Origin of the sequence: Promicromonospora sp. Populi, assembly GCF_041081105.1 — a bacterium.
In the GTDB taxonomy this organism is placed as follows: domain Bacteria; phylum Actinomycetota; class Actinomycetes; order Actinomycetales; family Cellulomonadaceae; genus Promicromonospora.
The window spans coordinates 2,913,323-2,968,786 of sequence record NZ_CP163528.1; the positions used below are offsets into that span (position 1 = coordinate 2,913,323).

Below are 55,464 nucleotides of genomic sequence, written 5' to 3' on the forward strand. Positions count from 1 at the left end.
CCCCGCGCGCTGCCACTCCTCGACGATCCTGCGGTTCATCTCGCGGCCCAGGACGGAGAGGGCCACCCGGTCGTTGACCCCCTCGACCAGCATCGGGTCGTCGGCGAGCAGCGCCCGCACGTGCAGGCCCTCGGCGCGGGCGAACCCGACGACGTCGGTCAGGTAGACCTCGCCCTGCGCGTTCCGGCTGTCCAGGCCGCCGAGGCCGCGGCGCAGGGTCGCGGCGTCGAACACGTAGACCGAGGAGTTGATCTCGTGGATCTCGAGCTGATCCGGGCTCGCGTCCTTGTGCTCCACGATCTGAAGGACGTCGCCCGTGTCCTTCTCGCGGACGATCCGGCCGTAGCCCGTCGCGTCGGCGACCTCGGTCGTGAGGATCGTGACGGCGTTGCCGTCGGCGTGGTGGGCCGCGAGGAGCTGGCCGAGCGTCGCGCCGTCGAGCAGCGGGACGTCACCGGCCACCACGACGACCGAACCCTCGACGCCGTCGCCCACGACCTCGCCGTCGGCGACACCCGCGGCTGCCACCGCGGCCTGGGCCTTGGCGTCCAGCGCCACCAGGGCGCACTGCACCGCGCGGCCCGTGCCGGGGATGTCGTCCTGGTCCACGAGGATCGCGCCGGCGTCGAGCTGCCCGACGGCCTCCGCGACCAGCTCACGCTCGTGCCGGACCACTACGGCAACCTGCGCCGGCTCGAGCTCACGAGCGGCAGCCAGCGCGTGCCCGACCATCGGCTTGCCGCCGAGCGGATGCAGGATCTTCGGTAGCGCGGACTTCATGCGGGTGCCCTGGCCGGCGGCAAGAACGATGACTGCTGCCGGCTGAGGTGTCTCGGTCACGAGTGCTCCGATCGGTGGGTTCGTCAGATCCGGATGGCTCCGCCCCCAGGATTCGAACCTGGACTAAAGGCACCAAAAACCTCTGTGCTGCCGATTACACCAAGGCGGATTGGGCGCGCGGAGGGCTCCGTCGTGACCCGAAGCGGGCGTGTGCCACCGTCGCACGTCCGTGAACAGTCTGCCAGGTTCCGGGGGATGCCCCATGCCGTACCGGCCGAGTCGTCAGCCACACTGTTCGCTCCGTCGCCCGTGGCAGCACGTCCCGAACCGCCGCTCGGGCACAATGAGCACCATGGCCGCCGAAAACCGACGTACTCACCGACCTCGCATGACGGCCAGTCAGCGACGTGAGCAGCTGCTCTCGGTCAGCCGCGGACTGTTCGCCGGGAAAGGCTTCGAGGGCACGAGCGTGGAGGAGATCGCGGCACGCGCCGAGGTCTCCAAGCCCGTCGTGTACGAGCACTTCGGCGGCAAGGAGGGCATCTACGCCGTCGTCGTGGACCGCGAGGTGCAGGCACTCACCACCGCCCTGAGCGGCGCCCTCGACGCCGGCGGGCACCCGAAGGTGCTGCTGGAGCGCACAGCATTGGCCCTCCTGGACTACATCGAGTCGTCCGAGGACGGTTTCCGCATCCTCGTCCGTGACTCCCCCGTCGCGCAGGCGACCGGGACGTTCTCCAGCCTGATCGGCGACGTCGCCACCCAGGTCGAGTCGATCCTGGAGGCCCAGTTCAGGGCGGCCGGGCTCGAGACGAAGACCGCGCCGCTGTACGCGCAGATGCTGGTCGGCATGATCGCGCTCACCGGCCAGTACTGGCTGGACGCGCGCAGCCCCAAGAAGACAGAGGTGGCGGCCCACCTGGTGAACCTGGCGTGGAACGGGCTGCACAACATGGAGAAGAAGCCGGCGCTGACCAAGCTGTCGCGCTGAGGCTGTCGCACTGACGCGCACCGGCCCCAAGACAGTTCTGCCGAAGGCGGCTCATTGACGGCACGTCAATAGCGGCCGTCGAAATGCCCCGGCAAGGTCGGAAACTCCCGATTTCACCCCCATTTACCTGCGCCGGCGCAGCGCAAATTGCGTCAAGGCACAGATGTATGCGTAGCCAATTAAATAACGAGCACCCCTCGCGGAATCCCGCGAGGGGTGCTCGTTCAGCTGGGGATGCTACAACTACCGCTACGGTACGCGCCGGGCGGCTACTTCCCTGGTCAGAGACCCAGGAGGCAGAGGATGTCCTTGACGGTCCAGCCCAGGTTGTGAATCAATTCCGAGACGATGTCCACGAGAGTCATTGGAGCCATTCCTTCCATAAAACGGGAATCACAGGATGATCACCTGCGAGCGGAACAGTGTTCGCGTTCCATACATTAAGCACACGACCCGGACTCTGCAACGGGAATCGGATATACATCCTTAATGCGCGCCCAGTTTCACCCTGTGATATTAGGTCCGAAATCGAGCAGCACACCACGCTAAACCGGACATATTCCAGAGCTGTAGGCGGCTATTTCGAGCCGCAACCAACGGGCCCTGTGCGCCGAGACGTCACCACGCCGCGAGCAGCAGCTTCTCCACCGCGTCGACCGTGACCGGCCGGGGGTTGGGGTAGGGGTCGGACGCCACGCGCTCCGCGACCTCGCGCAGTGCGGTGCGGGGCACACCGAGCGCGCCGAGCGTCGTCGGGCCGTCGTGTCGTGCCGCGAGCGCGGACACCGCGAGCACCGGGTCGCCGTAGGCGACGCGTGCCAGCCGTGCTGCCGCGTCGGGCGCCGCGACCAGGTTGAAGCGCATCACGTGTGCCAGGAGCAGGGCGTGCAGCTCCGCGTGCGGCAGTCCGTAAGTTCCGCCGAGCACGTGCGCGAGCTGGTGGTGCAGGCCCATCCGCGCCTGCGCCAGGCATGCGCCTGCCAGCCAGGCCGCCTCCTGGAGCCGGCCGCGCGCTACGACGTCGGCCGGGTGGTCCAGCACGACGGGGAGCGCCGACAGGACGCCGTCCGCGGACTCCACCGCGTACGCGCGGGTCGCCGCGCTCGCCTCGGTGTCCCACAGCGCCTCGACGGCGTGCGCCAGCGCGTTGAGGGCAGAAGTGAGCGTGAGCCCGCGGGGCATCGAGAGCGTGAGCTCCGGGTCGTACACGACGGTGCCCGGCGCGAGGGCAGGATCGCGCCGTGTTGTCTTGACGCCGTCCGCGGTCTCCCCGAGCACGGGCGTCGCCTCAGAGCCGGCATAGGTGGTGGGGACCGCGACCTGCGGCATGCCGGTGCGGATCGCCAGCGCCTTCGAGAGCCCGATGGCCGATCCGCCCCCGATCGCGACCAGCGCGTCCGCCCGCACCTGACCGGCGAGGTCGAGCGCCTCGGCGGTCACCTCGACCGGGGTGTGCTGGGCCGGGTGCCCGAAGGTCGCGGCATGCCGCTCCCCCAAAGCCACGGCCAGCTCCTGCGCAGTCCGGGCCGACGACGGCGACGCCACCACCAGGACCCGCTGCGACCCGAGCCGTTCGATCTCGTCCGGCACGAGCGTCCGCGCGCCGGGGCCGTGCAGCACTCGCCCGGCGTAGACCTGGTGCACCCTGATGTCTGTTCCCACGGGGGCTGAGCCTACGGTCGCCGGGGCGCCCCGACCATGGGCACACCCCTGCAGGGGCCTTATCGAGATTCTTGATGTCGAGATATCCGGTAGCCTCGCGCCATGGAGCACACAGGTCCCGCCGACGAGGTCGACCGTATCGTCGCCGCGTGGCACCACGTGCGCCCGGACCTGGAGCTCGAACCCCTGACGGTGTTCAGCCGCGTGTCCCGCCTGGCCCGGCACCTCGACCTGGCGCGCCGTACCGCGTTCGCCAGGCACAGCCTGGAGACCTGGGAGTTCGACGTGCTCTCGGCGCTGCGCCGGGCCGGAGAGCCGTACCGGCTGTCCCCCGGCACGCTGGTGACGCAGACCCTGGTGACCAGCGGCACCATGACCAACCGGATCGACCGGCTGGAGTCGCGCGGGTTCGTACAGCGGCACCGTTCCCCGGACGACCGCCGTGGTGTCCTGGTGCAGCTCTCCGCGGACGGCCTGGCGCAGGTCGACGGCGCCATGAGCGACCTGCTCGACATCGAGGCCAAGGTGCTGACCGCGCTGTCCCCCGCGGAGCGCCCGCAGCTCGCGGCCCTGTTGCGCACGGTCACCGCCCAGTTCGACGACTAGGGCCGGTCAGCTGCTGCGGGTGACCATTACCTTCTCGCGGCCGAGCGGGTCGGGCAGGAAGAAGAGGTCGTCCGCGTCGGCGACGTAGAGCGGCAGCTCGCCCAGGTCCGAGGGCATGCCGTCGGCGTCGGTCACGGTCAGCTCGACGTGGTCGGCCGAGCGCGACACGTACTTCCAGGTGCCCTCGAGCTCGGCGGGGGCGCGAGCCGCCTTGACCGCGCCGGCGACCGCGTGGTCGACGGTGCCGTCGTCCGCGCCCGTGAGCGCGCCGGCGAGCACCTCGTCCGGGATCCCGACGGCGGTGAACGTCCGGTCCTCGCTGAGCGCGACGTAGGTCGCGGCGTCGTCACCCACGTAGGAGCCCACGAACTGGGGCTCCGCGTAGTTGATCGTGCACCCGGACAGCATGAGCACGCCGGCGAGTACTCCCACCCCTAGGAAGGCCTGTCGCTGGTTCATTCGATACCTCGGTTGTCCCGGACCTGCTGGTCGGTCGCCCAATCTAACGGGAAAGCCGCGATCCCTCCTGGGGAACCGGGATGGTGATCACCACACCCTGTGCTGATCCGATGAACACCCTGAGCGACCAACTGCCGTCGTCCCGCACAATGACGGCATCATGAGCAACACGCGCACGGCGGCAGGCGGCTCCGCGCTCCTCGTAGCGGTCCTCGTCTTTGCCCTGAACCTGCGCACCCCCATCACATCGCTCCCGCCAGTCATGTCCGACGTCGCGGCCGGGCTCGGCCTCGACCAGACCCTGGCCGGGCTGCTCGTGGGCATCCCCGCGCTCTGCTTCGGCGTGGTGGCACCGGCGGCGTCAGCCCTTATCGCCCGGGCCGGGCCCTACGCCGCCGTCACCGTCGCCCTCGTGGGGGTGATCGCCGGGACCCTGATCCGGTCGGCAGGCTCCGGAACGCCCGGCGTCGTGGCGGCGTTCACGGGGACCGTGGTGCTGGGTGCGGCAATCACCGTGGGCAACGTGGTGGTCCCGGTGATCATCGCGCGGGACTTCCCGGCGCGGGCGGCGCTGGCGACCGGCCTGTACTCGTCGACGATGAATCTCGGGTCGGTCTTCGCGACGTCCCTCACGGCGCCGCTGGCGGCCCTGCTGGGCTGGCAGGGCGCCGTCGCCTCGTGGGCGCTCGTGGCAGTCGTGGCCCTGGTGGTCTGGCTGGTCACCACCCGCCGTCGGCCCGTGCCCAAGACTCAGGCCACCCGGGCGGCCCACCTGCCCGACCCGTCGGAGCAAGCCGCCGAGCGGCCCGGCGAGACGTGGCACGGCGTGCTGCGCCGCCCGCTCACCTGGGCACTGACGGTGGCGTTCGCGGGGCAGTCGTTCTCGTACTTCGCGGTGACGGGCTGGCTGCCGGAGCTCCTGCGTGACCTGCTGGGCGTGTCCGTGACCACGGCGGGCAACGCATCGGCCCCGTTCCAGGGGCTGGCCATCGCGGGCAGCGTGCTGGTCCCGCTCGCGCTGGCCGCTCGGGTACCGATGCGCGCCGCCGCGGTGACCACCTGCCTGCTCTGGGTGGCTCTGCCCGGGGGCCTGCTGCTGGCGCCGCAGTGGTGGCTGCTGTGGGTGAGCCTCGCGGGGATCGCCCAGGGCGGGAACTTCGTGGTGATCTTCACGATCGTCGCCCAGCAGTGCCGCACGGTGGCCCAGACCCGGCGGACGGTCGCCGTCGTGCAGGCGTTCGGCTACATGATCGCCGCCACCGCGCCCGCTGTGATCGGCGCGGTGCACGCGGCGTCGGGCGGCTGGGACGCGGCGATCCTGGTGCTGCTCGGGTCCACCCTGACGCTCGGGACGGCGGAGCTGATCGCGACGCGACGCACTGGCCGCGCGCGACCCTGAGGCCGCGCCTACAGGAACTTTTCCATACTCATTGAAAGATGGCAGGATCATTGCCTATCTTTCCAGCATGACGACACATCTTGAGCCCACCGCAGTGCTCCCCACCCTTCGCGAGCACCTCCTGGTCGACGGGTTCGACCTCGTCCTCGACCTCACCCGGTCGCACGGCTCCACGCTCATCGACGCGCGCGACGGCCGCGAGTGGCTCGACCTGTTCACATTCTTCGCATCTTCCCCGCTCGGTATGAACCACCCCGCGCTGGCCGGGGACCCCGCGTTCCGCGCAGAGCTGGCCGCCGCCGCGATCAATAAGCCGTCCAACTCCGACATCTACACGGTCGAGATGGCGCGCTTCGCGGACACGTTCGCGCGCGTGCTCGGCGACCCCGCGCTGCCGCACCTGTTCTTCATCGACGGTGGAGCACTCGCCGTCGAGAACGCCCTCAAGGTCGCGTTCGACTGGAAGTCACGCCTGAACGAGGCGAACGGCCGCTCCCCGGAGCTCGGCACCCAGGTGATGCACCTGGAGCACGCTTTCCACGGCCGCTCCGGGTACACGATGTCGCTCACGAACACCGAGCCGGGCAAGGTGGCCCGGTTCCCCAAGTTCGACTGGCCGCGCATCCCCTCCCCGTACATCGCGGAGGGCAAGGACATGGACGCCGCCGAGGGTGCCGCGCTCCGGGCCGCCCGCGCGGCGTTCGAGGCCAACCCGCACGACATCGCGGCCTTCATCATGGAGCCCATCCAGGGCGAGGGCGGCGACCACCACTTCCGCCCCTCGTTCCTCCAGGGCATGCAGCTGCTGTGCCAGGAGTTCGACGCGCTGTTCATCATGGACGAGGTCCAGACCGGCGCCGGGATCACCGGCACCACGTGGGCCTACCAGCAGCTCGGCGTCACGCCCGACGTCGTCGCGTTCGGCAAGAAGACGCAGGTCTGCGGGATCATGGCCGGCGGCCGGGTCGACGAGGTGCCGGACAACGCGTTCGCCGTCTCGTCGCGCATCAACTCCACCTGGGGCGGCAACCTCACCGACATGGTGCGCTCGCGCCGGATCCTGGAGACCTATGAGGCCGAGGGCCTGGTCGACCGAGCCCGGTCCATGGGCAAGCGCCTCCAGGACGCGCTCACCGAGCTGGCCACCCGGCACGACGGCGTGACCGACGTCCGCGGCCGGGGCCTGATGTGCGCGGTGACGCTGCCGTCCCGCGCGGTCCGCGACAGGGTGCTGTCCGCCCTCACCGAGCGGAGCGTCCTGCTGCTGGGCTGCGGCGAGCGCTCGGTCCGGTTCCGCCCCGCCATGACGGTCACCGCGGAGGCGCTGGAGGCCGGCGTCCGCGCCCTGGACGAGGTCCTGACGGAAACCCTCTGACCCCAATTGGTTGTGGGCGCGATCGTTGCGGCTTCCCGCCCGTTCTAGGCGCAACGATCGCGCCCACGACCAACGCTGGGCTATTCAGTGGCGACGCTGTCGGCGATCCTGATCAGTTCGGCGATCGTCGGGCCTGCGCTTCCTGTGGGTGTCCGGCCCAGGATGCCGAGCAGCAGGTAGGAGCCGGCGTCGTCGGTCCATTCGAGGCGCACCGGACCGAACCCGTTGTTGTCCACGCGGGTGACACGCGCCTCCAGGCCTGACTCCTGGAGGTCTCGCCACTCGACCGTCACGTTGTCGCCGGACAGCTCCTCGGCAAGCTCCTGCGATCCTGGGTAGGCCACGTAGGTGATGGTCGCCGCCGGGTGGTACGCGCCCGACCGGACCTCCTCCTCGGGCCACGACAGGCCCGGCCCACCGCGGAAGGTCTCTGCGTTCTCAGGCCCGTCCAGCGAGTAGACGATCCAGGTGCCGAGGTGGTCCTCAGCCGTCGTGCGACCGATCCCGGCCGAGATCTCGGCGGGGCACTCCGCGACGGCGTGCAGGACATCTTCGGGCACCCAGTGCGGCTGGCGCAGGTCCGCGGCGCAGGTGCCTGCCGTGAGCTCGGTGGCGTCCGCCGGCGTGATGACGGGCTCCTCCTCCCCCGCCCCGATCACGAGCGTGACCACGAGGATGACTATGGCGCCGAGCAGCGTCACGGCCCCGCCGATCAGCCATTCCGGGCGGATCCTGGGTTCCTCGATGGTGGTGACCACGTCAGCCCCCGCACTCGATCTCGGTGACCGCGTCCCGCGAGAGCGCGATCACCGTGCTCGACGAGACCGGGCTCTGCGCCACCCCCGGCAGCACCCAGGAGCCCCAGTCGCAGTCGTTCTCGGCGAAGTAGGCCTCACGCAAGCCGCCTTCCGCGCCGAAGCGCACGCGGTGGTCCGGCCCCTGGCAGTCGAACTCCGGATCGCACACGGAGATGGCGAGCGCGCGCATGGTCACCCAGGTGCTGGTGTCGACGCAGCCGTCGACAGGCAGGCCGTTGTAGGCCTGGAACGCCCTGGTCGCGACGTCCGAATCGGAGTCCCAGGCTCCGTCCACGGGCTCGAGCCCGGTGCTCGCCGACAGCATGTTCTGGGCCGCGACCACGGCGCCGCCGGACGTCGCACCGCACTCGCCGACCGGGTCGTTGGACAGCCACATCGCACTGGAGTTCACCGCCTGGACCACGGCAGCGACGATCAGGGCGGCGACCACCGTGCCACCGCCCGCCTGCAGCCAGGTTCGGGTGGTGGGCATGCCCTGGTCGCTCCTTACGTCTGCCCGACGCCGAAGCGGGGCGATGTACTTGCTGCCCGAGCGTAACAATCTGCCCTAACAAGACGGAAGCGACGCACCGGACTAAACCCCGCGTGGATGTTCATGAATTCACATTGGTAGGCCCGTCGTGTCCGCGGGCGCCGCGCGGGCCGGCGGGTAATCTCGGCGGCATGCTGCGGCATCTGATCAGCCCGCCGCGACTGCGTCCGGGCGACACCGTCGCCGTCGTCGCCCCGTCCGGTCCCGTACCGGCTGAGCGCCTCGACGCCGGCGTCGACCGCCTGCTGGCCTGGGGGCTCGACGTGCAGGTCATGCCGCACGTCCGGGACACGCACCCGGTCCACGGCTACCTGGCCGGTTCCGACGCGGCACGCGCGGCCGACTTCCAGGAGGCGTGGCTCGATCCTGATGTCCGCGCGGTGGTCGCGGCAGGCGGCGGGTACGGGGCCGCCCGGATGGCCGACCTCGTCGACTGGGACGCGCTCGCCGCCACGGACCCCAAGGTGCTCGTCGGGTACAGCGACACCACGGTGCTGCACCAGGCGGTCGCCGCCCGGCTCGGGCTGGTGTCGCTGTACGGCCCGATGCCCGGCTCGCCGTCGTTCCTCACGTCCGAGCCGGCCCGGGAGCACCTGCGGCGCACCCTGTTCGAGCCGGAGGCGACACACCAGATCACCGGCCCCCGGGCCCACGCCCTGGTGGGCGGCACGGCCCGCGGCATCACCATCGGCGGGTGCCTCTCGCTCCTGGCGGCGTCCGTCGGGGCCGTCTCGGCGCAGTCGTCCGCCGCGGGCGGGATCGTCCTGCTGGAGGACATCGGCAAGCGCACCTCCCGGCTCGACTCGTGCCTCACGCAGCTGCTGCGCGCTAGCTGGTTCGACGGCGCCGTCGGCGTGGTGCTGGGGTCGTGGCAGGACTGCGAACCGGTCGAGCCGGTCGTCCGCGACCTGCTGGGGCCGCTCGGCATCCCGATCCTGAGTGACCTCGGGTTCGGCCACGGGCCCGACCCGCTCACCGTGCCGCTGGGGGTGTCCATCGAGCTGGACGCCGACGCGGGCACGCTCACGCTGGACGAGCCAGCACTGGGGCGCTGACACCCGCGCTCAGCTCGGGTCCGTCATCTGCCCCTCGAAGTAGGTCTGCAGCACCACGGTGGTGCGCGTGGAGACCTTCGCCGTACGCCGGATCCGCCCGAGCAGCTCCTCCAGCGCCCGCGGCGACGCCACCCGTGCGGACAGCAGGTAGTTCGCGTTGCCCGCCACGGAGTAGCACGACTCGATGCCGGACATGCCGCGCAGCCGTTCGGGGGCGTCGTCCTCCTGCGCCTGGTCCAGGGGGGTGATCTCGATGAACGCGGAGAGCGGCAGACCCACCGCCTCAGGGTTCACCACCGCCCGGTAGCCGGTGATTACGCCGCGGGCCTCCAGCTTGCGCACCCGCACCTGCACGGCGGACAGGGACAGGCCCGAGATCTCGGACAGCACCGCAAGCGTGGTGCGCCCGTCCTTCCGCAGTGCGTCGACGAGCGCTCGGTCGACCCCGTCGAGCGGTCCCACATCGTTGTCCGTCATCCCGCCACCTCCGCCGCTTCGAGCCAGGCCGCCTCGAGCTCGTCACGCTCGCTCACCAGGTCGCGGAGCTCCGCGTCCAGCTTGGCGACAGCCTGGTAGTCCGTTGCCTGCTGCGCAATATTCTCGTGCAGCTCGGCCTCCTTCTGGGCAATCTTCGCAAGACGCCGCTCAATTCGGGAGACCTCCTTCTTCGCGGCGCGGATGTCCCGCTGCGAGAGCTCGTCGCCCGGGGCGGTCCCGCCCGACGCCGGCGCCGTCGCGCCACCGGCGGTTCCGGTCCCGGAACCCGGGGTGCCCGACGCCGAGGCGCCGGCCGCCTTGGCCGCCGCCCGCAGCCGCAGATACTCCTCCACGCCGCCGGGCAGGTCCCGGATGGTGCCGTCGCCGAGCAGCGCCACCTGCCGGTCCGCCACCCGTTCCAGCAGGTAGCGGTCGTGCGAGACGACGATCAGCGTGCCGAGCCACCCGTCCAGCAGGTCCTCGACGGCGGCCAGCGTGTCCGTGTCGAGGTCGTTGGTGGGCTCGTCGAGCAGCAGCACGTTGGGCTCGGCCACCAGCAGCCGCAGCAGCTGCAGCCGACGCCGCTCGCCGCCGGACAGGTTCCGCACCGACGTGTAGGCGCGCTCGTGCGTGAAGCCGAGCTTCTCGGTGAGCTGCGCCGCGGTGAGCTCCTTGCCGTCGACGACAACCCGGCCCTTCTCCTGCTCGATCACCCCGACGGCAGTCAGGGCTCCGAACTCGTCCAGCTCGGCGACGTCCTGGGAGAGCTCCTGCACGTGGATCGTCTTGCCCCGCTTGACGCGCCCCGAGTCCGGCTCGCGCCGTCCGGCGAGCAGCGCGAGCAGCGTCGTCTTGCCCGCGCCGTTGACGCCGACGACGCCGTACCGGTCGCCCGGGCCGAGCCGCCAGGTCACGTCGTCGAACAGGACCTTGACCGGGCCCTCGGCCTCCCCGCCCACCCGCACGCTTACCGACTCCAGGTCCAGCACGTCCTTGCCCAGGCGGCGCGTCGCCATCCGGGTCAGCTCCATCGAGTCGCGCGGCGGCGGCTCGTCGTCGATCAGCGCGGAGGCGGCGTCGAGCCGGAACTTCGGCTTGGACGTACGCGCGGGCGCGCCGCGGCGCAGCCAGGCGAGCTCCTTGCGCAGCAGGTTGTCCCGCTTCTCGGAGGCCGTCGCGGCCTGCCGGGCGCGCTCGGCGCGGGCCAGGATGTAGGCCGCGTAACCGCCGTCGTACCCGTCGACGGCGCCCGTGCCGTCGCCGCGCACCTCCCACATGCGCGAGCAGACCTCGTCGAGGAACCAGCGGTCGTGCGTGACGACGGCGAGCGCGCCGGTTGCGCCAGGGCGCCCGTACCGCTCCCGCAGGTGGGCCGCGAGCCAGGCCACACCCTCGACGTCGAGGTGGTTGGTGGGCTCGTCGAGCAGCAGCACGTCCGGGTCCTGCACGAGCAGGGCCGCGAGCGCTACCCGGCGACGCTGGCCGCCCGAGAGCTTCGCGGCCGGGGCGTCCCAGGCGAGGTCGGCGAGCAGGCCGTCCTGCACGTTGCGGACCCGGGCGTCGGACGCCCAGACGTGCGTCTCGGCGTCGCCGTGCACGATGTCGAGGACGGTGGCGGCGTCGGGCAGCTCGTCGCGCTGGTCGAGCATGCCCAGGGTGGAGCCGCCCACCTTGGTGACGCGTCCGCCGTCGGGCAGGGTGGTGCCCGAGAGGATGCGCAGCAGGGTGGACTTGCCCGCGCCGTTGGGGCCGACGACGCCGACGCGGTCGCCGTCGTCGAGCCCGAGGGAGACGTCGGACAGGAGGGTGCGAGTGCCGATGGTCAGCGCGATGCCGTCTGCGCCGAGAAGATGTGCCACCTGCCAAGGGTAGTCGGGCGCTAGGCTCGCTCGGTCGACGGCGACCGAGGCGAGGACTGCGCCGTCGACCCAACAGCTGACCTAAGCCGAGGAGCACAGAAGTGGCCCAGTTCGACATGCCGCTCTCCGATCTTGAGACGTACTCCCCCGAGATCGACGAGCCCGCCGACTTCGACGAGTTCTGGTCGACGACCCTGGCCGAGGCCCGCACGTTCGACGAGGCGCCGCGGGTGGAGCGCATCGACGTAGGGCTCACCGAGATCCTGGTCGACGACGTCACGTTCCCCGGGTTCGGCGGCCACCCGGTCAAGGCGTGGCTGACGCGCCCCGCGCACGCGGACGGTGACCTGCCAGTGGTGGTCGAGTACCAGGGCTACGGCGGCGGGCGGGGGCTGCCGCACGAGCGCATCCAGTGGGCCGCCGCGGGCTACGCGCACCTCATGATGGACACGCGCGGCCAGGGGTCGGGCTGGGGTTCGGGCGGGGACACGCCGGACCCGGTGGGGTCCGGCCCGGCGAGCCCCGGGTTCATGACCCGTGGTGTGCTCGACCCGCACGACCACTACTACCGGCGGGTCTTCACCGACGGCGTCCGCGCCGTCGACGCGGTGCGCGCCATACCTGGCCTGGACCCGCGGCGCGTGGCGGTGCACGGCGGCAGCCAGGGCGGCGGCATCACCATCGCGGTCGCGGGCCTGGTGCCCGACGTCGTGGCGGCGATGCCCGACGTGCCGTTCCTGAGCCACTTCCGCCGGGCGGTGTCGATCACGGACAGCTTCCCGTACGGCGAGATCACGAAGTACCTGTCGGTGTACCGCGACCCGGCGGTCGAGGCGCAGGTCTGGCGCACCTTCTCCTACCTGGACGGGGTGTCGTTCGCCCGGCGGGCTAGCTGCGCGGTGCTGTTCTCGGTGGCGCTGATGGATGAGGTCTGCCCGCCGTCGACCGTGTACGCCGCGTTCAACGGCTGGGGGCCGGGGCCTACCAAGGAGATCGACGTCTACCCGTACAACAACCATGAGGGAGGCGGCGACTACCGGTTCCCGCGCAAGCTCGGCTGGCTGGGCAAGCTCGGCTGACGGGCGGGTTCGCCGAGGAACGGGCGGGCGAGATTTACCCGTTATATGCGGGAGGTAGGCTCCCAGCGCACGCATTGCTCACGGGATACTCACGGGAGGTCAGCCCTGTGCCTGATTACGATCTGCCGCTCGTCTCGGTCGCACCGGCAGCGCCGCCCGCCACCGACGAGCCCGCGGACTTCGACAGCTTCTGGTCACGGACGATCGCAGCGCACCTCGACATCGACGTCGCTCCGGTGCTGACCGCCGCGTCCACCTGGTCCCCAGAGCTGCGGGCCGAGGTCGCTACGTTCGCCGGGTTCGAGGGCCGGCCGGTGCGGGGCCGGCTCATCACCCCGGTGGAGGCCGACGCGACCCTGCCCGGCGTGGTCGAGCTGCGACCGGCCGGCCGCGGTGCGGACCTGGACGTCGAGTGGCTCGCGTCGAGCGGGTTCGCGCACCTGGTGGTCGAGATCCCCGGGGACGACCTCGACGACCCGTACAACAGCGGCGTCTTCACCGACGCCGTCCGGTCGGTGCAGGCCCTACGCACCCTGCCGAGCGTGGACCCGTCCCGCGTGGCGGTGCTCGGCGTCGGCCCGGTGGCGGCAGCCGTCGTCGCCGCGGCGGGCCTGCTGCCCGACCTCGCCTGCGCCATGGTCGAGGGCGACATCCCCGCGGCGCACAAGGACTCCCTGGTCGCGTTCGCGCGGCGCGCGACCACACCGCTCCAGGTCACGCCGGGCGCGGGCGCCCAGGTGCTGCAGGAGGAGTGGGGCTTCAACGCGGCCCTGGCGCTCGGCGCGATGACGGGCTCGGTCGAGCGGGTGGTCGAGTGCGTCCTCACCGAGGAGACCGACCAGGCCACCCGCCGCACCGACTGGCTCACCCGCCACACCCACCTGAAGAACATCTTCGTCCCCCAGATCGCCTACTAACCCCTCTTGGGGTCAGCGGGCGACGGCGGTCACGAGCTGGGTGCCCGGGGCGGGGCCCGTCGCGCAGAAGATGGCGTCGACGACGTCGGCCGCCGTCCACGCGGCGCCCAGCGCCAGGGCGTGCTGCCGGGACCGCCCGAGCGCGGCGACCGTGGGGCCGGACCCGGAGACGATCACACCCAGCGCGCCGGACTCGGTGGCGACCTCCAGCACCGGGGCCAGCTCCGGCCGCAGGTCCAGGGCCGGTAGCTCCAGGTCGTTGTGCAGCGCCTTGCCGAGCGCCACCGGGTCCCCCGCGCGGAGCGCGTGCATGATCGCGGTGTCGTCGGTGGGCGCCACCCGCGGGGTGGACGGACCGGCCAGCTCATCGAACCGGTGGAACACGCTCGGCGTCGACAGGCCCTCGCGCTGCGTGCCGAAGCACCAGTGGAACTCGCCGCGCGTCATGGCCGGCGTGAGCAGGTCACCGCGCCCCGTGCCGACGGCGGTGTGCCCCAGCAGGGAGAACGGCACGTCCGCCCCGAGCTCGGCGGCCATCTCCACGAGCTCCGGGCGCGGTATCCCCGCCTCCCAGAGCGCATCGCACGCCACGAGCGCGGCGGCAGCGTCGGCCGACCCGCCGGCCATGCCCCCGGCGACGGGCACACCCTTGGTGATGTGCAGCGCGACGTCGGCCGCCAGACCCGTGCGTTCCGCCAGCAGCCCCGCGGCCCGCCACGCGAGGTTGGTCTCGTCGGTAGGTACGACGTCGGCCCCCGGGCCCGAGACCGTCAGCGAGATGCCCGAGCCGGGCGCCACCTGGGTCGCCGTGACCTCCTCGAACAGGGACACGGCCTGGAATATCGTCGCCAGCGGGTGGTAGCCGTCGGCGCCGACGGGCCCTACGCGCAGCGCGAGGTTGACCTTGCCGGGCGCGCGGACGCGGACCGACGGCTGCGGGGCCGCGGTCAGTCGCGGGATCATTCGGCCCCCTCCGCGCCCTCGCCCTGCGACCCGTCGCCCTGCGGGACCTGTTCCGCTATGCGCGCGAACTGCTCGACCCCCAGGGTCTCGCCACGCGCGCTCGGGTCGACGCCGGCGGCCCGCAGCGCCGTCTCGGCGGCGACACCCGAGCCGAACAGCCCGGACAGCGCGGCCCGCAGCGTCTTGCGGCGCTGCGCGAAGGCGGCGTCGACGACGGCGAAGACCTGCTCGCGCGACGCGGTGGTCGACGGCGGATCCCGGCGTTCCAGGTGGACGAGCGCCGAGTCGACGTTCGGGGCAGGCCAGAAGACGTTGCGCCCGACGGTCCCTGCGCGGCGGGCCGACGCGTACCAGGCGGCCTTGACCGACGGGATGCCGTAGATCTTGGAGCCCGGCACGGCCGCGATCCGGTCGGCGACCTCCGCCTGGACCATGACGAGCACCCGTTCCAGCGAGTCGAACCGCTGCAGCATGGTCAGCAGCACCGGGACCGCCACGTTGTACGGGAGGTTCGCCACGAGCGCCGTCGGCGGTGCGCCGGGCAGGGTGGTGACGTCCATCGCGTCGGAGAGCACCACCTCGAAGTCGGACTCCGGGAACCGGGCGTGCACGGTCTCGGAGATCTGCCCGGCCAGGACCGGGTCGATCTCGATGGCCACCACGGAGGCGCCGTCCTCCACGAGGCCGAGAGTCAGGGAGCCGAGCCCGGGTCCGACCTCCACCACCCGTTCGCCGGGCCGCAGCGCCGCGATACGGACGATCTTGCGGACCGTTCCGCCGTCGTGCAGGAAGTTCTGCCCCAGCGTCTTGGTGGGGCGGACACCCAAACGCCCTGCCAGGTCGCGGATCTCCGCGGGACCGAGCAGGGCGCTTGAGGTGTCGTTCATGCAGGTGAGCCTAACCGGAGCGTTCGTGCGGAGCGCACTCGGAGGTGGGACGCAGCGAAGCCAGTCCCGCTGGAGAGTGCGCGGAGCACGAGAGCGACCATGACTCAGTGCGCTGGTGCAAAGTGCACTCAGTACCAGCCCACCGACTCCGAGTGGCTCCACGCACCGCACGGCGAGCCGTAGCGGTCCGCGATGTAGCCCAGGCCCCACTCGATCTGAGTGGCCGGGTTGGTGGCCCAGTCCGCGCCTGCCGAAGCCATCTTGGAGCCCGGCAGGGCCTGCGGCACGCCGTAGGCGCCCGAGGACGGGTTGGCCGCCTGGTAGTTCCAGCCCGACTCGCGCTGCCACAGGAGGTCGAGGCAGGTCCACTCCTGGCCGGTCCAGCCACGGGCGGCGGCCATCTGCTGGCCGATCTCCTTGACCGAGCCCGCCGGCACCGGGGCACTGGCCTCGGTCGGGACGGCCGCCTCGGGCTCCTCCACGACCGGGCGCTCCCTGGTGCCCTCGACGACTACCTGGTCGACGGGTTCCGTCGTGACCTCGTCGGAAAGCTCCTCGCGGGACACGACCTCACCGTCGACGGTGCGCACGAGGACGACGCGGGTGCGCACACCCTGCTCGCCCTCGGTCCGGACCAGGTCGCCCTCGTCCGCGTAGCGCTCGTCGTCCTGCACGGTAGTGGTCTCGAAGTCCACGTCGGTGGTCGTGGTGACCTTCTTGCTCTCGACGCGCTGCACCTGGACGGCCACGTCTGCGCCCGCCGTCTCGGCGGACTCCGCGGACTTGCTGTCGATGACCTCGTCCTCGGCGAGGGTGGCGACCGGGACGATGCTCACGCGGTCGTCCTCGTCGAGCTCGACCTCGAGGCCGTCGAGCACGCTGTCGACGCTCGCCGCGTGGTCCTCGACGACGCGGGTCGCGCCGTCGGCCACCACGGCGACGGGACCGTCGTCGTTCAGCCGGAGCGGGAGCGAGGCACGGTCTCCGGAGCGGGACGCCACCAGGGCGACGTCGCTGCCACGCTCGGCGAGCGTGCTCAGGGCCTCGCTCGCGTCGGTGACGGTGACCCAGACGTCGCGCTCGGCGTCGCCGTCGGTCATGGTGACCTGGCGTGCGTAGCGGACCACTACCTGGTCGCCGTCGGAGAGCTCTGCGTCGTTTCCGGGGGCCACGAGGTCGCGCTCGCCCAGACGGACGCCTTGCGACTCGAGCAGGCCCTCGACGGAGCCGGAGTAGGTGGTGACGGTCCTTGATGTGCCGTCGATGTCGAGCGTGACGGTCTTGTGCGCCTCTGCGAAGGCGACGGATCCGGAAGCGACGGTCGCGACGGCTGCGAGGCCTGCGACGAGCGGCCAGCGACGGCGAAGCGTCGAGGTAACGGCCTGGGGTGCTACGGCCTCGGAGTTTGAGTTGGTGCTGGGGATGGAGCCAGAACTCTGCTGCTCAAAACGGGGGTTCACTCGTGTCCAGTCGTCGGACGTTCCGGGCACGGGCGGTGAGGCGGGCTTCCCGTTTGGGGCGGGAGTCCCTACCGCGAATTGGCCTGGGGGGCCTAGCGACTCTGACGAGCCGTCGCGGTCTCGACCGGCCGATCCGGCGGTCTCACACTGACCGCGAGGTTCCGCGTTCAGTGCCGTTCTTGCTGCCGTCGGAGTGCTGTGGCCTACACCACGTCACACCCCCACGCCAGCGAGGACAACCGAACGTAACTGATTTGTTATCGCCCGGCCAAATATCTTGTGGGGTAAGAACTGTGTTCTCGGTCACTCGTCCAGGACGAGCGTCCAAGTCTTGGGGGGATCAGTCCGGCTCGGACTTCGGTGCCGGCTTCTCCGGTTTTGGCCCGGGCTTGGGCTTCGCGGGCTTGGGCTTCGGCTCGGAGCTCGGCTCGGGCTTCGGTGTCGGCTTTGGATCAGGGCGGGCCTTGGTGCCGTACAAGATCACCTCGTCTACGGGCGCCCGGGCGACCCAGGTAGACAGCTTCTCCTTGTCCACGACCTTGCCGTCGACAGTGGTGACATCCCAGGACGTGATCCGTTCGCCTGCCGCCCCCTTGGTCGCCCGGTACGGCGCCAGGTCCTCGAACCGGTCCGGGTCCGGGGCAGTGAGGGTGCGGAACGGGAGCGAGGTGACGGTCTGGTCGATCGAGGTCTGGACCTGCTCGATCACGATGCTCAGCGTCGGAGCGCCCGGGCGGGCAGAGGCCTCGCGCTCGACCCTGATCCGGTCGTCGCCGTCGACCGTGACCGCGCGCTCGGCGAGCAGCTCGTCGAGCGTCGCGGCGCCGTCGGGCACCTGCCGCTTCTGACCGCCGACCACAAGGTTGACCGGCCCGTCGGCGTCGAGCCGCATCGGGAGCGACACACGACCGTCGGCACGAGTCGGGAGCAGCACCACGTCGCGGCTCCCCTCGGACAGCGTGGCGAGCGCCTGGTCCGCGTCGACGGCGGCGACCCAGGCGGTCCGCCGCTCGCCGTCGGCCCGCACAGTGACGTGATGGCTGTACCGGACGACCACCCGGCCGCCGTCGTGCAGCGCACCTTCGGTACCAGGCGTCACGACGTCCCTGCCGGTGACCTCGATGCCCTCGTCGACCAGGAGGTCGGCGACGTCGCCCTGGAAGGTCTCGACTCTGCTGACCTTGCCGTCCACGTCCAGCGTCACGGTCTTGTGCGCCGAGGCGTAAGCGGCGACGCCGCCGGTGCCCGCCAGTGCGACGGCCGCGGTGCTCGCGAGGAAGACGACGCTGCGTCGGCGGCGCGGCGGCTCGGGCGCCGGATAGAGGTCTCGCCCCGCTGTCGGTAGGGGCGGCGGTGGCGGTGGCGGTACGGGACGCATCGCCGGCGGGAAGGCCTCGTCCGCGGAGGGCGGCGGGCCGAAGGGTGAGAGGTTCTGGAAGAGCTCGGAGACGCCGACGGTGCCGTCGGCCTCAGGATTGGTGGATTGATCGCCGGGGTCGTCCTGGGGCACCTGGGGAGATGTCACCACGCGACCGTAACCCGACCGTTATCGAATGCAAGCCTATCCGGAAATACGGCCTGCAAAACGTCGGGAAAGACCCTGGATATCCCATATATCCCAGGGTGAAAGGCCGGTCAGTACCAGCCGATCTCCACGGAGTGCGCCCACGCACCGCACGGCGTGCCGTAGCGCCCGGAGATGTAGCCCAGGCCCCACTCGATCTGCGTGGCCGGGTTGGTCAGCCAGTCGCTGCCGACGGACGCCATCTTGGAGCCCGGCAGGGCCTGCGGGATGCCGTACGCGCTGCTGGAGGGGTTGTCAGCGTTCCAGCGCCAGCCGCTCTCCTTCTGCCAGAGCTGGTCCAGGCAGGAGAACTCGTCGGCGCCCCAGCCCCGCTCGGCGGCCATCGCCTGGCCCAGGCCCCGGGCGGAGCCCGGGTCCACGGGCGCGGTGGCGACGTCCATCGTCCCCACCACTACCACCTCGTTCACGGGCTCCCGGGTCACGGTCCGGTCCACGACGGTCCGTTCGACGACGGCGCCGCCGACCGTCTTCACGGAGTACTGCACCTCGGCCTCACCAGGCACGCCGGCGGTGCGGATGGACTCGTAGCCCTCGGGAAGGCTCGGGTCGTCGACCGTCTCGGTCTCGAACGGGATCACCTCGGTCACCGTGCGCGACGACGATGCGTCTCGGCTGACCATGACGACCATCCCGTCCACGGCCGCGGCGTCGAGCGGCACAGACGTGACGTCGCCGTCGGCCAGCGAGATGCCCGCCTCGTCGAACACGCCGCGCACCGTCGACTGCGTGGTGTTGAACTCGAGCGCCGAGCCGTCCACGGCGATGTTCACCTTCTTGACCGTGGAGAACCGGACCGGGTCGCGGTCGAGCCGCGCGGTTCGGGAGGCCGTGGCGAGCGCGCCGTCGCCGCGGGGCCCAAGGGCCGCCATCAGCTCGCCGACCGTGCCGGCGGTGGTGCGGAGCGTGATGATCTGGCCGTCGAGCTCGACCGTGATCTGGCGGCTGGTGCGGACCACCACGGTGCCACCGGGTCCGACGCCGGAGCTTCCGACGGGCTGCACGACGTCGTCGCGGCCCAGCTCGATGTGCTGCGAGGCGAGCGCCTCGGTGACCGTGTCGCCGTAGACGCTGAGCGTGCGGACGTCGCCGTTGTAGTCGATCGTCACGGTGTTGGCGTTGGCCACGTACACCCCGCTCACAGCGACGAGCGTGCCGACGACGGCACCACGGACCAACCACCGGGCCGCTCTGCTCGCGAGCCACGGCCGTGCGTACCTCACCACGAGCACCAGACCGTAACGGAACTAACAGCCCAGGAAAAGCCAGCACGACATGAAATGAAATGCCGAATTCCTCGCGTCAATGCGCCATTCTCACCAGGTGCCGTAGACCCGCTCCGCGTTCGCGGATATGTCCGCGCACAGCACCGCGAGGTCTTCCTCCAGGTGGGTCGCCATGAACCGGGCCGTATGGGCGGCCGCGAACGGGGCGTTCGGCTGCCCCCGGTACGGGTGCGGTGTGAGGTACGGGGCGTCGGTCTCCAGCAGGATCAGCTCGCGCGGAGCCACGGCAAGGGCCGCACGCAGGTCATTGTTGGCCTTGAACGTGACCGGTCCGGCGAACGACAGGTACCAGCCGTTCTCGGCGCACACGCGGGCCATCTCGGCGTCGCCGCTGAAGCAGTGGAAGACGGTGCGCTCGGGGGCGCCGTCGGCCAGCAGGACCTCGATGACCTGCGCGTGCGCATCCCGGTCGTGGATCTGCAGGGCCAGGCCCAGCTCGTTGGCCAGCGCGATGTGCGCGCGGAAGCCGTCCCGCTGCGCCTGCTCACCACGTGGGCCCGTGCGGAACAGGTCCATGCCGGTCTCGCCGATCGCGCGGATGCGGTCGTTGCCCTTCGCCAGGTCGGCGATCTCGGCGATCGCATCGTCGATTCCGACGGCGTGCCGCTCCTCGAACTCGGGCGCGAGCCCGTCGGGCCCCACCTCATCAACGCCGGCATGCAGGGTGACCTCGTTGGGATGAACGGCAACGGCCCCGACCACCCCTCGTTGAGTGCTGGAGAGGAGGCTGGCGGTCCAGCGGGCCGACGGAAGATCGCAGCCGACCTGGACCACCCGGTCCACGCCCGCCGCCGCGGCCCGGGCCAGGTGGTCGGCCACCGACGGCGGCCAGGCGTAGGCGTCCGGCTCGCCGTCGGGCGCCGTATCGGCGAGCACCGCAGCGATGTGGTCGAGGTGGGTGTGGTTGTCCACGACTGGGACCGGTAGCGGCTCCGGGTCGGCCGGGAAGCCGCGCTCGCGTGTGCGCTTGGCCATCGGGTCGCTCAGGCCGCCTGCTCGTCGAGGCGCGGGAACAGGGCGGCGCCCTTTGTGATCGTGGTGCCCGCGGGAAGCGCCCCGAACGTCGCCGCACCGTCGAGCGGCTGCGCGTCCAGCGACCCGAGCGGAGCCTCCGCGCCGAGCAGCTCCCACAGCCCGGCGGCCGCCTTGGGCACTATCGGGTTGAGCAGCACCGCGAGCGACCGCAACGCCTCCGTGGCCGTGACGAGCGACGTGGCGAGGCGGCCGCCGTCGACGCCCGTGCCGGTCTCGTTGAGCTCGCCGGGCTCCTTGGCGAGCTTCCAAGGCTGCGTGTCGGCGAGGTAGCCGTTCGTGGCGTCCACCAGCGTCCACACCGCGGAGACGGCGTCGTGGATGGCCAGCCGGTCGATCGCCGCCTCGGCGTCGGCCACTGCCTTGGCCGCGACCTGGGCGAGGCCGGTCTCGGCGTCGGTGAGCTCGCCCGGCGACGGCAGGGAGCCGCCGAAGTACTTGCCGATCATCGCCGCCGTCCGGGACGCGAGGTTGCCGAACCCGTTGGCGAGCTCGCCGTTGTACCGGGCGGTCATGTCCTCCCAGGAGAACGAGCCGTCACCGCCGAAGGCGATGGTCCGCATGAAGTAGTACCGGAACGCGTCCGACCCGAAGGTGTCGATGATGTCCGACGGCGCGATGCCCGTGAGCTTGGACTTGCTCATCTTCTCGCCGCCCACCAGGAGCCAGCCGTGCGCGAAGACCGTCTTCGGCAGCGGCAGGCCCGCGGCCATGAGCATCGCCGGCCAGATCACCGCGTGGAACCGCAGGATGTCCTTGCCGACCAGGTGCACGTCGGCCGGCCAGGTCCGCGCGAACTGCTCCTTGCGCTCCGGGTCGCCGCTGTCCAGGCCAACAGCCGTGGCGTAGTTGAGCAGCGCGTCGAACCAGACGTAGAGCACGTGCGACGAGTCCCACGGGATCGGGACGCCCCAGTCGAACGTGGAGCGCGAGATCGACAGGTCCTGCAGGCCCTGCTTCACGAAGCTGACCACCTCGTTGCGGGCCGACGCCGGCTGCACGAACTCCGGGTGCTCCTCGTACAGCGCGATCAGCCGGTCCGCGTACGCGCTCATGCGGAAGAAGTAGTTCTGCTCGGAGAGCATCTCGACGGGCGTGCCGTGGATGGGGCACAGCTTGAGCCCCTCGTACTCCCCCGTCCCGTCGATCAGCTCGCCCGGGAGCTTGTACTCCTCGCAGCCCACGCAGTACGGCCCCTCGTAGGCGCCCTCGTAGATCTCGCCCTTGTCGTACAGGTCCGTCAGGAACGCCTGCACCGCGGTCTCGTGCCGCTCCTGCGTGGTGCGGATGAAGTCGTCGTTGCGCACGTCGAGGGTCCCCAGGACCGGCTTCCAGGCCGTCTCGACGAGGCGGTCCGCCCAGTCCTGCGGCGACACCCCGTTCGCCTCGGCGGTGCGCATCACCTTCTCGCCGTGCTCGTCGGTCCCGGTGAGGAACCAGACGCTCTCCTGGCGCTGACGGTGCCAGCGCGTCACGACATCAGCGGCGACCGTCGTGTACGCGTGCCCGATGTGCGGGGCGTCGTTCACGTAGTAGATCGGCGTCGTGAGGTAGAAGGTCTTCTTCGCTTCCGGCATGCCGTCAATGGTAGTTGCGCGCCCACGGCGAAAGCCGCGTTGTCCACAGCCCCTGCCCGACGGCGGTGGGCTCCGTCAGCGGACGACGGCGGGGTCGATCTCGTCGGCCCAGGCCGTTACTCGGTCGGCGTCAGCGTCACCCGCAGCAGCCGGTCGTCCTCGGCCGCCGGTGTACCCCGGCCGTCCGTGTTGTTCGTCAGCACGTACAGCTCGCCGTCCGACGCCGCGTGGACCGCGCGGAGCCGCCCGTACTCCCCCGAGAGCAGCGCCTGCGGCTCCCCGAAGCCCGGGCTGTCCCCATCCGCCACGTCCGACGCCGTGCCGAGCAGCGGCACACGCCACAGGCGCTCCCCGCGGAGCGCGGCCAGGTATACGGCCTCGTCAGTGACGGTTATGCCCGACGGCGAGGCCTCCGACGTCGGCCACCACGCCACCGGATCCGTGAAACCGGGCTGGTCGCCCGGGCCCTCGACCTCGGGCCAGCCGTAGTTGCCGCCGGGTTCGATCACGTTCAGCTCGTCCAGCGCGTCCTGCCCGAACTCGGCGGCGAACATCCGCCCGCTCGCGTCCCAGGCCAGGCCCTGCACGTTGCGGTGCCCCATGGACCACACCGGTGAGCCGGCCTCCGGGTTGCCGGGCGCCGGCTCGCCGTCGGGCGTGACGCGCAGGATCTTGCCGCCCAGCGACTCCGGGTCCTGGGCATTCGCCGTGTCCCCCGCGTCGCCGGTGGCGACGTACAGGTACCCGTCCGGACCCAGCGCGATCCGCCCGCCGTTGTGGTTCGAGGCCTTGGGTATCCCGTCGAGGACGGTCGTGAGGTCGCTCAGGACTCCGCTGTCGAGGTCCAGCTCGGCCCGTAGCACGGCGTTGTCCGTCTCCCCCGTGCGGTACAGGAAGACCGTGATCAGCGGACCTGCGTCCTCCGGGTCCACGGTCACGCCCAGGAGCCCGCCCTCGCCGTCGGCCACGGTCTGGTCGGCGAGCTCCTGCGCTCCGCTCGACCAGGCGAGGTACTCGACACCACCGTCCGGGTAGACCACGGCAAGCATGGCGTCGTCCCGCATCGTGACGAGGAACCTGTCGTCCGGCAGCGGAGCCAAGCCCCAAGGAACCGGAAGCTCCTCCGCGACCACCTCGACGTCGGCGGTCACCTGCCCGTCCCAAGGGTCGTCGCCCGACGCCGAGCCCGACGCCGGGGAGGACTCTGAGACCGTCGGGCTCGGCGACACGACGCCCGGTTGGGGCGAGCCGGTGCAGCCGAGGAGCAGCAGGGCCACACCTGTCGGCCCAGCAATGACAGAACCCGAGCGCCGCAGCCTGGAGGTCATGGAATCCACTGCCCCATCGAAGCACCCTGCGGCTGCGGTCGGGCGGAATTTTGCGACCCCTGCACACGGCATCCCACTGTCGGCGTGTCGCGTGCAGTGTGTTGGGGTGGACGGGCGCGGCCGGCCCCTGCCGCGGTGGCAGAGTAGAGGCATGAGTCTCACTGAGTCCGGGAGCGTGCGGCGGGCCCTGATCGTCGTCGACGTGCAGCCCACGTTCTGCGAGGGTGGCGAGCTCGCCACCGAGGGCGCGAACGCGATAGCGGACCGCGTCGCCGCCTACGCCGCGACCCACCGCGACCGGTACGTGACGGTGCTGACCACGCAGGACTGGCACATCGACCCGGGTGAGCACTTCAGCGAGACCCCGGACTTCGTCGACTCGTGGCCGCCGCACGGCATCGCCGGCTCCCCGAACGCCGAGCTGCACCCCGCACTGGCCGACCTCAACCCCGACGCCCGGCTGAAGAAGGGCCAGTACTCGCACGGGTACTCCGGGTTCGACGGCGCGGACGAGCACGGGCGCACCCTCGAGACCGTCCTGTCCGACGCCGAGGTCACCGCCGTCGACGTCGTGGGCCTCGTGGAGTCGCACTGCGTCAAGCACACCGCGCTCGACGCCCGCCGCGCGGGCCTCGCTGCCCGCGTGCTGACCGACCTCACCATCCCCGTGTCGCCCGAGCAGGGCCGGCTGGCCGAGCAGGAGCTGACGGCGGCCGGCGTGGACCTCCGCGACTCGTCCACCCTCTGATCCGTAGTCAGACGGTTCAGATCCAGCTAGGCAGAATCATCAGCCGCTGCCAGTACTCGTAAGGCACCGGCATCGCCGTCCAGATCGGGTAGTAGAGCACGCTCACCCCGACGATCAGCAGCACCACCACCGCGGCCAGCCAGCTCACGATCCGCCGGTCGGCGCTCCCACGCCGGGTCCGTTCTATCCCGACCGCCAGGAGATACACGAGCGTCAGGATCACGTACGGCGTGAACACGATCGAGTAGAACGTGAAGATGGTGCGGTCGTCGAGCGGCCACGAGTACAGGAACCAGGGCAGCCAGCCCGCGGCGATCCCCACGAGGGCGGCCGTGCCGCGCCAGTCGCGGTACCGGACCACGAGCACCAGCACCACGGGGATCGCGAGCGCGCTCAGCCACCACAGCAGCGGGTTGCCGAGCGACGTCACGGCCTGGGCGCAGTCGCCCACGGAGTCCGCGGGGCAGGGCCCCTGGCCGGGCGTGTACTTCTCCCAGAAGAACGACGTCGGACGCCACTGCACGATCCAGCCCAGCGGGTGCGACGCGTAGTTGTGCTCCGAGTTCAGCCCGTTGTGGAAGTCCCACATCATGTGGTGGTACTCCCACAGGGACCGCCCGGCATCCCAGCCGCTCTGCGCCCAGCCCCAGTCCGGCCACCACCCCGGCGGGGACGCGTCGTTCACCACCGCCCAGTTCCGCAGGTACGACTGCGGGTGCGCGAACCATGCGGACCACGTCGCGATGTACACCGCGACCACGGTGGGCAGCATGATCAGGGCGGCCGGGACGGCGTCGACCACCAGGGCGTCCTCCCACCACCGCTCGATACCGGCGGTGCGGCGGGCCGTGATGTCCCAGATGACGGTGAGCAGGCCGAAGGCCGCCACGAAGTACAGGCCTGACCACTTGACGCCGCACGCCAGCCCCAGCGACACCGCCGCCGCGAGCCGCCACCAGCGGAAGCCCAGCCGCGGGCCGTACTTCCCGATCGCCCCGCCCGCCTCGACGATCTGCGCCACCCGGTCCGCGAGCCGACGCCGGGCCCACTCGCGGTCCAGCACCAGGCAGCCGAACGCGACGAGCACCCAGAACATGAGGAACTGGTCCAGCAGGCCGGTGCGCGAGTGCACTATCGCCTCGCCGTCGACCGCGAGCAGCAGGCCCGCGACCAGGCCCAGCAGCGTGGACGAGAACAGCCGCCGCGCGATGCGCGCGATCAGGAACACGGCCAGGATGCCGATCACGGCGCTCGCGATGCGCCAGGCCATGGGGTCCTGGGCACCGCCCATGAGGCGCATCCCGATCGCGATCATCCACTTGCCGACGGGCGGGTGCACCACGTACTCGGCCTCGTCGGTGTTGTACGAGCTGACGTCACCGGCCTCGAACGCCGGGTTCGGCTCCTCGGGCCACGCGGCCTCGAAGCCGAGGCTGGCCAGCGACCAGCCCTCCTTGACGTAGTACGTCTCGTCGAACACCAGCTGGCCCGGGCGGCCCAGCGCCCACAGCCGCGCGCCCGCGGCGATCGCGGTCACCACCAGCGCGCCGAGGATGCCCCAGAACCGGTCCGACACCCGCAGGCCGAGCCGGAGGCGTCGCTCGCCCAGCAGATCGCGCAGCAAGCGGTCGCGCACGGGCGGCTCGGGCCGCGACGGCTGCGCGACGGCGGGGAACGACCCGGTTCGCGTCATCTGCTCGCCCACGGCCTCCCGGCGCATGTGCGCGCCGTAGGTTCCGGGCAGAGCCTGCTGCGTTGCGGCGAAATGCGCTCCAGTGGCGTCAGGCTGCTCGGACACCGGGCCAGCATAGAGCGTGGGACCCTGTGCTTCATGACCGACCCGTCCCCGATGCCTGGGCCCGCGCCCGAGGCCGGCTCTCTTGTCCTGGCCGCCACCCCGATCGGCAACACCGAGGACGCCTCGCCCCGGCTGATCCGCCTGCTGGCCGACGCCGACGTCGTGGCCGCCGAGGACACCCGCCGCCTGCACGGGCTCGCCGGGCGGCTCGGTGTCGAGGTACGGGGCAGGGTCACCAGCTATCACGAGCACAACGAGACGGCCCGGGCGGACGAGCTGCTCGACGTCGTCGCCGGGGGCGGCACCGTGGTGGTGGTGACCGACGCCGGCATGCCGTCCGTCTCCGACCCCGGGTACCGCATAGTGGAGCGCGCGATCCAGCGCGACCTGCGCGTGACCGCCGCCCCCGGGCCGAGCGCCGTGCTGACGGCGCTGGCGCTCTCCGGCCTGCCGACCGACCGGTTCACGTTCGAGGGGTTCCTGCCACGCAAGGCCGGGGACCGCACCAGGACGCTGACCGCGCTGGTCGCCGAACCGCGCACCATGGTCTTCTTCGAGGCGCCGCACCGGATCGCGGAGACGCTGGCCGCCATGGCGTCGGTATTCGGGGACACCCGCCCGGCCGCCGTCGCGCGGGAGCTCACCAAGACCTACGAGGAGGTGCTGCGCGGCCCCCTCGCGGACCTCGCACAGCGCGCGGCGGCCGAGCAGCTCCGCGGCGAGATCTGCGTGGTCGTGAGCGGGGCGACGGCGGTGCGGGCCGGCGTGGACGACGTCGTCGGCGAGGTCCTCGAACGGGTAGCGGCAGGCGAGCGCCTCAAGGCGGCGGTAGCGGAGGTCGCGGACGCCGCGGGCGTCCCGAAGCGGGACCTGTACGCGGCAGCCCTGGCCGCCCGCCCGCCAAAGTAGCTCTCTACCAGTCGATCTGCGGGGTCGGGTGGTACGGGGCGCCGTCGCGGCGCCAGGCGGCCGCCTCCACCGCTACGCGGGTCCGGAACGACTCCCAGTCCTTGAGGCCGGGCTGCGCCCAGGCGGTCTCCGCCACCGCGGCGAGCCGGGGCAGCAGCATGGAGAACAGGTCGTCGCGGCTGATCATCGTCTCGGTCCAGACCGCCGCCGACACGCCCTCGATCGCGGACTCGGGCAGGCCGTCGATGAGCTCGGCGGGTTCCCAGTCGTAGGAGTCCTGCAGCTCGACGAAGCCGGCCCACTGCTGGCCCAGCACGTGGTCGGGCGTGTACTTCATGTCGAGGTACGCCCGGTCGGCCGGCGACATCACGAACTTGGCGCCCGCCCGCGCGGCACGCCGGAACGGGGCCGGGTCGGGGCGGGTGTCCCAGTACTGCAGCAGGGTCCCCGGCCGGACGACGTCGGACGCCTCGCCGTCGTGCACCTCGCCGGAAGCTGCGCCCTCCCCGGAAGCCGCAGCCGACTGCGCCAGCGCGGCCACCGCCGACTGGTCACCGTGCGCGGACCCGGCGCCCTCCTGCCACGCGACGGGAATCTTGCCCGCCCCCGAGATGATCTCCTGGCACAGCACCACGAACCGGCCGAACTCGTCGGGCCGGATGGTCAGCACCTCGTCACCGCCGAAGTGCACCCACGGCCCCAGCGTCATGCGTGCCACGTCGGTGAAGACGTCCCGCAGGAACGGCTCGGTGCTCGGCAGCTCGAAGTGCAGCCGCGAGAACCCGACCTCGATCCCGTCGTAGGGGTCGGTGGGCTCGCCAGTGGGCGTGAGCTCGCCGTAGGCGTGCGTCGCCGCGTTGACGTGCCCGGGCACGTCGATCTCCGGCACGATGACGATCTCGCGCTCGGCCGCGTACTCCTGCAGCTCGTGGTACTCGGCGGCGGTGAGGAACCCGCCGGGCGCGCCCGAGACGGCACCCTGCGACGACTTCTCCGTCAGCGCGGGACGGGACGGGATCTCCAGCCGCCAGCCCTGGTCGTCGGTGAGGTGCAGGTGCAGGCGGTTCATCTTGTACGAGCCCACCAGGTCGACGACGGCCCGCAGGTCCGCCTGCCCGAACCAGTGCCGCACCACGTCGAGCGACAGCCCACGCCACGGGTACCGCGGTTCGTCCCGCACGACGACGGCGCCCACCTCGAGCGGTCCGCCCGCCTCCCCGCGGTCGACCCCTTCGCGGTCGGCCTCCTCACGCCCCGCTCTCAGCCGGCCCGCGTTGATCAGCTGCCGCAGCGTCCGCACCCCGTGCAGCAGGCCGGCCCGTTCGGGGGCCGCGACGGTCACACCGTCGGCGGTCACGCTCAGCGTGTAGCGCTCGGGGTTCCGGGAGCCCTCCGGACCCGCGGCGGGATCGAGCGTCAGGGCGACGGGCACCCCGCCGTCCGGCGCCACCGACGCTCCCGCGGCGGTGAGCAGCTCACCCGCGAGGCGCGCAACCACGGCGTCGGACGCCTCCAGGGTGACGGTCGTGAGATCCAGCGCCCCCTCGCCCCGTTCGAGGTGGACAGGTACAGGGATGACGGCGTCGGCGACGATGCCCGCGCCGCTGGTCACGGTAGTCATGATTGTTAGGGCCCCTTCGCTCCGATGGATGCCCCGCAGTTTGTCAGGTTCAGCCTGCGGAGACCAGGCCCAGGAGTGGTTCGGTGGGCATGATGCTCGTGGGGTCGGCGGGCACCTCGCTCGGCGCTGACCAGCCGAGGAACGACCGTGGAGGTATCCCGGAGGCGACGTCGGCCCAGACCCCGGCGGCCGTGGCCTGGCCCTCCCCGGGACCTGCCGCGGTGAAGATCACGGCGACCTGCGGCGGGATCCTGAGCCCGGCCCGGTCGCCCACGGAGGCCGCCGCCGACTGGTGCACCTCGAGCATGACCTGCGGCAGGCCCTTCGAGGTGGCGATCGTCGCGAGCCGGTCCACGACCGCTTGCAGCTCCGCGACCGGTACCGCGCCCGGCTCGGCCACGCCGTTGCCGGCCACCCGGAACTCCGGGTGCACCGACAGGCCCACGCCCGGCCGAGTCAGCAGCGGCTCGAGATCGTCGAGCTGCGCGGCCAGCGGCTGGTTGCCCGGCGCGATGTCGAGCAGCACGAGCTGCCCGGCCTCGCGGATCGTGTCGACCGCCGGCGTGATCAGGTCCAGCGGCTGCTCGTCGACGTAGTCGCCGTCCTCGCCCGCCGCGGTCGAGCGCAGGCTCGCCGTGACGGTGACCACTGGCGACCCGCCAAGCGTCTCGCCGTTGAGCGCGGCGGCGTCCACGGCACGGACCGCGTCGACCGCCGGGTCCGCCACCCCGGCCGGCACCGCGTACGACGTCGACACGTACCGGCCCGGGAACAGCTGCAGCGAGCCGTCCGGCAGGGTCGCGCCCGACGTCGCCACCGCTACCTGCCAGCCGAGGCCGTCGGCTGCGCCGAAGCTGCTGCCGATCCCGACCGTGCCGAGCGGCTTGAGGGCGCGGATGGTCGCGACGGTGTCCGGGCTGGCGGCGATGTTGCCGCCGGGAACCTCCACCGGGACGGCGCCGGCGGCGAGCGCGGTGCCGATCGCCGCCTCCTGACCGAGCTCCGGGTCCACGGCGACGAGGATCTCCTGCAGCAGCTGCGGCTCGGCGACGTCGGGGATCTCTGCGCGCAGCCGGTCCAGGTCGGCCGCGCCGAGGCGGTCGGCGGTGGGCAGGTCGACCTTGGCGTCGTCCTGCTCCTCGTCCTCGGCGCTGCCGTCGCTGCCGGCGGAAGCGGCTGCTTCCGCGGCCGCGCTCAGCGCACCGGGATCGAACCGGACGACCTCCGCCTCGCCCGTGGCGTCCCCCACGTCCGCGACGGCCTGCTCGTCGCCGATGACAACGACGGTGCTCGCTCCGAGCCGCTCGAGCTCGGCGGCGAGGTTGCTGTCCGAGACGCCCCCGTCGGTGAGCAGCACCGGCGCGGCGATGGCGACGCCGGTGGCCGCGGCAGTGGCACGCGCCTCGTCGTTGTCGGCCGAGGCGAGCACGGCGACCGGCGAGGCATGGAAGAAGGCCTGGCTCGCGGTGAGCGAGAGCTCGGCGGGATCCGTCGAGTCGAGCACCAGCGCCGGCCCGGAGGGTTCACGGACCTGGAAGGTCGCCCCGGTCCGGCCGTCGTCGCCCTCTGCTGTCGGCACCGTACAACCGGCGAGAACAAGGGCGGCGGCCGCTAGCAAAGCTGCTGCGGACGCAGGTCGGTGGTGCGGGACGAATCGGGCGTTCCGGATGACCACGAATCACATTCTCCCCCACCGGACGACGAAGTGGAAACCCCGGTGGGTCCGCGACATCGATTACGGCGGCTCCAGATCACGGTAGACGAACTCGTCACTCCACCACCACGTAGACTTGGGCCTCGACGCACGGTCAAGAGAACGGAAGCGGGAGGCACGGCGTGAGCACCATGACAGCGAACGGCGATACGGCAGGCGCCGGGTCGGGTGGCGGCGAATCGACCACCGAGTCGCTCCGCGCGCCCCGGGACCGGATTCTCGACGCGGCCACCGACCTCTTCTACGCCCACGGGATCCGGGCGGTCAGCGCCGACAAGATCATCCAGCAGGCGGGCATCACCAAGGTCACCTTCTACCGCCACTTCCACACCAAGGACGACCTCGTCGTCGCCTACCTGCTGCGACAGGGCGCCTGGGAGCGCGGAGCGCTCGACGCCATGCGCGAGGCCGCGAACGGCGCCGACGAGGCGTTCCGCCTGTTCGCCAACGGTGTGGGCACCGAGATGTGCAAGCCGGGCTTCCGGGGCTGCGCCTTCATCAACGCGGCGGCCGAGTACGCCGCCCCGGACAGCCCGGTCCGGAAGGTGGTCGCCGAGCACCGCGCGTGGTACCGCCAGACCTTCACCGAGATGCTCGGGCAGATGCACGTGATCGACCCCGGCGAAGCCGCCGACGAGGTGCTGATGCTGCGCGACGGCGCCATGCTCTCCGGCTATCTCGACGACCCGGCGCAGGTCGGGAGCGCACTGGCGCGGTCCATCTTCGCCGTCGTGACCGCCCACGGCACCGAGTCCGCCGACTAGCCGCACCGCTCCGGCCGGCGCGGGCTTGTGTTCTCCGACCCTTCGGCTCTAAGGTAGACGTACTAGTTCGTCTACCTGGTTGGAACCAGAAGGAGCACAACATGGCTGACACCATCTACACCGCGATCGCGACGTCCACCGGGGACGGCCGCGCCGGAGGCCAGGTCGTTACCGACGACGGCGTGCTCGACGTCAAGCTCGCGATCCCGACCGCCATGGGCGGGCCGGGCGGGGGCACCAACCCCGAGCAGATGTTCGCCGCCGGCTGGGCCGCGTGCTTCCACAGCGCGCTGAAGGCCGTCGCCGCGGCACAGAAGATCAAGTTCACCGACTCCGCAGTGGTGGCAGAGGTCGGCCTGAACCCGCTGGACGGCGGCCGGTACGGCCTGAGCGCGGCCCTGCACGTCGAGCTCGTCGGCCTGGACCAGGCCACCGCCGACCAGCTGGTCGAGACGGCGCACACGGTGTGCCCGTACTCGAACGCCACGCGGGGCAACATCGCGGTGACGGTCGACACGACGGTCGCCTGACCGCGGCATCAGCAGTTCGCTTCGAGTACGACCTGAGGTACCAGATCCCGCCCGGACTGGTACCTCAGGTCGTTCCCAAGGCGACCCCCCTGGCTCGGGAGCGGTCCCGAACTCGGTCCGCGCCCCCTGTTCCTCCAGATCAGCCTGTACTAGCGTCGTTCCCCAGCAACGCGGGAACTTCACCCGCTATCAGACAAGGGACCTAATAGGGGGAGTTCGAGCGGTGCACACCGGGCAGATGGTCGGCGACCGGTACCGGCTCCAGGAGCGGCTCGGTTCCGGCGGGCACGGCGAGGTCTGGCGCGCCGCGGACCTGAAGCTGCACGAGCGGCCGGTGGCACTCAAGCGCACGCGGTACGACGGCGATGCCGGCGGGGCCGACCGGGTTCGCCGCGAGGCCCAGACCCTCGCGCGGATCAACCACCCGCACGTGGTCTCGGTGCACGACGTGGTCGACGACGACGGCGAGGTCTGGGTGGTCATGGAGTACGTGGCCGGCCGCCCGCTCTCCGACGTCGGCCGGCTCTCCGTCGGGGAGGCGGCCCGCTACGGCGCCCAGCTCGCCGGCGGGCTCGAGGCGGTGCACGCGCACCGGGTCCTGCACCGGGACGTGAAGCCCGCCAACGTCCTGGTGACCGGCGACGGCTTCGCGAAGCTCGCCGACTTCGGCATCTCCCGCCCGCTGCACAACGAGGAGACGGTCACGGCCACCGGCGCGCTCACCGGGACGCCGGGCTATCTTGCGCCCGAGGTGGCCAAGGGCGGCCGGTTCACCGAGACCGCCGACGTCTGGTCGCTCGGCGCCACCCTCTACTACACGCTCGAAGGCACCACGCCGTTCGGCGACGACAACCCGCACGCCCTGCTGTGGAAGACCGTGTCCGAGGAGGTCCGCCCGCCCAAGCGGGCCGGCGCCATGGCCCCCGTCGTCCTGCGGATGCTGGCCAAGAAGCCCGGCGACCGGCCGCGCCTGGCGCAGGTCCGGCAGGAGCTGGCGGCGCTGGCCGGCGATCCGACGGCCGGCGTCGGGCCCGAGCCGGCCCGGCGCCCGCTGCGTCGCGGCCGCGCCCTCGCGGCGGCCGGTGTCGCCGTCGTCCTGGTGGCCGCGGCCTCGTCCGCCGTCTGGTTCTCCCTCGACCGCGGGCAGGCGCGCGGCGACGAGGCGCCGGGCACAAACAGCGTGGACGCCGCGGCGGCCCCCGCCGACCAGGGCACGACCACGAGCGCGGCAACCATCGGGGATCAGGCGACCGCCGACCCGTGCGCTCTCCACGACGTCGAGGCGCTCGGCGCGCTCGGCCAGGCACGGATCCGTACCGACGACGGTGATCTCAACACCTGTGACGTGGTCGTGATGACCGACGACGGCGCGGCGGTCGCGGCCGGCGTCTCGCTCTTGCGCAACACGGACGAACCCGCCGAGCCGAATCGGCAGGTCAACGGGATCACCGTGGTGGACGACGAGAGCGATCTGCCCGAGGAGTGCAGCCGCGAGCTGTACCTGCCCGGAGGCCGCTACACCATCTTGCTGGACGCGTGGCCCGAGCCGTGGGCCAACACGTCGCTCGACGAGCCGGAGGTCGACGACCTCTGCGCGTTTGCCGAAGCAAGCCTCGACCGCGCCACCACCCTGCTCAACGGGGGCCAGCTCCCGCGCCGCGAACGGGACCCCGTCCCGGGATCGCTCTACACCCAGAGCGCGTGCGACCTGCTCGCCGGGGAACCGCTCGAGCAGCTGCCCGGAGTCGACCCCGACCCCGCCTTCGTCGGGTTCGCCGAGTGGGACTGCCGGTGGGAGACGGACGACGGCAAGGAGCTGCGCGTGCTGTTCCGGAACGGCGAGCCGCCCTCGGACGACGACGGCAGGCGCCACGTCTTCAGCGGGCACGAGGTGTTCGACGAGGGCGCCTTGTTGTCCGCGAGCTCGTGCGTGGTCGAAGTCGTGAACCGGGTAACGGTCAGCCCGGACGGCGACGGCGACATCGTCGCGGAGCTGATCCGGTTCCACCTCCAGGCTGGCTCCGACGTGCCGGTGGAAGAGCTCTGCGACCTCACCCTGGACATCGCCGAGCCGGTAGCGGCCCGGCTGCCGGCCCTGTCCTGACGGGGCTGACGGGAGCTGACCGGGGCTGACCGTGCGGTGTCGGGAGGGGTCCCCGAGACTGCATGTCAGGCTCGCGGCCAGAACACCTGGAGGTTGCCATGACGGATATCCCGCAGATGGAGGGCACCGCACCGCTCTCCGCCAGCCACGCCAGCCTGGCGTTCGGTGTGCCGACGTCGGAGCCGGGCACCATCTACGCCCTGTCCGTGTCCGGCGGCGTCCGGCTCGGCGCCCGGGAGGAGCGCTCGGTGGTGTTCGGGCGCAACCGCCCCGAGGTGCACGTCTGCGTGGGCGAGGACGACCTGCGGATCAGCCGCACCCAGGGCAGCGTCACGTTCCGCGGCGGCCGGTGGTGGCTCGCCAACACCGGGCACCGGGCGCTCCAGCTCCCCCGCTCCATGACGCTGTTCCCCGAGGACGATCCCTACCCGGTCGAAGCGGGCTACACGCCGGTCTTCGTCAACGGCACTGCCCGACGCCGGCACCTGCTCGAGCTCTACGTCGCGGACGAGGACGGGCGCCTGCCCCGCCCGGCGCCCGACGCGGCGACGCTGCGGGACAAGCCCTGGAAGCTCCGCGCCGACGAGCGGCTGGCGCTGGTCTCGCTCGCGCAGAAGTACCTGCTGCACGAGGCCTACCCGCAGCCCTCGACCTGGCAGCAGGTCTCGGTGGACCTGGGCGCGCTGCAGCCCGGCGAGCAGTGGAGCGGCAAGCGAGTGGAGCACCTCGTGTCGGGCGTCCGGCGCCGGCTCTCGCGCGCGGGAGTGCCGGGGCTGACCCGCGAGGAGGTCGGTGAGCCGGTGGGCAACATGCTCAACCACAACCTGATCACCGAGCTGCTGCAGACCCGCACCCTGGTCCCACCGGACATCCTGCTCTTGGAAGACCTTCGCTGAGTGGTCAGTTCTGGTAGACCTCGAACATGCCGCGGAGCTCGGCCGAGGTGAACGACGAGCGCTTCGTGTCCGGCGGGACGAAGAAGTCGACGAGGAAGGACTCCACCACGATGCTCGGCGGGCACGGCTCGCCGAACTCGTCCGAGAAGGCCGCGACCTGTCGGCCCGTACGGATCTCGTAGAGCTTCACGTCGAACCGGCTCGCGTAGAACCGGACGTCTTCCCCGAAGGGGTTCGCGTCGCTCTCGTACAGGCAGGTCTCCTGGTAGGAGCCGTCCTTGGGCCCGTCGACGCACGCCACGAGCACCATGTCCTCGAGGCTCTCCGCCAGCCAGGAGCCCGGGAAGTCGTGCGCCTCCGGGTTGATGCCGTACACCCGCATCGGGTTGGCGCCGCTGCGCCGGTACGGCTCCGCGCCCCGGTACGGGGAGGGGTTGGCGCAGTACCGCTGGGCGGTGAGCAGGCCCCGCACGTTCTTGCGCTGGATGCCGGTGATCACGTCGTACAGCTCGTCGGACGCGGCATCGGCGCGCTCGTCTGCGCGGAAGTCGTGCAGGAACGCCTCGTAGGCATGGCGCGACGCCGTCAGCTCGTCCGCGTCGGACAGGTCGCGGGCGCACTCGAGCACTCGCCTCGGCACCTCGCCCGACGCCGCCGCGACCGGCTCGGCCAGCGCCGGCGCCTCCCAGCCCTGGGCGTCGACCCATTCGACGACGTCGCGGGCCGCGCAGTTGTCCGGGTCCTCGGCGAGGTTGGCCAGGAACGTCTCAGCGACGGACTCCACCTGACCGGCCTGGCTCGGGACCTCGTCCAGCGTCGTCGTCAGCTGCTCGAACCCGGCCTCCAGCGACTCCTGGTCGATCTGGCCGGAAACATACGCGGCATTGAGCAGGTGCTCGGCGCGCTTGGGCCCGGCGCCGTCCCACAGTGCCCTCGGGTTGTCCATGTACACCTGCAGCTCCGCGGCGGCCACAAGCTCCTGCTCACCCGGCGCGAGCGCGTCGAGCAGGAGCCCGCAGGCCTCCAGGTCCGCCTCTCCTTCCAGGGCCGTCGAGCCGTCGACCACGCGGTCGGTGGGCCCGATCCGCTCCAGCAGCTCGGTCGCCCGGCCGCAGTCGCCGGCCGCGTGGGCGTCGGCGGCGGCGTCGACCGTCCGTGTCGTGTTGATCCGCAGCCCGACGACGGCGACCACCAGTGCCAGGACCACGGCACCGGCCACGATGCGCTGGGTGAGCGGGCGCTCCGCCGGGGTGATCTGCGCGGGGCGGGTGAGCCACCAGCCGTGCGCGATCATCGCCAGCCACCACACCGCGAGCACGATCAGCCAGCCGGGGGAACCGGGAGCGGCCGCCAGGATGATGAGCAGCACCAGCGTGCCGGCCAGAGCGGCGGCGAGGAGCCCCCACCGCCGCAGGAACACGTAGCCGAGGCCCAGCAGGGTCGCGTTACCGAGCAGGACCGCGAGCCGGTCGGCCGTGGGCGGCTCGACCGGCTCGGGCGGCGAGGGCGGCTCTGACCACACCTCGCCGGAGCCCCAGGGATTCTCGGGCGTGCCGCTCTGGGTATCCATGGCTGCTCCTCTGGTCGGGTCTGCGCCCAGTGAAGCCTAGAACCACCGGGACCCCTCCCGGAAGGTGGAGCACCAGGTCACGAGGCCGGCAGGCCTCAGCCGAACGTCATCGTGAAGACCTGGACGCCCTCGGGCACCTGGAGGTCCACCAGCCCCTCGCTCGGCCCGTCGCCCTCCAGCACGGGGTAGAGCCGCGGGTTCCCGGAGACGTCGATCTGCCGGGTGTCCTCGCGCCCGTCGGTGGTCACCGTAGATTCAACGGTCCCTTCACCGCCGAGGACCACAAAGACGTCCGTCGACCGGTAGGCGAGGCGCACCCGCGCGTCGTCGGACCTCGCTGTCGCGCCCTGGAAGTCGACCTCCCAGGTGCCGCCGAGAGAGAAGGTGTCCTGCTGCTGGTCCTCCTCGAGCGTGAACTCCTGGCGGTCCGCCGCGTACCGCGGCTCGCCGGAGTAGTTGATGACGCGCTTGATGGAGAAGTAGGTCTCGGGCGTGATCTCGTCGAGCGGGGTCGCGTCCTGGACGGTGGTGGCCTCCGGCAGCTGTACTCCGGGGTTTGCGTCGGCGAGAAGCTCACGGATCAGCTTCTCCGTGTTCTCGTACCCGCCCTCGCCCAGGCGGATGTGCCGCACGGTGCCGTCGGAGTCGATCAGGTACTGGGCCGGCCAGTAGCGGTTCCGGTACGCCGTCCAGGTCGCGTACGAGTTGTCCTGGGCGATCGGGTAGGTCACGCCGAGGTCCTCGGCGCCCTGGATCACGTTGCGCGTCTCGCGCTCGAACGCGAACTCGGGGGTGTGCACCCCGATCACCTCGAAGCCCTCGCCGACGTCGGCGTACCTGTTGTACCAGGCGTTGATGTGCGGGATGGACCGCTGGCAGTTGATGCACGAGTAGGTCCAGAAGTCGACGAGCACCACTTGGCCGCGCATGGCCTCGAGCTGGAGCGCCTGGCCGTCGGGCGTGTTGAGCCACCGGTCGATACCGCGGATCTCGGGTGCGGGGCCGCAGTCCTCCAGGACCGCCGCACCGTTCGAGCAGTTGGACAGCTCGCGGTTCTCGTCGGTGACGAGGCCACCGAGGTCGAGCGCCTCGCGCACGGTCTCCGAGGAGTCGATGCGCTGCTGCAGCGCGCCCGTGTAGTCCGGGAGCAGCCGCTGGATCGCCGCGGGCAGGTTGAAGGCCAGCGCGATCGCCAGCAGGATGACGACGATGCCGCCGCCCGTGCGGATGGCCGTGGTGTGCCGCTGGAAGGCCTTGACCCGCTCGGCGACCCGACGCCCGGCGAGCGCGAAGACGAGCAGCGGGATCGCGGCGCCGATCGCGAACGACACCGTGAGCACCACGGTCTCGATACCGATGTTGCCCGTGGCGCCGGCGACCGTGATCGCGGCGAGCACCGGTCCGGCGCACGGCACGTAGAGCACGCCGAGGCCAAGGCCGAGGGCGAACGCGCCTCGGTCCTGCCGGGCGGCGCCGCGCTTCGCCCCGAAGGCGGCGATGCGCTGGAAGGGCCGTTCGAGGATGGTCTCGAACCGGGGCACGATCATGCCGATGCCCAGCACGACGAGCAGCGTGATGCCCGCCCAGCGCAGCAGGTCCTGGGGCAGGCCCAGGACGTTGAGCAGCAGCGAGCCGAGCAGTGTGAAGACGCTGAAGCTCAGGACGAGCCCGGCGATGACTACATAGGGACGCAGCGAGCGCCGGGTGCGCACGGCGGTGGCCGTACCTCCGGTGCCCGTGCCCCCAGCGTCGTCGGCGTTCCGGGTCCGTGCGCCCTGCACACCGCCCGCGAAGAAGATCACGGGGAGCATCGGCAGGATGCATGGCGAGATTCCGGTGATGAGGCCTCCCAGTAGGCCGATGACGATGAGGGTTCCCATGTGGCGGGTTCGTCGCGCGGGCCCTTCTGGATGGGTACGGCCCCGTCCTGGATGGGTACGGCCCCGTCGGAAAACTCGTGCGCATCCACCCCCATCCGGGTGTCGGTCGGCTCCGAACCATGGGCAAGACGCCCCGTGAGACGCGGGGTGACGACACACCGAGGAGAGACCGATGAACGTTCGAACCCGCAAGTCCTACGCAGCAGTCGGCATCGCAGCCATCACCATGCTGGGCCTCACGGCCTGCTCGGGGGGCGACGAGCCGGCGGCGAGCGAGACCACTGCGAGCGAGGAGACGAGCGCTCCGGCGGAGGAGCCTTCGGAAGAGATGGTCGACCCGGCCGCCAACCTCGTCGGCCCCGGCTGCGCGGCCTACGCAGAAGAGGTGCCGGACGGCCCCGGGTCGGTCACCGGCATGTCGACCGAGCCGGTAGCGGTGGCTGCCTCCAGCAACCCGCTGCTGACCACCCTGGTCGCGGCCGTGAGCGGTGAGGTCAACCCCGACGTCAACCTCGTCGACACCCTGAACGGTGACGAGTTCACCGTGTTCGCCCCGGTGGACGACGCCTTCGCGGCGATCGACGCCGCGACCATGGACACGCTGTCCACGGACGCCGACCTGCTGAGCTCGATCCTCACGTACCACGTGGTGCCCGGCCAGCTCACCCCCGACCAGGTGGTCGGCGAGCTGACCACCGTCCAGGGCGACACCGTCGAGGTGGCCGGCAGCGGCGACGAGCTCACGGTGAACGACGCGAACGTGATCTGTGGTGGCGTGATGACCCAGAACGCGACCGTCTACCTCATCGACGCTGTGCTCATGCCCCCGATGTGATCTGCTGCACCCCGCCGTCGTGAGACGGCACTGAACAACAACGGCCCGCCTCGACCTTCCGGTCGAGGCGGGCCGTTCGTCTTTGCTGGGGTGGCTTAGGTGGTGAGGACGACGATGGGGTCGGTCGTCGGCTGCTCGGACCCACCCTCGGGCTCCACTGTCACGGCGATGCCGATACCGTCGGCCTGCCGCACGAGCGACGAGACGTCGCCGTCGTCCTCGGCGAGGACGCCCGCCGAGGACACGCTGCCGTCGGGAGCGACCACCCAGAGCTGGTACGCCCGGTCGGGGTCGAGGTCGGGCAGGTCCTCCGCCCGGAAGAACAGGTCGCCGTCGGCTACCAGAACCGAGGCCTGGCCGCCGCCCTCGATCGCGCGGCGGAGGATCGAGCCCTCGGGGTCGGCGAGCATCTCGGCGACCACCTGGGACTGCTCGCGCAGCCGGTCGCGCTCGGCGGTCACCTGCACGGCGATCGTCGTCGGGACGGCGATCGCGGCTGCCGCCGCGACGGAGACCGCTGCGACGCCCCAACGCCGGCTTCGCCGGCGGGAAGCGAGGTCGACGACGTCGTTCCCGGCGTCCGGCATGGTGCCCTCACCGGGGGCGGCAGCAAGACCAGGCGTGGCGCCGGCGTCCGGCGTCGGGCCGGAACCGAGGGCCGAGACGCCGGATGACGTGACGGCCGGGCCGGGCTCCAAGCCCGGCGCAGCAGGCGGAAGGCTCACGGCGGGCAGCTGCGGCGTGCTCTGCACCCGTTCCAGCACGCTCGCCCGCAGGGCGGCCGGGGGCTCGGTCTCGATCGCGAAGGCCGCGACGACCTCGCGGTACTCGTCGAGCTCGCGCCGCGCGTCGGCGTCCGACTCCAGCAGGCGCTCGACGGCGCGCCGGTCCAGGTCGTCGAGGGCGTCCAGGGCGTACCCGGGCAGCAGGTCCCAGACGTCGGGACGCACGTTCTGCGGGCCAGTGCCAGTCATCTCGTCAGCCATGACGCACCCCCAGGCAGTCGCGGAGCCGGTTGAGGCCGTCGCGGATCCTGCTCTTCACAGTGGGCAGCGCGGCGTCAAGCTGCTCGGCGACCTCGCGGTAGGTGAGGCCGCCGTAGTACGCGACCACCACCGCCTCACGCTGGGTCGGGGTCAGGCCCTCGATGCAGCGGCGCACGGCCGAACCCTCGAGGTTCCGCTCGACGTCCTCGACCACGACGTCGCGGACCGACTCCCCCATCCGCAGGTCCGTGTCCCGCTGGTCACGGTCCCGGCGCGCCTGCTCCGACCGCACGCGGTCGACGGCGCGCCGACGCGCGAGCGTCGCGACCCAGGTCCGGGCGGAGCCGCGGGTCGCGTCGAACCGTGCTGCTGTCTGCCACACCTCCACCATCACCTCCTGGGTCACCTCTGCCGCATGATCGGGGTCGCGCAGGACGCCGAGTGACGCGCCGTAGGCTACCGGCCCCAGCGCGTCGTACACCGGGGCGAACGCCGCGGGGTCTCCCCCGGCGCACGCCGTGAGGAGTGCGTCGACGGTGTCGCGCGACGAGGTCCGGACTGGTGGTGATGCCACCGCCCCAGTCTGCCCCAAGAACACCCCCGATCGTCTCTGCACAGAAGGTTCGGCGCCGAACCCCTCCCGGATGGGGTGATCCCGATCACCAGTCGTGGAGCGTGCCGTCCTTCAGGCGGTTGATCGGCAGGTAGCCCGGGCTGTAGGGGTGGGCGGCAGCCAGCTCCTCGTCCAGCTCGACGCCGATGCCGGGCACCTCGCCCGGATGCAGGTAGCCGTCGTCGAACGTGTAGGCGTGCCGGAAGACCTCGTTGGTGAGGTCCGTGTGCCCCGAGTACTCCTGGATGCCGAAGTTGTGGATCGCCAGGTCCAGGTGGAGCGCGGCCGCCATGCCGACCGGCGAGATGTCCTCCGGCCCGTGGATGGCGCTCTTGATCCCGCGCTGCCCTGCGTAGTCGAACAGCTTCTTCATCGGGCTCACACCGCCGAAGTGCGTGACGGCGGAGCGCACGTAGTCGATGAGCCGTTCGTCGATGAGCGTCTGGTAGTCGAACACGGTGTTGAACACCTCGCCGATCGCGAGCGGCGTAGTGGTGTGCCGGCGCACGAGCCGCAGCGCCTCCTGGTCCTCGGCGGGTGTGCAGTCCTCCAGCCAGAACAGGTCGTAGGGCTCCAGGTCCTTGCCGAGGCGGGCGGCCTCGATCGGGGACAGCCGGTGGTGCGCGTCGTGCAGCAGCGGCAGGTCGGGGCCGAACTCGTTGCGCACCGCCTCGAAGACCTTCGGGATGTACCGCAGGTACGCGGCCGTGTCCCAGTCCTCCACGGCGGGCTGAGCGAGCAGGTCCGGCGCTGAGGCGTCGTCCGACGTCGTCGTGTGGACGCCGTAGACCGACTTGAGGCCGGGGACCCCGCTCTGGATGCGGATGCTGCGGTAGCCCCGCTCCTGCAGCGACCGGACCGAGTCGAAGATCTCGGGCAGGCTGGAGCCGTTCGCGTGCCCGTAGGCGCGGATCCGGTCGCGGCTGGCACCGCCGAGCAGCTGGTACAGCGGCAGGCCCGCGACCTTCGCCTTGATGTCCCACAGCGCGACGTCGACCGCGGCGATCGCGGCCATGGTCACCGGACCGCGGCGCCAGTAGGCGCCCCGGTACAGGAACTGCCAGGCGTCCTCGATGCGGTGCGGGTCGCGCCCGATCAGCAGCGGCGCGACGTGGTCGCGCAGGTAGCTGACCACGGCGAGCTCGCGCCCGTTGAGGGTGGCGTCGCCGAGTCCGGTCACACCGTCGTCCGTGGTGATCTGGAGGGTGACGAAGTTACGGCCGGGCGAGGTGACGACGACCTTCGCGTCGACGATCTTCATGCAGAGACTTTCTTGTTGGTGGTGCGGGGGGTGGTGCGGGAGTCGGCGGTGCAGAGGGTCAGCCCTTGGTGGCGCCCGCGGTCAGGCCCGCCACGAGGTAGCGCTGCCCGAAGACCGCCGCGAGGAGCACCGGGACGGTCATGAGGGTGGCGGCCGCCATCAGCCCGCCCCAGTCGGTGCTCGCGTAGGACATGAAGTTGAACAGCAGGACCGGCATCGTCATGGTGCGCTCGTCCGCGAGGATCAGCGCGAAGATGAAGTTGTTCCAGCTGAAGATGAACGCCAGCACCGCGGCGGCCGCCGTGCCCGGCGCCGCGAGCGGCAGCGCGATCCGCAGGAACGCCCCGAAGGCGGAGAGGCCGTCGGTCCGCGCGGCGTCCTCGAGCTCGACCGGGAGGCCCTCGAAGAAGCCGATCATGATCCACAGGATCAGCGGCACGGAGACGAACATGTGGCTCAGGATCAGCACCAGGTGGCTACCGACCAGGCCGAGCTGCGCGAACATGTAGTACCAGGGCACGAGCAGCGAGATGGCCGGGACGATGCGGGCCACGAGCACTACCGAGCCCGTCCGGCGCATCCGGAACCGGCCGACGGCCCAGGCGGCCGGCACGGCGATGACGATGCTCAGCGCAGTTGATACGACGCCGACCACCAGCGAGTTGACCAGCGAGTGCCCGAGCGCGCCGTCGGCCAGGACACCCTGGAAGTTGTCCCAGGTGGGTGTGAAGACCAGGCCGACGGTCGGGTCGGTGACCTGGACGTTCGTCTTGAAGGCGGCCGCGATCATCCAGACGATCGGCAGCGCGATGACCGCGCACACGATGACGATCAGGACCGCACGCAGGACGCCGAGCGCACGCTGCGGGCCGGACCGCCGTCGGGCGACGAGCCGCTGGGGCACGCGTCCGGGCGTACGGCTGGGGACTGGGGCGGTGGTCACGGCGCTCACGAGGCGCTCCTCTCGGTCCGGCGCCGCAGGAAGACCACGATCGCGACGATGAACAGCGTGAACAGGACCAGGACCGCGGAGGCGAGGCCGTACTCCTGGTAGTCGAAGGTGAGACCGTAGGCATAGACGTTCAGCGTCTCGGCCTCGAAGTCCGAGCCGCCGCCCGGTCCCTTGGTCGCGTAGATCAGGTCGAAGGTCTTCAGGGCGTCGACGCCGCGGAGCACCAGGGCCGTGAGGATCGTGGTGCGCAGCATCGGCAGGATGATGTAGACGAACCGCTGCCAGCCGCTCGCGCCGTCCACCCGGGCGGCCTCCTCCGGCTCCTCCGGCAGCGTGGTGAGGCCGGCGAGCAGCAGCACGGTCATCATCGGCGTCCACTGCCACACGTCGATGAGCATCAGGGTGGGCAGCGACTGCGAGACCGAGCCCAGGAACTCCTGGGGCGGGATGCCGACGAACCCGAGCAGGTGGTTGGCTATGCCGTTGGTCGGGTCGAGGATCAGCATCCACAGGATGCCGATGGCGACCGGGGTGGCCAGCAGCGGCACCATCAGGATGGTGCGCACGATCTCCATGCCGCGGAACGCCTTGCGCATGAGCATCGCCAGGGCCAGCCCGAGGATGGTCTCCAGCACGACGGCGCCGAGCGTAAAGACGACGGTGCGGCCCACGGCGGGCCAGAACCGGCGCGTGTCCGTGAGGGCGTCGGCGAAGTTCTGCAGGCCCACGTAGGCGTTGCCCGCGTTCACCGCGCCGAACGCGTCGGTGAGGCTGAGGTTGATCGTGAACACCAGCGGGAACACGATCATCAGCCCCACGAAACCGAGGGCGGGCGCGAGCAGCGCCCACTTGAGCCGGCGGTTCGCGGTCTCGAAGGTCACCATCGGCTTGTCCGACGGCGGGGTGCGGCGGGCGGTTGCGGCGCCGGCGGTGGTTGTCGTCGTCATCTAAAACTCCCGCTGACGGTTGTCACGGACGAGGAAGTCGTTGAACTCGGCGTCCGCATCCGCGGCGACGGACGCGACGTCCTCGCCGAGGATCCCGGAGACCAGCGGGCGGCCGACGATGTCGCGGGCGCGGCCCACCTGCATCACCTCGGGGCGGTCGTGCCCGACACCGTTGGCGGCGTTGATCCGCATCGCCTCGGCCAGGTCGGGCGGGAAGGACGCCAGCGTCGCCGGGTCGTCCCAGACGGACTGCCGTGCGCCGGGGATGCCCTCGGACTGCAGGCGCGCCACCATCTCGGGGCTGGAGGCCCAGCGGAGGAACCCCCACGAGTCGTCCCGCAGCAGCGAGAACTCGTTGACCGCGAGGCTCCACGACGGGATGTTGTGCGGGACCGAGCCGGCCGGGCCGGCCGGGAACGGCGCGAACCCCACGGTGTCGGAGACTGTCGAGATCGAGGTGTCGAGGAAGTTGCTGTAGATCGCGTCGGCGTCGACGTACATCGCAGCCTTGCCCTGCGCGAAGATCGGCATCGCCTGTTCCAGGCTCATGTTCGTGGCCCCGGGCGGCCCGGCGTCGTGCAGCAGGCGCCCGTAGTACTCGTAGGCGGCGATCGCCTCGGGAGTTGCGATGCCGGACCGGCCCTCGTGCATGAAGTCGCCGCCGAACGAGTACAGGAAGCTCGACCACTGGGTGACCGCACCGGCGCGCTGGCCGCGGCCGACGTACCCGAAGAAGCCCTCGCTGCGCCGCTGCAGCTCCAGGGCGATGTCGAGCATGTCGTCGAGGGTCTGCGGCGCTCCCCCGAAGTCTTCGAGCAGGTCCTTGCGGTAGTACAGCGCCGGACGCTCGGTGACGACGGGGACGCTGACGACGTTGCCCGCGGCGGTCGACCGCTCGCGCGGGGCCTCCTGGAAGTCGGTCCAGCGGTAGGCGGCGTCGCCCTCGACCCGGTCGGTGAGGTCGGCGATCCAGCCGTTGCGGGCGAACAAAAGCTGGTCCTGCAGCGGACGGACCGTCATGACGTCGATATCGGTGGCCGAGGCGTTGAGCCGGACGTTGAAGGTCGAGGTGAGCTGGTCGGCGGTGAGCATCCGCACGGAGACGCGACGGCCGATCCGCTCCTCGATCTCGGGCAGGTAGCGGCTGATCGCCTGCGTCCAGACGTGGTTGATGGCCAGGACGCGCAGCGGGGCGTTCGGGTCGGCCGTCCGCGGGCCGCGCGAGCAGGCAGCCAGCACGGACATCGCGGCGAGCACGCCGAACGACCGTCGGCTCAGCTCGCCGGCGCGCCGTGGGCTCGTGGGCAGTGACATGCGTGCGTCACACCTCCGTGTGTGGCTCGGATGACAAGTGGTCCAACTGGTAGGACCAGTTGGACGCTAGCACGGTCGCGAGGGCACGCCAAAACCACCCGGAGTCGACTGACGGAGTGCCGTCGCGATGGCGCCGCACCTCAGATGATCGAGGCGGCCTTGTCCACGGACGTCGGCGGATCCGCATCGACCGCGGTCAGGATGCCGTCGTCGTACTCCATCAACGTGACCGCATCGAGCGTGCTCTCGCCCCGCCGAATGACGCGAACGATTTCACGGGCATGAGCGCGACAGGGGCCGACGGCGCCACCGCCTCCGAAGCCTGCGTCGATGGCGTCGGGAGAAACCAGGCGTCCGCCGAGCTCGTGATCGTCCAGGCGTCCGGCCCACCACCGGGCACGAGCACGTTCGTGCGCAGTCGCCCGGTCGGTCTCGACGGACACGATGATCAGCCGTCGGCAGTCGGCTTTCGCGAGCGACAGCAGCAAGCGCTCCCCATACGCCGGCGTGGACATCGTGCTCTCGAGCACGATGTCCAGAGAGCCCTCCAACGCAGAGCGGCGCACGGCGTTGCACACCTCCGTCGACATCGTCTGCAGCAGGGGTGACAGATCCAGGGGCATGACGTTTCGACCATCCGGCAGCACCCGGGAGAGCGCGCTCGCGTAGGTCCCGTCGATCACGCACCGACGGGCAAGGAACTCCTTGGCGATGTCGGCATCGATCACCAGCCGCGAGTGGACATCCTCCACCGCAGCCGACAAGGTCGAGCTCTTTCCCGCACCGGGCGGTCCGGCGGTGACCACGACACAGCTCCCGCCTCGCGTCACGCCCCCGGCGTAGGTCTCCAGATACCAGTCTCGAGCTTCCCGGACGAGCCGACGCCGCTGCGCCGATGCAAGTACCGCATCCAGCGACCGCTCGCCCGAGATTGCCGCCAGAGCCGCAGCATGAACCTCGTCGCGCAGCTCACTCATGCGCATCGAGGATCACGTCGGCCTCAGCCTCGGTGAGAAAACCGCCTTCGAGAAGCGCCTCGACGTCCTCCTCAGACGAACCGGGCAGAACACCGTCGACCGGATCGACGACGCGACGTACCCATGCCTCGATCCCACGAAGGCGCGGGAACATCTGATCCGTCGAGATCTTGCCCGCGTACCGCTCCAGGACTACCTCTTCGACCGACTCACCGACACCCACCGCCTTTGCCCTGGCGATCAACCGATGCACGGCAGACTGAGACATGTGTACAGCGCGGGCGATGTCGCGCTGCGCCATCCCGCCTTCAGCCGCTAGGTACACGCGCCGGGTCCGCTCGATCTCCGCCAGGCGCGCGAGCACATAGGCCATCTTCAGATCCGACTCGCCGACTACGGCAACATGGTTTGACATGACGACCTCCTGAGCGACCAGGCTACGCGGTGATTCATTTTGAATCAAGCGCAGTTGATTGCCGACGGTCGCTAGCGGCCTAGCAACGTCTCGATGTGGCGGGAGGCCATCAGGTCCAAGCCGACGTCGAGGTCCGGGCCGTAGGTGCGCAGCCCCAGCGCGAGGTGTTCCCGCATCCGCTCGCGCGCGAGCTGGACGTCGCGCGCCTGGATCGCCTCGACGATCTCGGGATGGTGCGGCACCCCCGGCTCCCCGATCCGCGGGTCCGAGTTGGACCGCAGCATCATCTCGAACATCATGCCGCCGATGGAGGACAGCATGATGCGCAGCACCGGGTTGCCGCAGGCGGCGGCGATGGTGTCGTGGAAGCGGAGGTCCTCGCGCGCCTTGTCGACGACGTCGCCGGCGGACTCGACGCGGTCGAGCGCCTGCACTATCGCGTCGACCTGCTCGTCGGAGGCGCGCTCGGTCGCCAGTCCCGCGATCTCCACCTCGAGCGGGATCCGCGCCTCGATGAGCTGCCGCACCGTCGGGCGCTCGGTGCGGTAAAGGGCGTCGTATCCGCGAGCGTGCGCCGACGACTGCTCGGTGACGAACGACCCACGGCCCGGCGCGACCTCGATCAGGTCGGTGGCCTCCAAGCGGCGCAGCACCTCTCGGATCACGTTCCGGCTCGCGCCGAACTGCACCGCGAGCTCCCGCTCCGACGGCAGCTTGGCGCCGACCGCCCACTCACCCGTGTGGATCTGCTGCTCAAGCTGGCGTGCGATGTGCTCGGTGAGCAGGCCCCGGCGCCCGGTCGTCCCCGTGTCCCGGGGGTCCGACGGCGGCGCGAGGGGGGAGGTCATGGATCGAGGATATGCGGCTCAGCACTGGTCGTAGGCGTACGCCTCGTTGTCGGGGCCCACCAGGTCGCGGTCGCGCAGGATCGTCAGCGGAGCCCGGTCCGGGCCGGCACACACGGCGTCGAACCCGTCCGGGAGGTTGTCGGTGTACTCGATCTGGAGCACGTTCTCCCCGTAGACGCCGGTGTACGCGCCGCACTCGGCATAGGCCGCACACTCCTCGGTAACGGCGAAGTCGAACCCGAGCGCATGCCCTTCGGCAGCCGCCTCGGCGGCATTCTTCTGCCCGACGGCGAGGCCTGCGCCGTGGGCCAGCTCGATGTAGGAGCCCGCGAGCGCCAGGGCGTCCGCCTGCTCGATCAGGCCCGTGCTCGGGTCGGTGAACCGCGTCCACGTGTCGAGGTTGTCGATCTCGACCCCGTCGAAGCCCGCATCGGCACACCCGGTGATCACGGGGCCCAGAATGCCGAGGATCCGGTCGCGCTTCGCCTCAGTTGACGGGTCGAGGACGTACTCGTCGGGCCAGTCCGGATCCACGACGAGCCCACCCGCAGCGTCGTGGAGCAGCAGGTCCTCGTTGCCGTCGAGCCAGAGGTCCTCCTGGCCGGGCTGGGTCTGGAAGCCGTTGACGTAGCAGACACCGTAGGCGCCGGCGGCGGGCTCGGCAGTCGCGTCCCGCACTACGACGTCGAGCCCGCTCGCCAGGTCGTACGCGGCGCCGAGCTGGTAGTCGAACACCCCGCTCGTGGGCGGGAGGGTCACGGCCTCGGCGGCGGCGCTGGCGCCGGTTGCGGCATCGCCGCCGTCGTCGGCCGAACAGGCCGTGAGCGCCAGGACGACGAACGCGGCGGCGACCAGCTGCCGTGGCATCTCAGCGGGCGGCGACGGCGTCCGCGATCGGCGTCGTGCCGTTGCCGAACTCGATGGTGCGGCCGATCGTGCTGTCGTCCGCCAGGACCGCGGCGGCGACCGCCGCGACGTCGGCGCGCGAGACCCGGCCGTCGCCGGGCTCGGCTACCTCGATCAGACCGGTGGGCTCGTCCAGCGTGAGCGGGCCCGGGGCGAGGATCGTGTAGTCGAGCCCGACGGCGCGCAGGTGCTCGTCCGCTGCGGCCTTCGCCTCGGCGTACGCGAAGAACGAGTTGTCCTCGGGCACCCCGTGGTCGAGCCGCGCACCGAGGTAGGACACCATGACGTAGCGCGCGACACCCGCCGCCTTCGCGGCGTCCATCGAGCGGATCGCGGCGTCGCGGTCCACGGCGTAGGTACGCGCCTGGCTGCCGCCGCCCGCACCCGCCGACCAGACCACGGCGTCGTGCCCCCGCACGAGCTCGGTGAGCCCGGCGATGTCGAGGTTCTCGACGTCGGCGACCAGCGGGGTCGCTCCCGTGGCCGCGACCTCCGCCTGGTGGTCGGCATTGCGGAACACGCTGGTGACGTCGTCGCCACGCTCGACGAGCAGCGGGGCGAGCCGGAGCGCGATCTTGCCGTGGCCACCGATGATGAGAACTCGGGACATGGTGCTTCCTTCCGTGGGGTGCACCCCCAGGCTATGCCGAGATCTGCGCCATGAGGCCCATCAGGTCCGGGGCCACCCACTCCTCGGCGATCTTGTCGCCCTCGAAGCGGTAGACCTCGACGCTGCGCCACCTGACCTTGCCGCGCTGCTGACCGAGGCGCGGGCCGGGCGGCTGGCCGCCGAGGGCCCGGTCTCGCCGGAGCTCACCACGCTGCTCGCGGGTCTCGGCGAGGTCGCGGACTCCCCGATGGCCGCGCACGACAGGGAGCACCTGGCCTTCCTCGACGTGGTGGTCCCGGAGGCAGCGCGGGGCTCGCTGATGGCGACGCTGCACGCGACGCGGGAGCACGCGGCCCAGTTCTACGACCTGCTGGACGCCCTCGCCGACCTGGAGCCGGGCGATCCGCGAGTGGCCCACGCGGCGGAAGCACTGACGGCCCTGCTGCCCGCTGATCTGGTGCCGCCCGTCTCCGACCAGAAGGCCGGCGGTCTGATGGACAACATCTTCGCCGACCTCGCCCCGGCCCAGCGAAGGGCCGTCCGCGACGCGATGCGGCTCATCGCCGAGCGGCGGGAAGGAAGGACTCAGGCCCGCTGACGTTCCTCCTGCTCCCGGACCAGCTCCTCGACCGCGGTCGGCAGGGTCGTCTCGAAGTCGATCAGCTTCACCCACGTCGGGGTCACGACGATCCGGACCATGCCGTCGACATAGAGCGAACGCACCCCCTTCTCCCACTCGACCCGCTGCTCCGCCGTCATCTCGTAGCTGGTGTTCGCCTCGAGGAACTCGTCCGGGATGCCGTCCACGTGGTCCAGCTCGGCGGTACCGCGGATGAGCAGGATCTTGGGCGGGTGCACCTCGGTGTCGATCGTCAGGGCGACCATCGGGTTCTCGCGCAGGCTCGGCAGCTTCGGGGCGTTCTTCGGCGTGCACATGACGATCTCCGAGCCGTTCCACGAGAATCCGATCGGGACGTTGCGGGGCGTGCCGTCCTTGGCGACGTACGCCAGGCGGGTGATGTCGCGGGCGAGCAGCTCCTGGCTGATCGGGCGGTTCAGGATCTCGGTGACCTCGTTGGTGTCCATGGTCTTCCCTCTCGTCGTGCGGCCCGGATGGCCGCTTCTATGCCTGGGACGGAGCGGGCGCCAGCTTCTCGACATCCGCAGAGCTCGCACCGTCAAAAGTGGTATGCCCTCGCCCGCTACCTGTGGTCCGATGGCTCCTCGCCCTAGGCTCCAAACCGCACCGCTGCCGCGAGGAGACAGATGACCGACCGACTCCTGCCCGATGCCGAGACGATCGAGACCGTGCTCGCCTCCCGGCCGGGCGCGTGGGGTGCCGGAGCACGAGTGCTCTCGGTGCGGGACCTGTCCCCCGGGCTGAGCCGGGCGGCGGTGCTCCGGGTGAGCATCAGTGCGCCGGGCAGCCGCCCGGCCCAGTGGATCGTCAAGATCCCGAGCTGGGGCGAGCCGTCCCTCCTCGACTCGCGGGACGGGCGGCTGCACCTCCGGGAGGCCGACTTCTTCGGCAGCGACGTCCCCGGTCTGCTGCCCAGCGGCCTGGCCACACCGGCGGACCCGACCGTGATCCGGCAGAACGGCCTCGACTGGATAGTGATGCGCGACGCCGCCGCCGTCCTGCACCAGAGCTGGACTCCCGCCGCCGCGATGACCACCGCCGAGCGGATCGCGCCGCTGTTTGCCGTGGGAGCCGCGCGCGCCGGCCTGCTCGACTCCCTCTGGCTGGAGCGGGCGGGCTACGCCGCATACACCCATCACATCCGAGACGGTCACGACAACCTCGACGCGCTGGCCCATGACCCGCAGCTCAGGGCGCTGTTCACCCCTGAGCAGGTTGATGCCCTGCACACCTGCCTGGACGCCGCCGCCGTGCTGAGCGCACGCGCCGCGGAGCTGCCCACCACTCTGGTCCACGGAGACCTCCACCCGCGCAACGCCGGCCTCGACCCGCACGGCGCGCTCCTCCTCATCGACTGGGAGCACGTGGGCGTGGGCCCCGTGGGGTTCGACCTGGGCACCTTTGTCTCGATGTACCGGGCCTTCGGCGGATCCGGCGAGCTGGACGAGCCCGCCCTGCTCGAGGTCTACGGCCGGGCCCTCAGCGACCTGGCCGGGGCCGACCTGCGCCCCGCCGTCGCCATCGGCTTCGCCATCGCTCACCTGACCTGGGGTCTGCACCTTCGCCTGGGTCCCGGCCTGACGGCGGTGCGCCAGGGCCTCCACGGCGACAGCCCCGGGGAGCTCGCCGCGCATCTCGACGATCTCCGCTCGGGCTGCCTGCGTGCCCTGTCCTGGGCGTCCGCGACGTCGTTGGCCTGATCGGGCCCCAAGTTGACGCAGTGTTCAAGTTCGCCGTATCTTTCTTGACTATGAAGTCAAGTAACGCGATCTCCGCGCCGGGCCTGGTGCTCGACGCCCCGGCAGCCCTGGCGGCTTCGGCAGCAGAGGCCCCCGAGTCCGTCGACGCCGGGGCGGCCACCGCCTCCCCCACCACCGCATCGCCGTTCCAGCTCCTGCCCACGGGCGAGGCGTTCGGCGTCTGCGACCTGGACGGGGTGTGCTCCTGATGGCCGGCGAGGCATTCGGCCGGTCCGCGGACCGGCTCGTGGTCGACGTGTGGAGCGACGTGATGTGCCCGTTCTGCTACATGGGTGACACCCTCCTGGAGCAGGCGGTGGCTCAGTTCCCGCACGCCGCCGGCGTGGAGGTGCGTTATCACAGCTTCCTGCTGATGCCGGAGCTGACCGAGGACGACACCCCGGTCAACCCGGCCGAGCTGCTGTCCGCCAAGCACGGCCTCCCGCGCGAGCAGGCAGAGGCGATGAACGAGCAGGTCTCGGCCCGCGCCCGGCAGATCGGGCTGGAGTACCACCTCGACAAGGCCCAGGCCGTCGGCACCCGCACCGCGCACCAGCTCAGCCACTACGCCGCAGGCCAGGGCAAGCAGCACGAGATGGTCAAGCGGCTCTTCCAGGCGTACTTCACCGAGGGCCTCAACGTCGCGGACCGCGAGGTCCTGGGTGACCTGGCCGCCGAAGTCGGCCTGGACCGGGACGCCGCCCTAGCGGCCCTGGCCGGCGGCGAGTTCGCCGACGACGTCGAGGCGGACCTGCGGCAGGCCCGCGAGTACGGCATCACCGGGGTGCCGTTCTTTGTGTTCGCCGGCAAGTACGCCGTCTCGGGCGCACAGCCGGTCGAGGCGTTCACGCAGGCCCTGGAGACGAGCTGGAACGAGACCGTCGGCTCGGCCGCGACCGCCGGCGCCGCCGGGGCCGGGCGATGAGCTCGGACACCCCGCGGCTGCGCGCCGACGCGCAGCGGAACGTCGAGGGCATCCGCCTGGCTGCCCTCGACGTCTTCCGAGCCCACGGGCTGAACAGCCCCCTCGACGAGGTCGCACGCGCCGCGGGGGTCAGCAAGGGCACCATCTACCACCGCTTCGGGGGTCGGCAGGGGCTGATCGACGCCGTCGTCGAGGAGCTCGTGGCCGAGCGCATCAGCGGCATCATCAGCTCGGTCTCGGCCATCGACGACCCGGTCGAGCGGTTCGAGGGTTACCTGCGCGGGCTCTGGCTGCTCCAGTACGACGAGCCGGCCGCCAACGACGTCCTGCTGCGCGCACTGCCGGGCTCTGCCCCGCTGGCGGCGATGTGCGAGCACGCCGCCGAGGTCGCCGCCCGCTTCCTCGCTGACGCCCGGGCCACCGGCACGATCCGGGACGACCTGACGCCGGAGGACGTCGGCATCCTCATCTGGGAGCGCGGCATCATCGCCCGCGCCTGCGACCAGCAGCACCGCGACGGTTACATCAGGAGCTTCGAACACACCCTGCGCGGACTCCGCAGCGGTTCGTGACCACGCGCGACACCCGGTTCGGACGTTCCACTACGGTGTGACGCATGCAGCCTGCGACGACGGGCTCTGCCCGTCCGACAGTCGTCTTCGATGTACTCGGCACACTGGTTGACCAGGCAGGAAGCCTCGGCACTCGGGTGTCCGAGGTGACCGGGATCAAGAGCGGTGCCGCGGCATACGTAGCCCGTCGATGGCTCGAGCGCATCGCCGAGCGGGAGCGCGAGATCGTCGAGCGTCGTCGCGCGTTCGCCCCCAGTCACGAGCTGGACCGTGAGGTCCTGAACTCGCTCGTCCACGAGAACCTGCTGCCGCCCGGGTCGGCGGTCAGGCTCGCCGACGCGTCGGAGCGGCTGCTGCCGTGGCCGGACGCCGCGGCCGGCCTCGACCTCCTTAGCCGCGACCTCCCGGTGCTCGGCCTCTCGAACGCGAGCCGCCGGGTCCTGGCCGGGCTGAGTGCGGGCGGCGGCCTGCGGTGGCACCAGGTGCTCTCCGCCGAGGACGCCGGCACCTACAAGCCAGGCCGGGAGATCTACGAGCTGGCGCTGGCCAGCGCACCCGCCGCGGCGGACCCGCCCTTCATGGTGGCGGCGCACGCCTGGGACCTGCGGGCCGCCGCCGCGGCGGGGATGCGCACCGCCTACCTGCCCCGCCCCGGCGGCGACCTGCCTCGTCCGGGTGACGGGTTCGACCTGCACGCGATGAACCTGGTGGACCTGCACGCCCAGCTGCTCGCCCTGCCCGGCTGAGCCCGCAAAGGCTCAGGACACGTCTCCGTAGCGGGCCGCCAGCGCGGTGGCGCGGTCGCGCAGCGCGGTCCGCAGCGACTGCGGGGCGAGCGCCTCCGCGGCCGTGCCGAGCTGCCACAACGCCCATTCGGCGTGGCGCGCGTCCTGGAAGGTCACCTCCAGCCGCAGGCGGCCGTCGTCGTCGGCCTCCTCGTCAAGGATCGCGAGCGCCGTGCCCACCAGCTCCTCGCGGCGCGCCGGGTCCATCCGGACCAGGACGGTTACCTGGTTGCCGCCGGTGCGGAAGCGGGTGCTGCGCTCCTGCCAGACCTGGTCCAGGTCGACCCGGTCCGGGCGCTGTGCGGGTTCGGCCAGCTCCTCCGCGGCCAGGATCCGGGACAGCCGGTAGGTGCGGTCCGCGCCGGACGACATGGCCAGCAGGTAGCCCTTGTCGCGCACGGTGACCAGGCCGATCGGGTCCACCGTGCGCCACCGCGGGGCCTGGTCCACTGCCGCGTAGTGGATGCGCAGCCGGTGCCCGGCGAGCACGGCTCGCCGGATCTCGACCATCGCGGCTTGGGGCACATCGTCGGCAACCGGCCGGCGCGCCAGCAGGTCGGTCTCCGGTTCGACCAGAAAGCGCTGCGCCGCGTCGCTCGCTACGGCCCGGTGGTTCTCGGGCATGGCGTCGACCACCTTGCGCATGGCCGAGGCGAGCGCCGAGCCGAGGCCGAACACCTGCTCGCCGCGGCCCGTCCCGGCGGTCAGCACCGCCAGGGCCTCGTCGTTGTTCAGCCCGGTGAGCTCGGTCCGGAACCCGGGCAGCAGGGCGAACCCGCCGTGGCGACCACGTTCGGCGTAGACCGGGACGCCGGCCGCGGACAGCGCCTCGATGTCGCGCAGCACGGTGCGGGTGGACACCTCCAGCTCGCGGGCCAGCGTGTCCGCGGTCAGCCGGCCGCGCTGCCGCAGCAGCAGCACCAGCGAGACCAGCCGGTCGGCGCGCACAGAAAAACTCTAGCGGAATACCTGACACAGGGTGTCGTGATTTGGCGCCAGGCTCGGTGACACGACGTCGAAGATGGCGGCTACCGAGCCCCGGACCGGCGTCGTCCCGAAACGAATGGAGCTGACGTGACGATGGAACGCACTGCGGTCAACCCGGTGGCGTGGTCGGTGGAGCTGGGGTTCAACCAGGCGGAGGTGGTCTCCGGGCACACCCGGACCCTGTACTGCTCCGGGCAGACCGCGATGAGCAGCGACGGCAAGCCCCTGCACGACGGCGACATGGCGGCGCAGCTGGCGTTGAGCCTCGACAACCTGGAGGCAGTGCTCGACGAGGCCGGCATGTCGCTGGCGAACCTCGTCCGGCTCAACGTCTACACCACCGACGTCGACGTGCTCTTCCAGCACTACGGGGTGCTGGCGTCGCGGCTGGGCGCGGCCCGGGTGGCGCCGCCAACGACGATGCTCGGGGTCACCCGGCTGGCGATTCCGGGGCAGCTGGTCGAGCTGGAGGCAACCGCCGCCGGGTGATTGTT

Annotated in this window: 55 protein-coding genes and 1 tRNA gene (1 of these 56 running past the window's edge); 21 read left to right on the forward strand and 35 right to left on the reverse strand. The window is 71.3% G+C overall.

The window, feature by feature from the left end; genetic code table 11:
• Positions 1-840, reverse strand: the 5' portion of a protein-coding gene (gene glmU, locus AB1046_RS13120; protein WP_369369750.1) for a bifunctional UDP-N-acetylglucosamine diphosphorylase/glucosamine-1-phosphate N-acetyltransferase GlmU. Its footprint begins 795 nt before the window's first position; 840 of the gene's 1,635 nt are visible here — the first part of the coding sequence; the start codon lies at positions 838-840; its stop codon lies off the left edge, out of view.
• A gap of 34 nt (positions 841-874) precedes the next feature.
• Positions 875-949: transfer RNA gene (locus AB1046_RS13125), tRNA-Gln, on the reverse strand.
• A gap of 219 nt (positions 950-1,168) precedes the next feature.
• On the opposite strand from AB1046_RS13125, the gene AB1046_RS13130 reads away from it, so the two are divergent.
• A complete protein-coding gene (locus tag AB1046_RS13130; RefSeq protein WP_369369751.1) occupies positions 1,169-1,771 on the forward strand; it encodes a TetR/AcrR family transcriptional regulator in 603 nt (200 codons plus the stop codon).
• A 618-nt stretch (positions 1,772-2,389) separates the two neighbouring features.
• Here AB1046_RS13130 and AB1046_RS13135 read toward each other — a convergent pair.
• Complete coding sequence (locus AB1046_RS13135; RefSeq protein ID WP_369369752.1) at positions 2,390-3,433, reverse strand: maleylacetate reductase; 1,044 nt, start codon at positions 3,431-3,433, stop codon at positions 2,390-2,392.
• Positions 3,434-3,535: 102 nt separating this feature from the next.
• Between AB1046_RS13135 and AB1046_RS13140 the strand changes: the two genes are divergently transcribed.
• Complete coding sequence (locus tag AB1046_RS13140; protein ID WP_369369753.1) at positions 3,536-4,039, forward strand: MarR family winged helix-turn-helix transcriptional regulator; 504 nt, start codon at positions 3,536-3,538, stop codon at positions 4,037-4,039.
• Positions 4,040-4,045: 6 nt separating this feature from the next.
• Here the strand turns inward: AB1046_RS13140 and AB1046_RS13145 are convergent, their stop codons facing one another.
• Complete coding sequence (locus AB1046_RS13145) at positions 4,046-4,498, reverse strand: hypothetical protein (protein ID WP_369369754.1); 453 nt, start codon at positions 4,496-4,498, stop codon at positions 4,046-4,048.
• A 160-nt stretch (positions 4,499-4,658) separates the two neighbouring features.
• On the opposite strand from AB1046_RS13145, the gene AB1046_RS13150 reads away from it, so the two are divergent.
• Together AB1046_RS13150 and lat are read left to right on the forward strand one after the other, a co-directional pair.
• A complete protein-coding gene (locus AB1046_RS13150) occupies positions 4,659-5,897 on the forward strand; it encodes a CynX/NimT family MFS transporter (protein ID WP_369369755.1) in 1,239 nt (412 codons plus the stop codon).
• Positions 5,898-5,964: 67 nt separating this feature from the next.
• Complete coding sequence (gene lat, locus AB1046_RS13155) at positions 5,965-7,272, forward strand: L-lysine 6-transaminase (protein ID WP_369369756.1); 1,308 nt, start codon at positions 5,965-5,967, stop codon at positions 7,270-7,272.
• 80 nt (positions 7,273-7,352) lie between these two features.
• Here the strand turns inward: lat and AB1046_RS13160 are convergent, their stop codons facing one another.
• Positions 7,353-8,030: a hypothetical protein gene (locus AB1046_RS13160; protein WP_369369757.1), complete on the reverse strand. Its 678-nt coding sequence runs from the start codon at positions 8,028-8,030 to the stop codon at positions 7,353-7,355.
• Position 8,031: 1 nt separating this feature from the next.
• Positions 8,032-8,562 (reverse strand): peptidoglycan-binding protein, encoded by a 531-nt coding sequence (locus tag AB1046_RS13165; protein WP_369369758.1) that lies wholly within the window; start codon positions 8,560-8,562, stop codon positions 8,032-8,034.
• 191 nt (positions 8,563-8,753) lie between these two features.
• On the opposite strand from AB1046_RS13165, the gene AB1046_RS13170 reads away from it, so the two are divergent.
• Positions 8,754-9,677, forward strand: coding sequence for an LD-carboxypeptidase (locus AB1046_RS13170; protein ID WP_369369759.1), 924 nt, complete (start codon positions 8,754-8,756; stop codon positions 9,675-9,677).
• A 9-nt stretch (positions 9,678-9,686) separates the two neighbouring features.
• Here the strand turns inward: AB1046_RS13170 and AB1046_RS13175 are convergent, their stop codons facing one another.
• Both AB1046_RS13175 and AB1046_RS13180 read right to left on the reverse strand, forming a co-directional pair.
• Positions 9,687-10,154: an Lrp/AsnC family transcriptional regulator gene (locus AB1046_RS13175; RefSeq protein WP_369369760.1), complete on the reverse strand. Its 468-nt coding sequence runs from the start codon at positions 10,152-10,154 to the stop codon at positions 9,687-9,689.
• Positions 10,151-12,013, reverse strand: coding sequence for an ABC-F family ATP-binding cassette domain-containing protein (locus tag AB1046_RS13180; protein WP_369369761.1), 1,863 nt, complete (start codon positions 12,011-12,013; stop codon positions 10,151-10,153). The genes AB1046_RS13175 and AB1046_RS13180 overlap by 4 nt, the downstream gene beginning before the upstream one ends.
• 101 nt (positions 12,014-12,114) lie before the next feature.
• On the opposite strand from AB1046_RS13180, the gene AB1046_RS13185 reads away from it, so the two are divergent.
• Positions 12,115-13,092, forward strand: coding sequence for an acetylxylan esterase (locus AB1046_RS13185; RefSeq protein ID WP_369369762.1), 978 nt, complete (start codon positions 12,115-12,117; stop codon positions 13,090-13,092).
• Between the two features lie 107 nt (positions 13,093-13,199).
• On the forward strand, positions 13,200-14,009 hold the full coding sequence (locus AB1046_RS13190) for an acetylxylan esterase (protein WP_369369763.1): 810 nt from the start codon (positions 13,200-13,202) through the stop codon (positions 14,007-14,009).
• Positions 14,010-14,021: 12 nt separating this feature from the next.
• On the opposite strand, the gene AB1046_RS13195 is transcribed toward AB1046_RS13190, so the two are convergent.
• From AB1046_RS13195 to AB1046_RS13230, 8 genes are all read right to left on the reverse strand, one after another.
• On the reverse strand, positions 14,022-14,972 hold the full coding sequence (locus AB1046_RS13195; RefSeq protein ID WP_369369764.1) for a 4-(cytidine 5'-diphospho)-2-C-methyl-D-erythritol kinase: 951 nt from the start codon (positions 14,970-14,972) through the stop codon (positions 14,022-14,024).
• The gene (gene rsmA, locus AB1046_RS13200; RefSeq protein ID WP_369369765.1) at positions 14,969-15,859 is read right to left on the reverse strand and encodes a 16S rRNA (adenine(1518)-N(6)/adenine(1519)-N(6))-dimethyltransferase RsmA; all 891 of its coding nucleotides are present in this window, start codon (positions 15,857-15,859) and stop codon (positions 14,969-14,971) included. Before rsmA ends, AB1046_RS13195 begins: the two co-directional genes overlap by 4 nt.
• A gap of 128 nt (positions 15,860-15,987) precedes the next feature.
• Entirely contained in the window at positions 15,988-17,349 is a 1,362-nt protein-coding gene (locus AB1046_RS13205) for a ubiquitin-like domain-containing protein (RefSeq protein WP_369369766.1), read from the reverse strand.
• A gap of 310 nt (positions 17,350-17,659) precedes the next feature.
• Entirely contained in the window at positions 17,660-18,844 is a 1,185-nt protein-coding gene (locus tag AB1046_RS13210) for a ubiquitin-like domain-containing protein (RefSeq protein ID WP_369369767.1), read from the reverse strand.
• A gap of 110 nt (positions 18,845-18,954) precedes the next feature.
• On the reverse strand, positions 18,955-20,124 hold the full coding sequence (locus tag AB1046_RS13215) for a ubiquitin-like domain-containing protein (protein WP_369369768.1): 1,170 nt from the start codon (positions 20,122-20,124) through the stop codon (positions 18,955-18,957).
• Positions 20,125-20,217: 93 nt separating this feature from the next.
• Positions 20,218-21,162 (reverse strand): TatD family hydrolase, encoded by a 945-nt coding sequence (locus tag AB1046_RS13220; protein ID WP_369369769.1) that lies wholly within the window; start codon positions 21,160-21,162, stop codon positions 20,218-20,220.
• 8 nt (positions 21,163-21,170) lie between these two features.
• Positions 21,171-22,796, reverse strand: coding sequence for a methionine--tRNA ligase (gene metG / locus AB1046_RS13225; RefSeq protein WP_369369770.1), 1,626 nt, complete (start codon positions 22,794-22,796; stop codon positions 21,171-21,173).
• Between the two features lie 116 nt (positions 22,797-22,912).
• Positions 22,913-24,124 carry a sorbosone dehydrogenase family protein gene (locus AB1046_RS13230; RefSeq protein ID WP_369375697.1) on the reverse strand — a complete coding sequence of 404 codons (1,212 nt, stop codon included), beginning with the start codon at positions 24,122-24,124 and terminating at the stop codon, positions 22,913-22,915.
• A gap of 151 nt (positions 24,125-24,275) precedes the next feature.
• Between AB1046_RS13230 and AB1046_RS13235 the strand changes: the two genes are divergently transcribed.
• Positions 24,276-24,872: an isochorismatase family protein gene (locus tag AB1046_RS13235; protein ID WP_369369771.1), complete on the forward strand. Its 597-nt coding sequence runs from the start codon at positions 24,276-24,278 to the stop codon at positions 24,870-24,872.
• Positions 24,873-24,888: 16 nt separating this feature from the next.
• Here AB1046_RS13235 and AB1046_RS13240 read toward each other — a convergent pair whose 3' ends face one another.
• Positions 24,889-26,670 carry a dolichyl-phosphate-mannose--protein mannosyltransferase gene (locus AB1046_RS13240; RefSeq protein ID WP_369369772.1) on the reverse strand — a complete coding sequence of 594 codons (1,782 nt, stop codon included), beginning with the start codon at positions 26,668-26,670 and terminating at the stop codon, positions 24,889-24,891.
• 33 nt (positions 26,671-26,703) lie between these two features.
• Here AB1046_RS13240 and rsmI point away from each other — a divergent pair, with 33 nt between their 5' ends.
• Positions 26,704-27,579, forward strand: coding sequence for a 16S rRNA (cytidine(1402)-2'-O)-methyltransferase (rsmI, locus tag AB1046_RS13245; protein ID WP_369369773.1), 876 nt, complete (start codon positions 26,704-26,706; stop codon positions 27,577-27,579).
• A gap of 4 nt (positions 27,580-27,583) precedes the next feature.
• Here rsmI and AB1046_RS13250 read toward each other — a convergent pair whose 3' ends face one another.
• Positions 27,584-29,200: a family 20 glycosylhydrolase gene (locus tag AB1046_RS13250; RefSeq protein WP_369369774.1), complete on the reverse strand. Its 1,617-nt coding sequence runs from the start codon at positions 29,198-29,200 to the stop codon at positions 27,584-27,586.
• A gap of 49 nt (positions 29,201-29,249) precedes the next feature.
• Positions 29,250-30,779, reverse strand: coding sequence for a hypothetical protein (locus AB1046_RS13255; RefSeq protein WP_369369775.1), 1,530 nt, complete (start codon positions 30,777-30,779; stop codon positions 29,250-29,252).
• A gap of 266 nt (positions 30,780-31,045) precedes the next feature.
• On the opposite strand from AB1046_RS13255, the gene AB1046_RS13260 reads away from it, so the two are divergent.
• The 4 genes from AB1046_RS13260 (at position 31,046) to AB1046_RS13275 (ending at position 35,208) form a co-directional block, all read left to right on the forward strand.
• Positions 31,046-31,678: a TetR/AcrR family transcriptional regulator gene (locus tag AB1046_RS13260; protein WP_369375699.1), complete on the forward strand. Its 633-nt coding sequence runs from the start codon at positions 31,046-31,048 to the stop codon at positions 31,676-31,678.
• A gap of 101 nt (positions 31,679-31,779) precedes the next feature.
• A complete protein-coding gene (locus AB1046_RS13265; protein ID WP_369369776.1) occupies positions 31,780-32,208 on the forward strand; it encodes an organic hydroperoxide resistance protein in 429 nt (142 codons plus the stop codon).
• A 223-nt stretch (positions 32,209-32,431) separates the two neighbouring features.
• The gene (locus tag AB1046_RS13270) at positions 32,432-34,312 is read left to right on the forward strand and encodes a serine/threonine-protein kinase (protein ID WP_369369777.1); all 1,881 of its coding nucleotides are present in this window, start codon (positions 32,432-32,434) and stop codon (positions 34,310-34,312) included.
• 98 nt (positions 34,313-34,410) lie between these two features.
• Positions 34,411-35,208, forward strand: a complete 798-nt coding sequence (locus tag AB1046_RS13275) for a hypothetical protein (RefSeq protein WP_369369778.1) — start codon at positions 34,411-34,413, stop codon at positions 35,206-35,208.
• A gap of 4 nt (positions 35,209-35,212) precedes the next feature.
• On the opposite strand, the gene AB1046_RS13280 is transcribed toward AB1046_RS13275, so the two are convergent.
• Together AB1046_RS13280 and AB1046_RS13285 are read right to left on the reverse strand one after the other, a co-directional pair.
• Positions 35,213-36,778, reverse strand: a complete 1,566-nt coding sequence (locus AB1046_RS13280; protein ID WP_369369779.1) for a hypothetical protein — start codon at positions 36,776-36,778, stop codon at positions 35,213-35,215.
• Positions 36,779-36,873: 95 nt separating this feature from the next.
• A complete protein-coding gene (locus AB1046_RS13285) occupies positions 36,874-38,658 on the reverse strand; it encodes a cytochrome c biogenesis protein CcdA (protein WP_369369780.1) in 1,785 nt (594 codons plus the stop codon).
• A gap of 172 nt (positions 38,659-38,830) precedes the next feature.
• Between AB1046_RS13285 and AB1046_RS13290 the strand changes: the two genes are divergently transcribed.
• The gene (locus tag AB1046_RS13290) at positions 38,831-39,493 is read left to right on the forward strand and encodes a fasciclin domain-containing protein (protein WP_369369781.1); all 663 of its coding nucleotides are present in this window, start codon (positions 38,831-38,833) and stop codon (positions 39,491-39,493) included.
• 95 nt (positions 39,494-39,588) lie between these two features.
• Here AB1046_RS13290 and AB1046_RS13295 read toward each other — a convergent pair whose 3' ends face one another.
• From AB1046_RS13295 to AB1046_RS13350, 12 genes are all read right to left on the reverse strand, one after another.
• Positions 39,589-40,479: an anti-sigma factor gene (locus AB1046_RS13295; RefSeq protein ID WP_369369782.1), complete on the reverse strand. Its 891-nt coding sequence runs from the start codon at positions 40,477-40,479 to the stop codon at positions 39,589-39,591.
• Complete coding sequence (gene sigK, locus AB1046_RS13300) at positions 40,472-41,053, reverse strand: ECF RNA polymerase sigma factor SigK (protein WP_369369783.1); 582 nt, start codon at positions 41,051-41,053, stop codon at positions 40,472-40,474. The genes AB1046_RS13295 and sigK overlap by 8 nt, the downstream gene beginning before the upstream one ends.
• An 85-nt stretch (positions 41,054-41,138) precedes the next feature.
• Positions 41,139-42,353 (reverse strand): D-mannonate dehydratase ManD, encoded by a 1,215-nt coding sequence (gene manD / locus AB1046_RS13305; protein ID WP_369369784.1) that lies wholly within the window; start codon positions 42,351-42,353, stop codon positions 41,139-41,141.
• Between the two features lie 58 nt (positions 42,354-42,411).
• Entirely contained in the window at positions 42,412-43,305 is an 894-nt protein-coding gene (locus AB1046_RS13310; RefSeq protein ID WP_369369785.1) for a carbohydrate ABC transporter permease, read from the reverse strand.
• On the reverse strand, positions 43,302-44,252 hold the full coding sequence (locus AB1046_RS13315; RefSeq protein ID WP_369369786.1) for a carbohydrate ABC transporter permease: 951 nt from the start codon (positions 44,250-44,252) through the stop codon (positions 43,302-43,304). The genes AB1046_RS13310 and AB1046_RS13315 overlap by 4 nt, the downstream gene beginning before the upstream one ends.
• Complete coding sequence (locus tag AB1046_RS13320; RefSeq protein ID WP_369369787.1) at positions 44,253-45,566, reverse strand: extracellular solute-binding protein; 1,314 nt, start codon at positions 45,564-45,566, stop codon at positions 44,253-44,255. It lies immediately after the preceding gene.
• 140 nt (positions 45,567-45,706) lie between these two features.
• Positions 45,707-46,543 (reverse strand): zeta toxin family protein, encoded by an 837-nt coding sequence (locus AB1046_RS13325; RefSeq protein ID WP_369369788.1) that lies wholly within the window; start codon positions 46,541-46,543, stop codon positions 45,707-45,709.
• Entirely contained in the window at positions 46,536-46,958 is a 423-nt protein-coding gene (locus tag AB1046_RS13330; RefSeq protein ID WP_369369789.1) for a winged helix-turn-helix domain-containing protein, read from the reverse strand. The genes AB1046_RS13325 and AB1046_RS13330 overlap by 8 nt, the downstream gene beginning before the upstream one ends.
• A 71-nt stretch (positions 46,959-47,029) precedes the next feature.
• Positions 47,030-47,806 carry a FadR/GntR family transcriptional regulator gene (locus AB1046_RS13335; protein ID WP_369369790.1) on the reverse strand — a complete coding sequence of 259 codons (777 nt, stop codon included), beginning with the start codon at positions 47,804-47,806 and terminating at the stop codon, positions 47,030-47,032.
• An 18-nt stretch (positions 47,807-47,824) separates the two neighbouring features.
• On the reverse strand, positions 47,825-48,673 hold the full coding sequence (locus AB1046_RS13340; protein WP_369369791.1) for an endo alpha-1,4 polygalactosaminidase: 849 nt from the start codon (positions 48,671-48,673) through the stop codon (positions 47,825-47,827).
• Position 48,674: 1 nt separating this feature from the next.
• Complete coding sequence (locus AB1046_RS13345; protein WP_369369792.1) at positions 48,675-49,322, reverse strand: SDR family oxidoreductase; 648 nt, start codon at positions 49,320-49,322, stop codon at positions 48,675-48,677.
• 31 nt (positions 49,323-49,353) lie between these two features.
• Positions 49,354-49,581, reverse strand: coding sequence for an ester cyclase (locus AB1046_RS13350; protein ID WP_369369793.1), 228 nt, complete (start codon positions 49,579-49,581; stop codon positions 49,354-49,356).
• On the opposite strand from AB1046_RS13350, the gene AB1046_RS13355 reads away from it, so the two are divergent.
• The gene (locus AB1046_RS13355) at positions 49,570-49,920 is read left to right on the forward strand and encodes a hypothetical protein (RefSeq protein WP_369369794.1); all 351 of its coding nucleotides are present in this window, start codon (positions 49,570-49,572) and stop codon (positions 49,918-49,920) included. The two genes, AB1046_RS13350 and AB1046_RS13355, sit on opposite strands and share 12 nt — an antisense overlap.
• Here the strand turns inward: AB1046_RS13355 and AB1046_RS13360 are convergent.
• On the reverse strand, positions 49,908-50,408 hold the full coding sequence (locus tag AB1046_RS13360; protein ID WP_369369795.1) for a pyridoxamine 5'-phosphate oxidase family protein: 501 nt from the start codon (positions 50,406-50,408) through the stop codon (positions 49,908-49,910). The genes AB1046_RS13355 and AB1046_RS13360 overlap by 13 nt on opposite strands.
• 180 nt (positions 50,409-50,588) lie before the next feature.
• On the opposite strand from AB1046_RS13360, the gene AB1046_RS13365 reads away from it, so the two are divergent.
• From AB1046_RS13365 to AB1046_RS13385, 5 genes are read left to right on the forward strand one after another with little or no spacing between them, the layout of a single operon-like run.
• Positions 50,589-51,662, forward strand: a complete 1,074-nt coding sequence (locus tag AB1046_RS13365) for a phosphotransferase family protein (protein ID WP_369369796.1) — start codon at positions 50,589-50,591, stop codon at positions 51,660-51,662.
• A 50-nt stretch (positions 51,663-51,712) separates the two neighbouring features.
• Positions 51,713-51,910, forward strand: coding sequence for a hypothetical protein (locus AB1046_RS13370; RefSeq protein ID WP_369369797.1), 198 nt, complete (start codon positions 51,713-51,715; stop codon positions 51,908-51,910).
• Positions 51,910-52,626, forward strand: coding sequence for a DsbA family oxidoreductase (locus AB1046_RS13375; RefSeq protein WP_369369798.1), 717 nt, complete (start codon positions 51,910-51,912; stop codon positions 52,624-52,626). The genes AB1046_RS13370 and AB1046_RS13375 overlap by 1 nt, the downstream gene beginning before the upstream one ends.
• Positions 52,623-53,198, forward strand: coding sequence for a TetR/AcrR family transcriptional regulator (locus AB1046_RS13380; protein WP_369369799.1), 576 nt, complete (start codon positions 52,623-52,625; stop codon positions 53,196-53,198). Before AB1046_RS13375 ends, AB1046_RS13380 begins: the two co-directional genes overlap by 4 nt.
• Positions 53,199-53,242: 44 nt before the next feature.
• Positions 53,243-53,944 (forward strand): HAD-IA family hydrolase, encoded by a 702-nt coding sequence (locus tag AB1046_RS13385; RefSeq protein ID WP_369369800.1) that lies wholly within the window; start codon positions 53,243-53,245, stop codon positions 53,942-53,944.
• A gap of 12 nt (positions 53,945-53,956) precedes the next feature.
• Here AB1046_RS13385 and AB1046_RS13390 read toward each other — a convergent pair whose 3' ends face one another.
• On the reverse strand, positions 53,957-54,931 hold the full coding sequence (locus tag AB1046_RS13390) for a helix-turn-helix transcriptional regulator (protein ID WP_369369801.1): 975 nt from the start codon (positions 54,929-54,931) through the stop codon (positions 53,957-53,959).
• 132 nt (positions 54,932-55,063) lie between these two features.
• Here AB1046_RS13390 and AB1046_RS13395 point away from each other — a divergent pair, with 132 nt between their 5' ends.
• Positions 55,064-55,459, forward strand: coding sequence for a RidA family protein (locus tag AB1046_RS13395; protein WP_369369802.1), 396 nt, complete (start codon positions 55,064-55,066; stop codon positions 55,457-55,459).
• The last annotated feature ends 5 nt before the right edge of the window (positions 55,460-55,464 follow it).

Coding starts and splice junctions, on each gene's coding strand:
- AB1046_RS13130 (WP_369369751.1), top strand. CDS start 1,169: ATGACGGCCAGTCAGCGACGTGAGCAGCTGCTCTCGGTCAGCCGCGGA.
- AB1046_RS13140 (WP_369369753.1), top strand. CDS start 3,536: ATGGAGCACACAGGTCCCGCCGACGAGGTCGACCGTATCGTCGCCGCG.
- AB1046_RS13145 (WP_369369754.1), bottom strand. CDS start 4,498: ATGAACCAGCGACAGGCCTTCCTAGGGGTGGGAGTACTCGCCGGCGTG.
- AB1046_RS13150 (WP_369369755.1), top strand. CDS start 4,659: ATGAGCAACACGCGCACGGCGGCAGGCGGCTCCGCGCTCCTCGTAGCG.
- lat (WP_369369756.1), top strand. CDS start 5,965: ATGACGACACATCTTGAGCCCACCGCAGTGCTCCCCACCCTTCGCGAG.
- AB1046_RS13165 (WP_369369758.1), bottom strand. CDS start 8,562: ATGCCCACCACCCGAACCTGGCTGCAGGCGGGCGGTGGCACGGTGGTC.
- AB1046_RS13170 (WP_369369759.1), top strand. CDS start 8,754: ATGCTGCGGCATCTGATCAGCCCGCCGCGACTGCGTCCGGGCGACACC.
- AB1046_RS13175 (WP_369369760.1), bottom strand. CDS start 10,154: ATGACGGACAACGATGTGGGACCGCTCGACGGGGTCGACCGAGCGCTC.
- AB1046_RS13195 (WP_369369764.1), bottom strand. CDS start 14,972: ATGATCCCGCGACTGACCGCGGCCCCGCAGCCGTCGGTCCGCGTCCGC.
- rsmA (WP_369369765.1), bottom strand. CDS start 15,859: ATGAACGACACCTCAAGCGCCCTGCTCGGTCCCGCGGAGATCCGCGAC.
- AB1046_RS13220 (WP_369369769.1), bottom strand. CDS start 21,162: ATGGCCAAGCGCACACGCGAGCGCGGCTTCCCGGCCGACCCGGAGCCG.
- metG (WP_369369770.1), bottom strand. CDS start 22,796: ATGCCGGAAGCGAAGAAGACCTTCTACCTCACGACGCCGATCTACTAC.
- AB1046_RS13230 (WP_369375697.1), bottom strand. CDS start 24,124: ATGACCTCCAGGCTGCGGCGCTCGGGTTCTGTCATTGCTGGGCCGACA.
- AB1046_RS13235 (WP_369369771.1), top strand. CDS start 24,276: ATGAGTCTCACTGAGTCCGGGAGCGTGCGGCGGGCCCTGATCGTCGTC.
- rsmI (WP_369369773.1), top strand. CDS start 26,704: ATGACCGACCCGTCCCCGATGCCTGGGCCCGCGCCCGAGGCCGGCTCT.
- AB1046_RS13250 (WP_369369774.1), bottom strand. CDS start 29,200: ATGACTACCGTGACCAGCGGCGCGGGCATCGTCGCCGACGCCGTCATC.
- AB1046_RS13260 (WP_369375699.1), top strand. CDS start 31,046: ATGACAGCGAACGGCGATACGGCAGGCGCCGGGTCGGGTGGCGGCGAA.
- AB1046_RS13265 (WP_369369776.1), top strand. CDS start 31,780: ATGGCTGACACCATCTACACCGCGATCGCGACGTCCACCGGGGACGGC.
- AB1046_RS13275 (WP_369369778.1), top strand. CDS start 34,411: ATGACGGATATCCCGCAGATGGAGGGCACCGCACCGCTCTCCGCCAGC.
- AB1046_RS13280 (WP_369369779.1), bottom strand. CDS start 36,778: ATGGATACCCAGAGCGGCACGCCCGAGAATCCCTGGGGCTCCGGCGAG.
- AB1046_RS13285 (WP_369369780.1), bottom strand. CDS start 38,658: ATGGGAACCCTCATCGTCATCGGCCTACTGGGAGGCCTCATCACCGGA.
- AB1046_RS13290 (WP_369369781.1), top strand. CDS start 38,831: ATGAACGTTCGAACCCGCAAGTCCTACGCAGCAGTCGGCATCGCAGCC.
- AB1046_RS13295 (WP_369369782.1), bottom strand. CDS start 40,479: ATGGCTGACGAGATGACTGGCACTGGCCCGCAGAACGTGCGTCCCGAC.
- manD (WP_369369784.1), bottom strand. CDS start 42,353: ATGAAGATCGTCGACGCGAAGGTCGTCGTCACCTCGCCCGGCCGTAAC.
- AB1046_RS13315 (WP_369369786.1), bottom strand. CDS start 44,252: ATGACGACGACAACCACCGCCGGCGCCGCAACCGCCCGCCGCACCCCG.
- AB1046_RS13320 (WP_369369787.1), bottom strand. CDS start 45,566: ATGTCACTGCCCACGAGCCCACGGCGCGCCGGCGAGCTGAGCCGACGG.
- AB1046_RS13325 (WP_369369788.1), bottom strand. CDS start 46,543: ATGAGTGAGCTGCGCGACGAGGTTCATGCTGCGGCTCTGGCGGCAATC.
- AB1046_RS13330 (WP_369369789.1), bottom strand. CDS start 46,958: ATGTCAAACCATGTTGCCGTAGTCGGCGAGTCGGATCTGAAGATGGCC.
- AB1046_RS13335 (WP_369369790.1), bottom strand. CDS start 47,806: ATGACCTCCCCCCTCGCGCCGCCGTCGGACCCCCGGGACACGGGGACG.
- AB1046_RS13340 (WP_369369791.1), bottom strand. CDS start 48,673: ATGCCACGGCAGCTGGTCGCCGCCGCGTTCGTCGTCCTGGCGCTCACG.
- AB1046_RS13345 (WP_369369792.1), bottom strand. CDS start 49,322: ATGTCCCGAGTTCTCATCATCGGTGGCCACGGCAAGATCGCGCTCCGG.
- AB1046_RS13355 (WP_369369794.1), top strand. CDS start 49,570: ATGGCCGCGCACGACAGGGAGCACCTGGCCTTCCTCGACGTGGTGGTC.
- AB1046_RS13360 (WP_369369795.1), bottom strand. CDS start 50,408: ATGGACACCAACGAGGTCACCGAGATCCTGAACCGCCCGATCAGCCAG.
- AB1046_RS13365 (WP_369369796.1), top strand. CDS start 50,589: ATGACCGACCGACTCCTGCCCGATGCCGAGACGATCGAGACCGTGCTC.
- AB1046_RS13370 (WP_369369797.1), top strand. CDS start 51,713: ATGAAGTCAAGTAACGCGATCTCCGCGCCGGGCCTGGTGCTCGACGCC.
- AB1046_RS13375 (WP_369369798.1), top strand. CDS start 51,910: ATGGCCGGCGAGGCATTCGGCCGGTCCGCGGACCGGCTCGTGGTCGAC.
- AB1046_RS13380 (WP_369369799.1), top strand. CDS start 52,623: ATGAGCTCGGACACCCCGCGGCTGCGCGCCGACGCGCAGCGGAACGTC.
- AB1046_RS13385 (WP_369369800.1), top strand. CDS start 53,243: ATGCAGCCTGCGACGACGGGCTCTGCCCGTCCGACAGTCGTCTTCGAT.
- AB1046_RS13395 (WP_369369802.1), top strand. CDS start 55,064: ATGGAACGCACTGCGGTCAACCCGGTGGCGTGGTCGGTGGAGCTGGGG.